This window comes from Nonomuraea sp. GTA35, from assembly GCF_041950525.1.
GTDB lineage: Bacteria > Actinomycetota > Actinomycetes > Streptosporangiales > Streptosporangiaceae > Nonomuraea.
Genome location: NZ_JBGNUV010000032.1, coordinates 1 through 43,774, shown reverse-complemented (window position 1 = coordinate 43,774; position 43,774 = coordinate 1). Strand labels below are relative to the sequence as shown.

Below are 43,774 nucleotides of genomic sequence, written 5' to 3'. Positions count from 1 at the left end.
TCACGCTCGGCGCGAAGGGCCCGATCTACGCGCTGATCTTCATCGGCATCCTGATCGTCGAGCAGCAACTGGAGAACCACGTGCTCCAGCCGCTGATCGTCGGCCGGGTGCTGCACTTCCACCCGCTGGCGATCATCCTCGTGCTGGCAGTGGGCGGGATCCTGGCGGGGATCGCGGGCGCGGTCGTGGCCGTGCCGATCACCGCCGTCCTCTACCGGGCCGTGCCAGAGCTGTTCAAGGACGATCCGATTCCCCGCCCTGCAGGACCGGCCCCGCAGCCACCGGCACAGGCCGTACCTCCTGGGAAGGAACCCGGGCAGAAGGGCTGACGGGCTCGGAGGCGAGCGCAGGCGCTGGAACTCGACGAGATCAAGACCGTACGACCCGCGACGTCAACGGGGCGTGCGCGCGCCCACGAGACAGATTCCCACCGTCGCGACTTCGACCTGGCCGTCGACAGTGCAAGGCGATCGAAGTGCGGGTGCAGTGCAGTAATGGGACTTGGCGGCAACCTCCACCGACTGAACCGTCCACCCCTCGGCGTTGGACAGCACAGATCATGGATGAGACGGGCGCCTGCTATCCCTGCTGCGAATTTAGCCGAGGCACGCGACCACTCGACAACCGCACGTGCTGAGCGGCAGAGACTCGCATGCCCCGGCCGGTTTGCCCTACCCCTCCGTGGTGCTCATGATCACGCTCAGCAAGCAGGACGGGGCCGTCACCTGCTTCGAAGTGGTCCCAAGTCTCACATTGATCATGCTCGTGTGATCGCGTAGGGGGCCCCAAACAGACCGGCAATCGGTCCCACCGCACGCTGTCGAAACCAGTGACCAAGCCTGAACGATAACTTCCAGTGACGCGCCGCTGCACTGAGTGCGGTACGGGCTGGCTGCTGGAGGAGGAGTCAGCCTCGTGCGACAGGGCGACGCCGGGGCCGGCGCGCGCGTTGTTCCCCGGCGTCTCTGCACTCGCGCTGGACATTCGCGGTTGCCACGTGGAGAACGTGCCGGGCGGCGCTGATCGGAAGGTTCAGGCAGGGTCGACCTGCTCGGACGATGCGGGTACCGGTGGCGGCACGGGCTGGACGACGGCGGCCGACACTGGAGGCGGCGCTGGAGCCGGTGGCGCTGGAGTCATCGTCTGGATGGCCTCCTAGACGGAGGGCGTACCTGGACCGCGGTGTGCAGCACGGTGATGTCAGGATGTGTTCCAGCCGGGCCGGGATGCCGGACAGCGCCAGGGCGGCCTGTTGTTCGCGGCTCTGGTTGAGCAGTAGGACCAGCACGCCGACGCCCCTGGAGTGGTAGAAGGTCACCTGGCTCAACTCGACCACCAGCCCTGCCGACGCTGCCGCCTGCCAGGTGTCCTTGATTCGCTGGTGCAGCAGGCGGGCGAACTGGTAGTCGAGCTCACCGGACGCCCGCCACGACGGAGCCCTCGTGCGCGGCGCTTGAGACGGCGAAGGGCTCGATGGAACCGCCTTCCGCGCCGCTGGCGTCGGTCACGGACCCTTCCATCCTTGCAGGGGGGCCGGGGCGAGACCGTGGGCGGGCGGTGGCAAGAGCCCGGGTGTGTACGGGCGCGGCGTTGCCTGAGGTCTGTGCTATGCGGCGGGTCCCGGTGACCCCGGCTGTGCCGGGGCCGGAACGCAGCAGGATCAGTCGCGCCGGCGGAGTTCTTCGTTGATGCGCAGCGCTTCGGCGAGCTGGTCTTCCAAGATGATGATGCGGCAGGCCGCCTCCAGCGGGTTGCCGGCGTCGACGAGTTCGCGGGCGCGGGCTGCCAGGCGGAGCTGGTAGCGGGAGAAGCGGCGGTGGCCGCCCTCCGAGCGCAGCGGCTCGATCAGTTTGGCGGCGCCGAGACTGCGCAGGAACGCCGGGCTGACGCCGAGGATCTCGGCGGCCCGGCCCATGCTGTAGGCCGGATAGTCCTCGTCATCGAGCCGCTGCTCGGGACTGCCAGCGGCGGCTGCTTTGCCGTCAGCCCTGTCAGCCGCTGCGTCGGCCGGCTTGTCGGAGATGCGGCGGTGTCGTTCTCGCCTGGGATGCGACACCTGGTGTGTTTGATCCATTCAACCTTCTCTGAATGCGAACAGGGGCCCCGGCGCATGGATGCGCCGGGGCCCGCATGAGGTTTAACACCATCGACCGGCCCTCTGGCCGGTTCACTTCTTCCGCAAATGCCCGCCTGCTGTGGCGGGGTGCGGGGATCGCGTAAGCGTGACCGTAGACCACCGTCCTGTTCGTGGAGCTGCGGCACCCGTGCGGCGATGACATCCAGCCGGCTACGGGCGATCCTGATGGCGTTCAACACTCCTCTCCGGTTTCTTCCCTCGTCGACAGCGTGCATCGACGTTGTGCAACGGCAGCGCGTCCACCGCCCCGGCCTTCTTGCAACTGCGCTGGCCGCGGCAGTCCGACCTTCTGCCTTCCTGCCTATTCCTTCGCTCTTCGTCCTGCTGTCCACGTCCGTCCGGGCAGTTCGTCGTGGTGCTCGTGCTGCGCTGCCCTCGTGGATCCGCCTCTTGCGATGTCAGAGACATTATCGCCACCCAGCGCGAATGTCTACAGTGGCGACAACAGATTTTCTGCTCGTAGCGGGAAAAGAGCAGTCCTCGCCCCGACATGATCGACGCCAGAACGGGCAGGGCCCAGGCAGCGAGGTGAGGGCGATGGGCGAGCACAGCCAAGTCCGGATCCACGAGCAGGTCTCTGAGCAGGAGCCACGGGAGGGGCAGGGGCGGCATCAGCAACGGAGGGAAGAGCTGGCGATCGTAGTCGTGTGGCAGTCGGCGGTATGTCCGGTGATCGCTCTGCGGGGCGAGCTGGGCGCGGCGACGGCCGCCGACCTGGTGCGTGAGGTGGACCGTGTCCTGGCCGACCAGCCCGCCGCGGTGGTGGTGGATCTGTCACGGCTGGCGTTCTGCGACTTCGAGGGCGTGGGCGCGCTGATCGGCGCACACCGCAGGGCGCGGCGGCTCGGCGGCGAGCTGGTGCTGGCCGGGGCGCAAGGCCGATGCGCACGGCTGCTGCGCCGCACCGGCCTCGACCATGTCTTCCCCCAGCTTCCCAGCCAGACTCAGAGCGCCGGCACGGGCAAAGACATGGTCCGGGAGAGGCCAGCCAGCCAGGCGAGCGGCGGGGGCAGATGCCCATCGCCGGTGACCGGCACGTAAACCCGGGCCAGGCCAAGAATCATGACAGGCGTGGCAAAGTCCCGCCCCTCCCCGGGGCGGGCTACGGGTCAAGGGTGAGGTGTCAATCTAGACTCCGACCAGTGAACCCATCGAAAACACCCCTGGCCGGCCGGCGCTGGGAGCCGCGCGGATGATCACGGTCATCGTGTTCGGCATCGCGATCGTCACGGCTCTGGAAGTCGCCCTTACCCTGGTGCTGTTCGGCATGGCCGCTACCGAGCTGGGCTCCTTCCTGCGGCATCACCCGCGCTATCACCTGCATGGCGTCGTCGGCGGCCTGCGCCAGCTGGCCGTGAGCGCACGAGAGATCTGCCTGGCCGCCAAGAGCGCCACCTGGAGTGCGGTCACGGATCGCTGGGCGGCGCGTTAGCCGGAGCCGTTCGGGCTGGCGGGTTCGTCCGGCCGGGCCGGCCCCGGCCGGGAGCGCATGTGCAGCCGCAGCCACGAGCGCCCGCCGGGATGGTCGAGCAGGACCTGGTCGCACAACCGCCTGACCAGCCACAGACCCCACCCGCGACGCCCGAGCGGGCCGGGCCTCCCGCGCAGGTGCTCAGCGGTCAGCGTTCCGGCGGCCTCGACCACCTCGCCCCCATACGCCGTCGGCGGCGCGGCGGGCCAGCACGCCGGCCGCGCCGTCACCGTGCTCGATCACGTTGGCGGCCGCCTCGTTGACCGTCACGACGAGGTCGTCCAGCCGGGTCCCGGACAGCCCGGCGACGGCGGCGTGGTCGCGTACCCGCGTACGCAGCACGCCCAGGTCGCGGGTGATCTCGCAGCGCAACGGAGGTAAGAGGTTGTCGGTGCCCATAGTCACAGGTCCTCGATGTAGCCGCCGCGATGTCGTCCGGCGGGTTGGTGTACAGGCGCAGGTAGCGGTCGTTGGCGTGGCCCAGGCGCCGCTCGAGCTCCGCGCGGTTGTGGCCGGAGGCCTGCGACAGGAGCCCGGGCCGCCACGCCTCACGGTGAACCGCATGTACGGTTCTGTGCCTACGGCGCCGATTCGCTTACGGTGCTCGTGGGCGACGACAAGCCAGAATCCGGGTACGGCGCGGGTAGGCGGCCGTTGTGGGCGGTGCGAGATCGGGACGCTGAAGTCGTCCAGACGCTACTGCGCAAGGCAGGATGGCGGGAGTTCGGCGAAGGTTCCCGGTGACCAGAATGCCGATCTACCTCATGATCAACGGGACTGCTCAACCTGACCAGAATCCCACCCTTGTGAGGCAGCCAGGTCAGAGGCACGTCATGCCTCGATTGAACGAGACCGGCCAACTGCCCCGCACCCGCCACTGAGCTGCCCCGGGTTGGTTGGAGGCTCCCAAGACTGGAAGGCTGGGAGTCGTGCCCGCACCGAGGAAGTACCCCCAAGAGCTGCGTGATCGCGCCGTCAAGATGGTGTTCGACCTGCGTGAGGAGACCGGAGGCAAGGCCGGGGCGATTGCCCGGGTGGCCGACCGGCTCGGCGTGCATCGCGAGGCGCTGCGCTCATGGGTACGGCAGGCGGAAGTAGATGAGGGAAAGCGTCCGGGCACCACGTCGAGCGACGCGCAGCGGATCGCCGAATTGGAGCGGGAGAATCGTGAGCTGCGCCGGGCCAACGAGATTCTGAAGGCGGCGTCCGCGTTTTTCGCCCGGGAACTCGACCCGAGACTGCCGCGCTGATCGAGTTCGTTGACCTGTATCGGGATCGGTTCGGTGTGGAACCGATCTGCGCGGTCCTGGAATTTGCCCCGTCCAGCTATCACGAAGCCAAGCGACGCGAACGTGAACCGTCGGCTCGGGCGTGCCGTGATGAGGAGTTGAAAGTCGAGGTCATGCGTGTGTGGGAAAATCCGGGCAGAAAGGTGTACGGGGCGCGCAAGGTCTGGCGTGAACTGAATCGTCAGGGAATCGTGGTGGCGCGGTGCACGGTCGAGCGGTTGATGCGTGAATTAGGTATCGAGGGTGCGTGCGCGCGCCGTAAGCGGCCCCGTACGACGTTGCCGGCCGGTGTGGAGCTGCCCGCTGACCTGCTGGAGCGGGACTTCGATGCGTTGGCGCCGAACCGTCGCTGGGTCGCCGACCTGACGTACGTGCCGACCGCGTCGGGATGGGTGTATACGGCATTCGTGATGGATTTGTATTCGCGGATGATTGTCGGCTGGGAGGTTGCCGATCATCTGCGGGCCGATCTGGCTTTGTCGGCGCTGGAAATGGCGATATGGTCGCGGCGTGAGAGCCTGGACGGCGATCTGGTGCATCATTCTGATCGGGGTGTGCAATATACGTCGATCTGCTATGGTGAGCGTCTGGCGGATATCGGCGCGGTGCGCTCGGTCGGCAGTAAAGGTGATTCTTACGACAACGCTGCCGCCGAGTCGCTGAACAGTCTGTACAAGAAAGAGCTCATCGACTTTCGCGGCGGCTGGCGCGGCGTCACCGACGTGATGCTGGAAACTATGGAATGGGTTTCCTGGTACAACGAGACGAGGCTCCACTCATTCTGTGGTAATATTCCGCCGAAGGAGTACGAGGACGCCTTCTATAAGACGCAGGGATCTACTACGTCATTCGCAAGTTCGCAGGAATCGTAGCCTCCAAGATTCCCGGGGCGGTCCACACACCCGGGCTTCACGCCCCTTGGCGTAGACGGGGCCCAGAGGTCCGCGCGGGCATCAGGATCCGGGCGGATGCTCCTCGGGTGGGTCCGGCGGGCCTTGGCCGGAGCCCGGTGGCGGCAGGTCGGTGGTGCGTGTCACCACTGATCGGGCCAGGTCGGTGAGGTTCTGATGGCTGCTGCGGGCGTGGCTGCGCAGCACGGTGAACGCCTCATCCATGGGCAGGGTGTGTCGTTCGCTGAGCATGCCCTTAGCCTGTTCGATGACCACCCGGCTGTTCAGGGCGTGCTGCAGTTGCTCTGACAGCACCTGGCTCTCGCGGATGGCCCGTTCTTGCAGTAGGCCTATGGTGGCGATGTCGGCCAGGGCCTGGGCCAGCGCGGCGGTGTCCGCGTCCAGCCCGCCAGGCTGTATCCGGAACAGGTTCATCGCGCCGATGATCTGCTCGCGCAGCCGCATCGGCAGCGCGCTGACCGCGCCGAAGCCCGCCAGGCGGGCCTGCTCGGCGAACCGCGGCCAGGCGCCGGCCTGGGGGCCGGCCAGGTCGGCGCAGTGCACCGGCTGGCCGGAGCGGAAGCAGACCAGGCACGGGCCTTGGTCGTTTTGCAGCTGGAACAGCTCCAGCAGCCGGGTCTGCTCGCTGGAGGCGCCCATCAGCTGCAGCCGGCCGCGCTGGTCGGTGACCAGCAGGCCGACGGCGTCCACGCCGAGCAGGTCCATACATCGCTCGGCCAGCCCGTGCATGAAGTCGATGAGGTCGAACCCGGTCACCAGTGTGTCAGCCAGCGCGATGAACGCCTCCGCCACCCGCCGTTCCGGGCTGCGGGGCGGGGAAGTCTCCATTTTCGGCAGACTACGCTCGCCCACCCCGGCCGGGACAGAGGAGAACTGGCTGACCCGGGAGATCAGGTCTCATGGCCGGACAAGCGCAGCGTGTGCTCCACCACCCGCCGGGCCACCTGCGACAGTGGTTCGTCGGCGGCCAGCGCGTACGCGCGCAGCCGCAGCAACGCCTCCTCCACCGAACAGTCGGCCTGTATCGCCACGATCCCGCTGGCCTGGTGGATCTGCGGCCCCAGCGCAAGCGCCCCGACCGGTATCGCCTCGCCGCCGCCATCGACCATGACCATGTTCAGCAGCAGCAACACGGCCGCGTCGGCGAAATGCCGTGCTTGTGCCTCCTCTGCCTCGCTCAACACCCGCCGATGATCATGGCACAGTGCCAGCACTCCGACACTGACCGGTCCGGCCAGCAGCGGGAAGGCGAACACCGCCCGCACTCGGGCCGCCTGCGGCAGCGCGGTGAACAACGGCCAGCGCGCCTGCGACGCACGTCCGCGCAGATCCCCGACCAGCACCGGCTCGCGGCCGTTGACCGTGTCCACGCACGGCCCGTCTCCGCTGGTCAGCTCCGCCTCCAGCAGATCACGACCCAACGCGCCGACCAAGTGAAACGGCATCAGCCGCATCCCGGAAACGCCACAGATCACCGACAACCCGGCCCCGCTCAGCCGCAGCGCGTCCACGCACGCCGTGCACGCGTCCTGAGCCCCGACCGGCCCGCGCCGGACCGCCGCGGCCGCGGCGATCAGCTCCCAGACGCGCAGCGTTTCATCGTCCATCCGCCATGACCGCCCGCCCCGCATCCGAAGGACACGTAGCCTTCACCGTACGCTCACGACTGGCGAAGGAGGCGGACGACCGAGCTCCGCTCCGCCGGCGAAACCGAGGGTGTGCCGTCGCTGGGGGACGGGACGTTTGCCGGTGGCCTGGTTGGCTCGATCAGGCTGACGGTCTTTGATCATTATCAGTGCCAGTGGCTGTTCCTGGACCGGAACCCCGCACTACCCGCCATCGAGCGTTCGGCAGTTATCGGTTTTGCAGATGGATTGGACCGCCCCGGGAATCTTGGAGGCTACGATTCCTGCGAACTTGCGAATGACGTAGTAGATCCCTGCGTCTTATAGAAGGCGTCCTCGTACTCCTTCGGCGGAATATTACCACAGAATGAGTGGAGCCTCGTCTCGTTGTACCAGGAAACCCATTCCATAGTTTCCAGCATCACGTCGGTGACGCCGCGCCAGCCGCCGCGAAAGTCGATGAGCTCTTTCTTGTACAGACTGTTCAGCGACTCGGCGGCAGCGTTGTCGTAAGAATCACCTTTACTGCCGACCGAGCGCACCGCGCCGATATCCGCCAGACGCTCACCATAGCAGATCGACGTATATTGCACACCCCGATCAGAATGATGCACCAGATCGCCGTCCAGGCTCTCACGCCGCGACCATATCGCCATTTCCAGCGCCGACAAAGCCAGATCGGCCCGCAGATGATCGGCAACCTCCCAGCCGACAATCATCCGCGAATACAAATCCATCACGAATGCCGTATACACCCATCCCGACGCGGTCGGCACGTACGTCAGGTCGGCCACCCAGCGACGGTTCGGCGCCAACGCATCGAAGTCCCGCTCCAGCAGGTCAGCGGGCAGCTCCACACCGGCCGGCAACGTCGTACGGGGCCGCTTACGGCGCGCGCACGCACCCTCGATACCTAATTCACGCATCAACCGCTCGACCGTGCACCGCGCCACCACGATTCCCTGACGATTCAGTTCACGCCAGACCTTGCGCGCCCCGTACACCTTTCTGCCCGGATTTTCCCACACACGCATGACCTCGACTTTCAACTCCTCATCACGGCACGCCCGAGCCGACGGTTCACGTTCGCGTCGCTTGGCTTCGTGATAGCTGGACGGGGCAAATTCCAGGACCGCGCAGATCGGTTCCACACCGAACCGATCCCGATACAGGTCAACGAACTCGATCAGCGCGGCAGTCTCGGGTCGAGTTCCCGGGCGAAAAACGCGGACGCCGCCTTCAGAATCTCGTTGGCCCGGCGCAGCTCACGATTCTCCCGCTCCAATTCGGCGATCCGCTGCGCGTCGCTCGACGTGGTGCCCGGACGCTTTCCCTCATCTACTTCCGCCTGCCGTACCCATGAGCGCAGCGCCTCGCGATGCACGCCGAGCCGGTCGGCCACCCGGGCAATCGCCCCGGCCTTGCCTCCGGTCTCCTCACGCAGGTCGAACACCATCTTGACGGCGCGATCACGCAGCTCTTGGGGGTACTTCCTCGGTGCGGGCACGACTCCCAGCCTTCCAGTCTTGGGAGCCTCCAACCAACCCGGGGCAGCTCAGGATCGTTCGCTTATCGCCCGTTTCCCCCGCGGGCGTTGGGTCAAAAGGCAGGCCCGGTTCCATCATCGCCGGCTGACGATTCAGCGTGGCCGAGGCTCTGCCCGCGCCGAACGGCGATTGTTGGGACGCCTGCCAGAGTGAGTGAAATCGCCTGCCTGTCGTCATCACCTCTGGACAGGCACTGATCCCGCCTCAAGGACGCGCCCCGATTCGATGAGACCGTCTGGCCGACGGGCCGGCCAAGAAGAAGGGGCATCGACATGGCGATCAACATGCGAACCCAGGCGGTGAAACGAGGGACAGCAAGATCACTAACAGGTGCGGAGGGAGAGCGGCTGCCTTGATGAGGCGCTCGTCGCCGAAGCTCTCGACGCCTAACGTAACGCCACCGCCCCGGCTGCTGCTGGCTGCGGCGATTCAAGAGAGAAGACGTGAAGGAAGACATGGAAACTGGGCGCGACCAAGGCGGCAGCAGCCCTGCCCGGCAGAAGGTCTGCATCGTCGGGGCCTCGGGGAAGCTCGGGCAGTACATGGTGCAGCATGCGCTGGATCGGGGTTATGAGGTCGTCGGTGTGTGCCGGCAGGCGAGCGTGTCCAAGCTCGACGCGTTCCAGGGCCGCATCACCCTCTTTCCGGGGGCGACCGACGATCGCGGCGTCATCAAAGAGGCAGTCGACGGCTGCGATGGTGTGCTGACGGTGCTGGTCCCGCGAGGGGTCCACGGGTACGCGTCGGGGACGGCCCAGGCGGTGCTCGACCACGCACGGCCTGGAGCGCGCCTGGTGTTCTCCTGCGGCTGGCACATCACGCTCGACGGCCGGGATGTGTACTCGTGGAAGACCAAGGCGCTGGTCAGAGTCGCCGGCCCGGTTGCGCGGCTGGTTCGCTTTGCCGATCTCGATGACCAGGTGGAAGCCTGCCGGCGGGTGTTCGCCAGCGACACGCGGTGGACTGTCGTCCGCGGCAGTGATCTGGAGGAAGGCGACAGTCAGGGCCTGCCCGTCTGGAGCCGGCACGTCGGCGATCCCATTCTCACGAGCAACCGCACCCGCCGCATCGACTTCGCCTTGTTCATGGTCGAGGCCATCGGCAACGACGAGCTCGTTCATCGGGCACCGGCGATAGTCGGCTGCCAGACGCCCTCAGCGCTCGCCTACGCCTCCGCAACCCCGGCACCGTGATCCCTCACCCTCACACCGCGCGCAGCAGCCAGGCCGGCAGCGGGGATGAGCAGCGCGCCGCGTGCTGACCGAGGCCTCACGTGACCAGCACGGTGACGGCCTGGGGCGCCAGGGCGCTGAAATTCTCGCCCGTCGCGTCGTCTCAGACGGCTCATCCGCCCAACCGGTCCGGGCGGTTATCGGCCCAGGTGATGGGCCTGACGGCGAATGATGGTTTCCGCCCCATCAAGTCGGCCGCAGGATGAGGTGGCGTCATGAAGCGAGAAGTGGTGGGAAGCAGGGCCTGCTGACTGTGCCCCGGCCGGCGAGTTTCTCGCTGGGTACGACGAGGCGTGGCGTGTGCTCCATCATCGGTCGTAGCGACGCGGAGACAGTCGCCGGCCGGTGGTTCCGTGCTACGGAGGTCGACATGACTACCCCGCCACCCGTGCCCAACCCCGCGAGCGAGAGCTGCTTCGTCGCCGACGACGACTTTGGCAGGCTCGGCGTTTCACACGAGGTCACGACGTCCGACCCTGTCGTCAGCGTTGCGATCAAGACCACACGATGCATCGGCTCGGTCAATGCCGACGATTTCCTCCGGCACCCGGACTGGCATAGCGAGCAGGGCACGTTGGCGAGGACGCTGCTGCTGACCATCCGTGCCCAGATCGGCGCCCTGGATGCCGGCGGCTCACCGGGGGAGGGCGGGGTCGACGTCGGTGAGCGAAACCGCCTGGCCACCGTCACCACCCCCGGATGGTAGTGATCCCGCCCCACGGACGCGCCCGATCCCCGAAAGCCGTCTGACGGACGGACCGGCCACGAAAGGGACAGCGACATGGCGACCAAGATGCACATCCCGGCGCCGGAACAAGGCCCGATGGACTCGACGAGGAAGACCGCGCTCGTCGCGGGACTGCTCTACCTGATCACCATCGTCACCTCGATCCCCGCGCTCGCCCTCTACTACCCCGTGCTCAACGACCTGGGCTACATCGCCGGGCCCGGCCCGGACGCCGGCGTGCTGTGGGGCGCCTTCCTGGAGATCATCTGCGTCTTCGCCTGCATCGGCACCGCGGTCGTGCTGTATCCGGTGGTCAAACGGCACAACGAGGCCGCCGCGCTCGGCTTCGTCGCCGCGCGCGTCCTGGAGGCCGCCATCATCGTCGCCGGCATCATCAGCCTCCTGGCCGTCGTGACCCTGCGGCAGGCCGCGGCCGCCGGAGCCGATGCGGACTCGCTCGTTTCCACTGGCAGCGCGCTCGTCGCGATCCACAACTGGACGTTCCTGCTCGGGCCCGGCTTCATACCGGCCGTGAACGCCTTGTTGCTGGGCTACCTGCTGTACCGGTCGCGGCTCGTGCCACGGGTCATTCCCGCGCTGGGCCTCATCGGAGCGCCCCTGCTCTTCCTTTCCGCGACAGCCGTGCTGTTCGGCCTCTACCCGCAGGTCTCCGTGCTGTCGGCCATGTCGGCCGTTCCGATATTCCTGTGGGAAGGATCGCTCGGCCTCTGGTTGGTCGTCAAAGGTTTCAAGCCCTCCCCGCTCACCGCCGCAATGGTCACGCCAGGCGCGCGCTGACCCGCAACCATCGCAGGGACGACCCCGGCGGGCGCTGGGACGGCCGTCCGGATAGCCGAGACCCTCGACCGCCTCGTCCGAGGTTGCGATCGGAAGATCCTTACTAGCAGGGAGAGCCGTGAAGACCGTCTTTCACCCCACATCCGCGCCGGGCGTGAGCCACGCCGGCTGGTCGATGCGCACGGCCAGTCTCATCGCGGGCATCGCCCTGCTGCTGATGACCGTCCTGGCCGTCTTCGCCAACTTCGCCGCCTTCGAGGCCCTCATCACGCCAGGGGACGCGGCCAGGACGGCCCGGGACATCGCCGGCTCCGAAACGCTGTTCCGCTGGGGCGTCGGCGCCTTCGTCCTGGTGGCCGTCCTCGACGTCGTCGTGGCCGGCGCGCTGCTCACCCTCTTCGAGCCCGTACATCGAAGCCTTGCGGCGATGGCCGCCTGGTTCAGAATCGCCTACGCCGCCGTCCTGCTGGTGGCCGCCGCCCAGCTCGTGACCGCGCTCGATCCGCTCAACGACCCCGGACAGGTCCTGCGCGCGGCGGGAGCGTTCACCATCATCTGGCACGTCGGCCTCGTCTTCTTCTCCGTGCACCTGCTGCTGATCGGCTATCTGGCGTACCGGTCCGGTTTCATGCCGCGCGTGATCGGCATCCTGCTGGTGATCGCCGGGCTCGGATACCTCGCCGACGGGCTCGGCCTGATGCTGGTCCCGGGCTATTCACTCGACATCGCCATGTTCATCTTCGCCGGTGAAGTGGTGCTGATCTTCTGGCTGCTCATCAGCGGCCGCCGGCTGACCATCCGGCCAGGGGCGGCGACGCGTACCGAACCGGACAGAGAAAGGACGGCCCAGCCATGACACCCCGGACAATCGCGGTCACGGTAGGAGCCCTGTTCATCTTCCAGATGATCTCGGCCATGATCGGCACCACCCTCACCCAGGCGTTCATCGACGGCAACCCCGACACGACGGCGCTGACGGCAGGCGTCGCGCTCATGATCTGTTCAGGCCTGGCCGTGGTGGCCATCGGCCTGCTCATGTACCGCATCCTGAAGACCTTCAACCAGAAGCTGGCCCTGTGGTACCCCATCATGCGGGTCATCGAGTTCGTGGTCTCCGCCACCTGCGGCCTCTACCTGCTGACGCAGTTGCAAGCCGTACCGAACACGATGTTGTGGGTGTACATCCCCACGGCCATCGGGGGCCTGATGTTCACCTACCTGCTCTTCGTTTCCCGCATCGTCCCGCAGCCCATTGCGATGCTCGGCCTCATCGGCTACGCCCTGCTGCTGCTGGGAGTGCCGCTGGACCTCCTCAGCGTCCTGGACATGGACGCGGGAGCCGGCATGCTCTTGCTCGCGCCGGGCGGGTTGTTCGAAGTCCTGGTCCTGCCCATCTGGCTGTTCGCCAAGGGCTTCACCTTGCCTCAGCCGTCTCAACCGGCGCAGGCCCGCACGGCGTAGCCAGACGGCAGGCCTGCCGGTCCCAGGAGATGCTGGAAGGCGTCCCGTCGTCCCCGTCGCCGACGAGGAATTCACCCAGTACAGGAGCCCACAACGGTGATGGCGCTCAACGAAATGGGCTCTGGCGATCTTTGAGAGTGCCTGCGTGGTTGATCAGCACGGCACGCCGCTAGCTGATGCTTGGCCCCCAGATCGAACATCGCGGTCCAGCCGGTCGCCACGCCTCCGAAGACCAGCCCGAAACGATCGCTGCGGCAATGTCCACCTGGCGGGACCAACAGACCCTCCGATGAGCCGCCCCGCCACTGAAGCACTGGGCACGACCAACCTCGCAGCCCCTGAACACACGCCGAATACCCCCTCCAGCCGGCGTCTCGCCGTAGCAGCAAAAGAAGGTTCAGGCCCAGAAGGAGCCATCATGCTCATCCTGTCCGTCGAAGCCGACAGCGCCATCACCCGTCCTCCCGCTCGATCCTGGTGACCAGCAGTAGCGAAACCGAGGTGCCAGCTAAGGTCGATAGTGATCTTGGCCCTGCTCCGGGTTTCGACGGCGGTCCCCCGAAACTCCTCGCCTGTACCCGCGACATGCCGGCAAGTCCCCTGAAACGGCTGCTCAAAGGCAACGCGCTATGAACCTATGCAACGACGAGGAAACCCTCGACGAAACCGGCCGCCCACCGCCGCTCCCGCCTGCACTCGTACCGGACGCGGCAACGACGGCAAGAGCAGGCCGCCACCACCGTCTGACAAGCTCGTCTTCGGCCCGGCGGGGCGGGCGCACCGCCGGCGCCGCCCGAGCCGCTGCTCGACTCTGAGCCTGCCGACTGACCCAGCCCGATGACCCGGCTCAGGTCGCACGTCGCCGGCCAAGGCGGCCTTATGGCCGCACCACCGCGACGGAGTTGCGTGCGCCGTACAAGACCCCGAGGGTGACGGATCCGAGCATCACGGTGCCGATCGCTCCCCTGCCCTGAGAGCCCACGACGACCAGATCCGCCTGGGCGGAAGCGCTGATGAGAGCATCGACGGGGTGGTCGCGACGGACGTCCTCGATCACCGGAACCTGCGGATATCGGTGTCTCCATCCCTGGAGGATGGCGGCCGCGGTCCGGCACTGGGTGGCGTGGATCTCGTCCAGGTCGTAGGCGCTTTCGGGGATATGAGCGTGCGCGGGCGGTTGCCACGCATAGAGCGCGCGCAGCGTGCTCGCGCGGAGCATCGCCTGCTCGAACGCGTAGGCGAGGGCGGGTTCGCCGGCGTGATAGTCCTCCAGCCCGACCACGACCTCGCCGTGGGCGGTGTCGGGGCCGGATCGGACGACGACCACCGGGCCGTGCGCGTACCCGGCCACGTGGGTGGCCACCGAGCCCAGCAAGGCCCCGGGGAAGCCGCCGAGGCCGCTGCCGCCGATCACGATCTCGGCGGATCCGGCGGCCTGGCTGCGTAATGCCGCCGCGGCGGCGCCCTGAAGCAGGTCGCAGTCGATATCGATGCCGGGCTGTCGCTTGCACGCGACCGTCTCGGCGTCGCTCAGCACGCTCCGCGCGCTGAGCATGATGACATCACCCTGGCCCGGGGTGGCGAAGCTCGCGATCTCGTACGGTGAGCGGTCCACGGCGTGGAGGATGCGGAGCCGTGCCCCCGCGCGAGCGGCATCGTCGGCCGCCCACTCGACGGCCGCGGTCGCGGCGTCCGAACCGTCTGCGCCCACGACAATGACGCGATTCATGGCTACTCCAGGTTGGTTCCTGCAATGTGCTGATCATTCGAAGCCGGAACGCGCCGGACCGGACCGGCATGTTCTGTGCCGTTGCCGGTCGCCGCGGTCAGCGCTTGAACATCCTCTTGATTTTCCCGTTGCGCTGCCCCAGTTTATTGTCAGACTGGAGGGCCACGCCTTTCGACTCCAGATGCTGGTTTCCGGTAGCGCGGCCGAAGTAGAGCATGATCCAACCCTGAACGGCCCGCGTCCTGTACTTAATCTTCCTTGTCAGGCTCATGGCGCTTCCCTTGCTACTCTCGGACACAACGCGGCCTGGCCCGAGACTGCTCTTCCTGACGAGGGCCTGATTATCACCGCAATCGATAAACGGTGCCGATTTCCCTGATGGCGACTTGACGTCTCTCCTTTTTGCGGGAAACGAGGTAGAATAGAAAGTGCGAGGACATTTCGAGCGTCGGCAAACAGGTTGGCGTCGCCCGCGGCGATAGACTATTGCGGCCCAGGTGAGGGGCCCGACCAGGCCAGGCAACCATGATGACGACATTCCTCTCCCCGATCAGCCCTGTTCTCGCGGCCCAGCCCGCTCCTCGGCTCAGCCTGAACGCCGCCCTCGACCGGCGAGGCACCGTTGACGGGCGTGGTGGCCGCGCACCCCCGCCGCCGCCGCCGAACTGCCCGCCCTCATCTCGGCCGTCGACCGGCGACTCGACAGGGCCGTCCTGCGCGTGGGCCTGTACCTGGACGCGTGGGATCACATCCCGCGCCGCATCCGGCCCGCGGTCGACAGATCAGAGTGGGCTGGTTCCGCAGCGCCGTCCCGCATCTGATCACCCTCAGCATCGCGGGAGCCGTGCCCATCACCCTGCTGGTCATTCCGCCCGGCACCGCGGACGCCCCCGCCATGGCGGCACTCGCGCTCGCCGCCGCAGGCACGACCGGCGTCCGTCCCGCCGACATCCTCCGCCCCGCCACCCCGGAAGGGGGCATACCCGGCCGGGACGACTCAGCCTCCTGGGAGAACGAGGGCGGCCGCATCACCGCTCCTGTTCCCGCACGGCCCGCCACCATCTGACCCACGCCGAGCCGCCGTTCCCGGCGGCCACGAACCTCCGACGAAGACAGGCACGGCCCGATCTCTCAGCGCGGACCCAGGGGACGCGCTCATCCGCTCGAAGACCGAGCAGGCCTGCTCGCCTGGCCGGGTCCTGGCCGGCAGCCATCCCCGCGCCCGTGACAAGCCCCTGCCCAGGAGGCGCCCGCACCCTCTGGTGCGCCAGAGCAGAGACCGTGCGACCTCCCCCTACCTGCGACTCTCAGACAAGAGAGGAACCCGACCATGAGCTCGACAACCCCGTTCGCCACGCGAGCCCCCACCCCCGCGATCCGGCCCTACCCGATCCAGGTACACGCCCAGCAGGACCACCCTCTGTCACGCTGGCTGTGGCTGATGAAATGGCTGCTGATCGTACCCCACGTGCTGATCCTGATCCCGCTGTGGATCGCCTTCTGCCTGCTCAGCCTCGTCGCGCTGGCCGCGATCCTGATCACCGGCCGGTACCCGCGGCCGATCTTCGACTTCAACGTCGGCGTCATGCGGTGGAGCTGGCGTGTGAGCTACTACGCCTACAACGCGCTCGGCACCGACCGCTACCCGCCGTTCGCGCTGCGGGAGATTCCCGACTACCCGGCCGGACTGACCGCCGACTACCCGGCGCGGCTGCACCGCGGCCTCGCCCTGGTGAAATGGCTCCTGGCCATCCCGCACCTCCTGATCGTCGCGATCCTGTTCAGCGGCAGCGCCTGGATCGGCTGGCAGGCCGGCGGCGACGCATGGGACTGGGGCGGCGGCGGTCTGGTCGCCCTGCTCGTCCTGATCGCCGGGATCGCGCTCACCGTCACCGGCCGCTACCCCCGGCCCCTGTTCGACCTCATCCTCGGCCTGAACCGCTGGGGGCTACGGGTCGCCGGCTACACCGCCCTGATGACCGACCGATACCCGCCCTTCCGCCTCGATCCCGGCGGAGACGACCCTGGCGGCGGAGCCTCCGTCACGAGCAGAGAGCCTGCCGCTCGCCCCGGCCATGACAGCGGCTGATCACTTGTAGATCAAGCAGGAGATGATGGCGGAGTGCCCGCTCGCACGCGCCGGCGCACGCCCGACCTCACGCGGTGCGTACGCCGGCCTCATCGCAGACCGCCGTCCGGCGCGTCTTGCGGAGCCGGTCGGATCGGTGAGTTCTGCGGGTCGGCGGGGTGTCTGCCGGAGGGCCCGTGCGAGCCGCGGTCACTGCTCAAGGATCGCCTCGCCGCAGAACCAGCGGGCCGGCCCCGAGCCGGCCTCGCCCAGCGCGGCGAGAGCGCCTTCGCGGGTGAGCTGCCCGACAGCCGGTATTGCCGCAGGTCACATGCCACGCATGTGTATCAGGTTGCCGGCGGGGCACGGGTTTCGGTGACGGATGGACCCGCTGGCGAAGGGTGGCGATCGACGTGTTATCGGGTTTCCGGTTGGAATGGCCGATCACGGACGATCTTGCCGCGCTCCGTGCGGGCGTGCGGGCCTTCGGCACCGGTGCCGGCTTGGCCGACAAGAGGCTTACCGATTTGGTGATCGCGGCGAGCGAGGCCGCCGCCAAGGTGCTGGAGCACGGCGGCGGCGGCACTGTGATCGGCTGGAGCGACACGGGCGGGGTGAGCCTGGAGATCGTGGATGTGGCCGGCGCGTTGACCACGGCGTACTGGACCGTCGATGCTGACCCGGACCTGCTCGCTGGGCAGGGAGTGGGCTTCTGGCTGGTGCGGCAGCTGTGTGACGAGATCAGTCTCGACGACGGTGACGGCCCCATGCGGTTGCACCTGCGCTTTCACCATCGAGCCCGGCACGACGACGCTCGTCATCTCGCCACTGCGTAACGAGGAAGCGCCCCTTCCTGAAGTCTCCCGGGCCTCTCTTGCATGTGTGCGCTTTGGAGGCGGAGCTCAAACTTCCGGTAGCGGCATCTCCCCAGCTGGGAGGCCCAAAGATGCTGGATGAGCGGGAGATATCGGCGCTTGCGGCGCTGTTGCTGGAACTGGCCGGCCAGGTTGAGCACCGAGGCCCAGCGGATGGCCGAGGCGCTACGGGAACGCCTCGACGACGTAGGCCGGGGCGGTGTAGCGCCCGGTGAAGGCGTCCAGGCCCGCCAGGACCAGGCGGCTGAGCGAGACCAGGCAGCCGCCGAGCAGCGCGACCACGCCGCTCGGCAGCGCGATGAGGCGGCCGAGCAGCGCGACAGCGCCGCTGCCGACCGGGGCCGCCAGGCGCAGCGAGCCCGGTCGGCAGCCGACGACGCAGACCGGGCCTTCCATGATGTGCTGTGGGAAGCCGAACAGCGTGATCAAGCTATCTACCAGCGAGACGACGCCAGCCGCCCGGGCGGCCGAGACCTCGCCGCGGTGGAGCAGGAATGGCGAGATGCCCGCGAGCACGGCCACAAAGATCGAACGGTGTTGCGCGAGGAATGGCAGGCGGTCCGCCGGGAGCGGGCCACGGCCCAAGCCGACGAACAAGCCGGTCGGCAGGATCTGCTGCGGGCGTGAGGGGACCGTCAGGCGGCCGCGGCGGATCGGGCCGCAGCCGCGCATGACCGGGAAGCCACCCTGGCCGGTCGGGAGTAGGCCGAGATCGAGCGCCAGCAGGTGGGGGCCGCCCGCGCCGGAGACGGTCGGCGCGGGCGGCGACAGGAGCGCCTGGCAGCACCAGTTCCTCGCGGGTGTGCACGACACCCGAGAGCGCGCGCGGGCCACTGTCCGCCAGGCCAGACAGGTGCGCGAGAAGGCGGCGGCGGCCCGCTGCCGGGCCCAGCAACTGACTCGGCGCCCATCAGCTGATCCGCTGCCGGCAGCTGAAGATGAAAAAACTGTTGAGTGATCGGCCGGTGGGCAACGGTGCCGCCTCGTAAATGCTGTCCTGGATGCTCCTATTGATGTCAAGCACTGGGTTCCTGATCGGTTCTGGTGATGACCCGGTAGAGCTCGCGGGCGATGTAGCGCTTGAGGCAGCGGATGATTTCTTTCTTGGACAAGCCGTCTTGGGTGCGTCGTTCCATGTAGGCGCGGGTGCGGGGGCCCAGCGCAGGCGGACCAGAGCAATGCGGTAGAGGGCGGCGTTGGCTTGGCGGTCGCCGCCGCGGTTGAGACGGTGCCGGTGGGTCTTGCCGGAGGATGCGGGAATCGGGGCGACGCCGCAGAGCATGGCGAAGGCGGCTTCTGAGCCGAGCCGGTCGTGGTTTTCGCCGACGGTGACCAGGAGCTGGCCGGCGGTGTCGGGGCCGAGGCCGTGGACGGCGAGCAGGCCGGGGTTGATGGCGGCCACGAAGGGTTCCAGCAGTTCGTCGAGGTCGTTGATCTCGGTGGTGAGCTGCTGGTGGCGGCGGGCCAGGGACCGCAGTGCGAGCATCGTCGCGGTGGCTGGGTCGTGAGCGTGCGTGGGGTCAGGGCGCAGCGCGGCGCAGGTGGCGATGAGCTTCTTGGCAGGCAGGCCGCGTAGCTGGGTGCGCAGGGCGTCGGGGGCGGTGACGATCAGGGCCTTGATCTGGCGTTGGGCGCCGGTCCGCTCGCCGGCCAGTGCGGCCTTGGCCGCTTGGATCGCATCGATCGGATCGGACTTGCCCTGGAAGCGTCGGGTCTTGCGGTCGGGCCGGTCGACCTCGGTCAGGCGCATGCCCTGCCGGCGCGGGTAACGGGCCAGCCCGGCACCGTAGGCGCCGGTTCCTTCGATGCCCACGACCGTCACGGTGCCGAATGACCGCATCCAGGTCAGCAGCGTGGTGTAGCCGGCGGTGTCGGCGGCGAACTGCTCGGTGCCCAGTACGCGGCCGACGTGGTCGATCACGGCTGCGGTGTGAGTGTCTTGGTGGTATCGACACCGACGGCGACTTCGTCGATCGCGAGGATGTCGGGTGTAATGGAGGGCATCGTCGTCCTGTCGTTCTCAACCGGTGGGCAGGGCGGACAAGACAGAGAAGGGGCCTCTGGCCAGGCTCCTATGAGGTCACAACGCCACGTCCGATGGGTGCAGGCGAGCGCCTCCCGCTCAGACCGACAGATCCCGTTGAAGACCCGAGGTCAGTCAGAGGGCGGGTCAGGACTGGCGGGAGGTGCTCCATACATCATCTCTGTCAGATGGTCAGCCTGCCTACGGCTCGGCCTGCTGCGGCGTGCGGCCCGACGTCCTTATGGGCCACTACCTCACCGCGACGCAGACCCTGTCGGTATCAAGCGCCCTCGCGCGCGGGCGCGAGAGCCAGGCCCTCGAGAGTGCCGGCAACGATGAGCTCCCAGATGAACTTGGCGAGGACGGCGAAGACGTGGAAGATCAGGCGTACGGGGTGGTGGTGTCGAGCTTCTCATGGACGCCGCCCAAGCCCGCGACCGTACCGGCGGCCGCCCCACCGTGGTCAATGCCGAACTCCTCAAGGCCTCCCGGCGCATCGACGCGAGGCGCTGTTTTTGCCTGGCCGGTCCTGGTAGCCGAGACCGAAGAACCCCCAAGCACCGGCGGCGCTGGTGGTCGAGCGAGCAGCCGGCCTGCCTAGGGTGTCGTCGGACCCCACGTCGGACTCCAACCACTCGGTACACGCATAGGTGAGCAGCGCTGGTGAGTCACCAGGCGTATGCCTGCGGCGCTTCTCCCGGACCGGGCCAGATCCGGTTGAGGTGCCCCTGCACCTCCTCATCCAGGCACAGCGACAGTCCACCCAGGGCCGGCCGTACCTGTTCAACAGAGGTTGCACCGACGATCGCGGAGGACAGCACGGGGTTGTGCCGCAACCAGGCCAGCGCCACCTCGAGGGACGACGCTCCCAGCTGCGCGCACAGGCCCTCGTACGCTTCGAGCTGCTCGCGGTGGGCTTCGCGTCGCTCCCGCGCCGCCGGGTCCAACGGAGTGCTGTCAGCGCAGGCGCCGGCGAGGAGGCCAGCATGCAACGGCTGTAGGCGATCAGGCCGATGCCCAGGTGTCGCAGTGCGGGGATCAGCTCCTGCTCCACAGCCCGCACTGCGAGGTTGTACAGGCTTTACTCGGAGGTCAAACCCAGGAAGTACCGCCCGGAGGCGGAGCACTGGGCTAGACGATTGATGCCAAGGCGTAGCTGCGGAGATAGGGCGAGGGTGTCCAAGCTCGATGTGTGACGAAAGAGTTAAACACCCTCGCAACCGCACTGTACGTGCGGATCGACGATGTGTTGAAGGTCCAGCCGCAACTCGCGCCGTGGCGGCCGAAGGTCGGCATCGCGCCGAAACTCAGTGACGCTGAGCTGGTGACCCTGGCAGTGCTGTCGGCGCTGCTGGGCTTCACCTCCGAGCGCCGCTGGCTGCGGTATGCCCGCGCCGAACTGGGCGCGATGTTCCCGCACCTGCCGGGCCGGCCGGGCTACAACCGGCGGCTGCGCAGCGCCTGCAGCTTGGTCCGGCACATGATCCGGATCCTGGCCGCCGATACCTCGTTGTGGAGTGACGACGTCTGGGTGGTCGATTCCACGCCGATCGAATGCGGCCGCTCGCGGGAGACGGCCCGGCGCTCGGCGCTGGCCGGGTGGGCGGAGTACGGCAACTGCGCCTGCCACTCCCGCTACTTCTGGGGGCTGCGGCTGCACCTGCTGTGCACGCTGGGCGGGCTGCCGGTGCTGTTCGCCCTCAGCGGTGCCAAGGCCGATGAGCGCGAGGTCCTGCTCGGCATGCTGCAGGCCGCACCCGACGTGCTGGCCGCCCGCCCGGATCAGACGATCATCGCTGACCGGCAGTATTACGGCCGCCTCTTCGAAGCCGAGCTCGCCGAGCGTGAGCTGCAGCTGCTGCGCCCGGCCCGCCAGGGCGAGCCCGAGCGGCCCGGCGCGGCGCTGTTCAAGCCCCTGCGCCAGACCATCGAGTCGATCAACAAGACCCTCAAGAGCCAGCTGGACCTGGAACGCCACGGCGGTCGCACCGCGGCCGGCGTGATCATCCGGGTGCTGACCCGCATCCTCGCGCTGACCAGCGTGATCTGGCACAACGACAAAACCGGCCAACCGATCAAGCGATCCCTGATCGCCTACGACCACTAACCGTAACCAGACCCCTTGGCATCAATCATCTAGGGCCCGCCCACCAGGTCTTCTTGCCTTACCTCCAAAAGATCATCTTGATGGCCTGGCTTGATAGGTGGCCACAGCCGCTGCTAGGAATGCTCCGCCACATGAAGGTAGCGCGAGCAGGATCGCTCAAAGCAGCGGACTCAACTACGGAAACTCGGAAACGGCGGCATCGGTGCAGCGAGCGGCTTGATCATCCTTTGACCTGCCGGTAGGCAAAACCCGGACCGGGATGCCCGTCGGGTCTTCCGGCTTGGTGCTCCATTGATCTTCTTGTTGAACTGGCTTGGCAGATCGGCCCAACCGGGGCCGGGAACGCCTGGGCATGTGCCGGACCCGTGCCGAAGAGTAACCAGCGAGCAACCAACGGCGTGTCTCCGCCTCGCCGGAGGGCCCCGAAAACCGAGAAACCCCAGGTCGGATGGGGTATGGAGTGGTAGGGCGCCCGGGGCTCGAACCCGGAACCTACGGATTAAAAGTCCGCAGCCTTGTTTCCGCATACTAGAACGTGCTGTGTTCTGTCGTGCGGGGTTCAGAAGTGCCAGCGCAAATGCGTCCAATTCGGACGTTTATTCGCAAAGTGCTAGCGGCAATTTGTCCTTTAATATCATGGATTCGAAGCTGGGTGCCGCTGGTGGTTGCTCGGGCTACTCGGTACGGAGTCCGATGTCGGATTTGACCAAAGGCTGACCGATCGCGCTGTCCTAACTCGGCCTTTCTGGCCGGTATTTCAATAAGTGACAGGGATGAATTCGCCCGCCGGAATGGGGGATCCGAGATGACCGTACAGTCCAGCCACTTCGCCGTATCTCGATGCTGTGTCGTCCACGCCAGCTGAGGCCGCCGCCATGCGATCAGCGCGGGGTTCCTGTGTGGGGCCGGCGTTCTCCGGCCGGGGCAGGCAGCAGCACGCTCCGGGCTCTGCCGGGGCGTGGGCCGGGGACATGTGACCAGCGGATATCGCTTGACATGGGCGGTGGAGGTGGGCGTCGATACCGACCCGCCCCGGACCGGCCGGTGGCCCCGGAACGTCCCCGCTGCGGCCCTATGACGGGCCTGTGCGGGCCTACCGGGGCCGCGCTCCGGCCCGGGGCACGGCAATCCCCACTCCGGGCCGCCGGATGGCGACCCCCGCGGTGATGGGCCCGGTACGCCGAGTGCCGCCGGTGGCGTACAGCACCGGCCGCACCGCACCGACGGCGCTCGGTGGGGTCGGGGATGGGGAGCGCCGGCAGGAAGTGCGACGTCGATCGGTCGGCGACGCGAGATCAGCGAGCAAAGGGAAAGGCGCGACAGCGACGATGAACGGAACCACCTTCAAGACGTGTTCCTGCCGGGATGAGGCGACGGGGAAGAGGCTAGGCAAGGCCTGCCCGAAGCTCCGCCGCCCGGGCGGCGGGGAGTGGTGGAGCAGCACCCACGGCCGCTGGGCCTACCAGTTGGAGCTGCCCGCGCACGCGGACGGACGGCGGCGTAACCCGCTGCGAAGGCGCGGCTTTGCCACGCTGGAGGAGGTCGAGGCCGAGCTGGAGCACGCTCGGGCGCTGCTGGCGCTGGATGAGGATCCGCACATCCAGCGGAAGATCACCGAGCTGATGCTGTCCATGCTCAAGGACACCAAAGCGCTACCACCGGTGGAAGAGGTGCGGCGCAAGGTCCGCACCCGACAGGACCTCAACCCCACCGTGACCGTGGCGGAGTGGATGCAGGAGTTTCTGCGGCGTAAGCGGAAGATCGACGCCACCACGCGCCGCTCGTATGAGGCGCACATCCGCCTGTACTTCGTCCCCTACCTGGGGGACATCCGGCTGGATCGGCTGCGGGTGTCGGATGTGGCGGGGATGTTCGATGCGATCGAGGAGTTCAACGACGTCATCACCACCGCTCGCGCCAGCGGCGATGCGGAGCAGCGGGCCAGGGTGCGGTACCGGCGGCCGGTCGGCCCGGCCACCATGCACCGCATCCGCGCCACGCTCCGGCACGCGCTGAACATCGCGATCAAGCAGGACCGGCTGATCGACTTCAACCCGGCCGCGGTGGTCGAACTCCCGGACGCCGACCGCCCCAAGGCGCTGGTGTGGACCGACGAGCGGGTCGCCGACTGGAACCGTGACCTGCAGCACCGGGTCGACGCCGAGCAGCGGCGGCGCGGGGACCGGCTCAGCCGCGCCAGCATGATCAACGTGTACGCATCCGTGCCGCGACCGTCGCCCGTGATGGTGTGGACGCCCTCCCACACCTACGCCTTTCTCGCCCAGGCGGCCACCCACCGGCTGTCCGCGCTGTACCGGCTGATCGCTCTGCGCGGGCTGCGCCGTGGGGAAGCGGTCGGATTGCGCTGGAAGGACGTCGACCTGAACGCCGGAACCGCTGGAGTGCACTGGCAGATCACCCAGCTCGGCTGGGAGCCGGTGCAGGGGAGGCCGAAGACCGAGGCCAGCGACCGCACCATCGCCTTGGATGAGGACACCGTCACCGCGCTGCGCGCGCATCGCAAGCGGCAAGCCGCCGAGCGGCTGGCCGCGGGCGAGGCCTGGACGGACAGCGGGTTCGTCTTCACCGACGAGATCGGCCGGCCGCTGCATCCGCAGCAGGTCAGTGACCAGTTCTACCAGCTGGCCTTCCAAGTAGGGCTACCGCCGGTGCGGCTTCATGATCTCCGCCACGGTGCGGCCTCGCTGATGCTGGCTGCCGGGGTCGATTTGAAGGTGGTGCAGGAGACCCTTGGACATGTCTCCTCCACCTTTACCCGCGACACCTACACCAGCGTCTACCCGGAGGTGGCCCGGGCCGCCGCGGAATCCACCGCGGCCCTCGTCAATACCGCTGCTGCAGGCGCCCAGACCGCCCGGCTGATCAGCCTGCCGACCCACACCGGCACGACCACTACCTGAGCCACCCGATCCAGGCAGGCCCGCCGATTCTCCGGCGGGCCTGCCTGTTTGCTCTCAACGGCTATCGGACGGTGCAGCCGATCGATCCCCGGTCTGCGCGATGAACGGGGCCGAGAGGGTCCCTGCGAGAAGCAGCGGATCTTCTATCTGCTGGTCAGGAACGCCTGGCCGGGGGAGACGAGCCGACTTGGACAAGGCTTGACTGCTCATCAGGCCGTCGCTGACCGGGGATGCCGTGCAGGCCTTCTGGCTTGATCTTCTGATGGTCGTCATTGGGGTCTGAACTGACGATGGCGGTCTAAATGATCTACCGTCGTACACGGTCCGTACACAAGAGCAACCACCGAGCAACCAGCCATGATCAACAACGAGATCCGAGGCCGGCGAGATCCGAGAAACCCCAGGTCGGATGCGGTATTGGTGAGTAGGGCGGGTGGGACTTGAACCCACGACCCACGGATTATGAGTCAGGGCATCATCGCTACAGCAGCGTGCCTCTGACCAGGGCAATCCTCGATCGTCTGTAAGCAGAGTACTCGTTCCGGGGAAGTATTGGGGGACGATCAAGGCTGAGAGGCGCTCAGGCCGTTCTCTGCTGCCGACCTAGGCCCTATGTCCTCCGGGCCCCGCGGACGGCCGCCAGCGCGACGCACGGTGGCGGTCGTCAGGCGGCAAGTCCCGGAGGAAAAGCCTCTGGGGGCGTTCGAGGTGCGGTTACAGGCGGACCTGGGTGTCCGAAGGCAAGCCACGGCGCTTGCCCTGGCCAGAAGCCTCTCACTTCGATAACGCCGTCAGCCGAAAACAAGCGTTAGCGTTAGAATGTCGCCTGCGCACTCTCACGGAAGGATCGATCTTAAGATGTCTGAGCAGGAGTCCGATCTCGCGAATGTCGACACCGGGGAACTGGAAGAGGAAGAGAGTTCAGCGCAGATCGACGAATACTCAATCGTGTCGTCGCCGAATGACTTCAATACGCGCACGATCAATAGCTTCATCGAAGAAGGGGCTATCAAGATTCCGCCGTTTCAGCGGAACTATGTATGGGATCGCCGACGTGCCTCAAAACTCGTCGAGTCGCTGATCTTGGGCCTGCCTGTTCCTCAAGTGTTCCTCTATGAGGAGGGTAATAACGATTTTCTTGTCATCGATGGCCAGCAAAGACTCATGACCATCTTCTTTTTCGCGAAGGAGAGATTTCCTCGAAAGGAGAAGCGAAGTATCCTTCGGCAATTCTTCAACGCTGAAGGGGGAATCTCACCCGAAATCCTTGACAACGATGAATATTTTGAGGCGTTCAAACTCAGCCTCCCAACTCTCCCCGGGCAGCAAAAGAATAAATTCTCTGGCTTGACCTATAGCACTTTGGGTCAATACAAGAGACAGTTTGATCTTCGCACCATCAGGAACATCATCGTCAAACAAGTGAGTCCCAGCGATGATGATTCGTCGATGTTCGAGATGTTCAATCGACTGAACAGCGGAGGCGTCAACCTGAATCCGCAAGAGATCCGGGCGAGTCTTTACCATTCGGATTTCTTTGATGCGCTCTTCGAGTTGAACCAGGAACCCAAATGGCGAGAACTTCTTGGATCGGCGGACCCGGACTCGCGAATGAAAGATATCGAGGTCATCCTGCGCAGCCTAGCTCTCCGTGAGGGTACAGAGAAGTATGCAGGTTCGATGACGGCATTCGTCAATCGGTTCTGCAAATCCTCAAAGTCCTACGATGAAACAAAGGTTTCTCAGATTACCTCTGAATGGCAATGGTTCATGGGTTTGAACAGGCTGTGCACTCGAAGCACGTACCAAGCAGGATCGTCTAGATTCAGCCCGCTTCTCTTCGAAGCGATTTATGTCGCCTCTCTTGCTCTTCGAGACGCTGGCCGGTCACTCAACGAGATCAACCCGCAGTGGGTCGAACGTATTGGCAAAAGCAGAGACTTCACCCAATGGGCGCAGGAAGGATCAACTAAGACGCTCAACGTAAGGAAGAGGCTCGAAGAGACTCACAAGCAGCTCTCCGAGCTGGCCGGGTAGTGGCTCCATGAAGCCAGTGGAGCGGATGTACTCTGATCACCAGACCGTCTTAGACTACCTAGCCGGCCAACAGCAGGTGTCCTATCACGCAACCCTGCAAACGACACTTCCCAAGGTCCTACTCCTGGCGGCAGCGAGTGAGTTCGAGCACAGGGTTAGCGATACTTTGCGAGACCATGTCCGGGAACATGCATCAGATCTGAAGATTTTACATATAATTGATCAAAAGGCGCTTGGCAGACAGTATCATTCGCTTTTTACCTGGAATGCTAGAAATGCTAATACCTTCTGGGCGCTTTTTGGTAACGATTTCAAGGAAGGTATGAAAGCGTACTGTCGAGAAGATTCGTTGCTGGATGCTCAAATCCGCGCCTTCTTGGAAATTGGCGACCTCAGGAATCAGATGGTGCACAACAATTATGTAGACTTCATTCTAGAGAAGACGCTCGACGAGGTCTATAATCTATATGTCGAAGGCGACCGTTTCGTTAGTAGGCTGCCTGAGCTGCTCAAATTCGACTTCGGACCTTCTTCCTGAGCTGCGCACGCTTGAGCTATCCGATGGGCAGAAGTTAGGGCAAGGTTCAGTCCAGCGTCGATCGGTCGTCGCGAATGATCCGATAGTTCAGGGCGTACGCCACTCCGGTCCCCCGTCTCGGGGCATAAGTATCATTAGTCATCATCGAAGATGCGCGGACGCTGAGGAAGCGGATTGATCGTGCGGCGCTCGAAGGCAATCCAATTTGCGACGTTGTTTGAAGCGACCATCATTGCGTCGCTTGCATGCTCTCTGACTCGGAAGTTCTGCGACACCGTATACTCGCTGCCATGTGATGCTTGATTGAAAGCGGTAGTGGCAACATCGCGTACTTCATCTAACTGTCTAGCCAGATTAGGGTTAGGTTTGGCGATAGCCATTATTAGTAGCGATGTTTCCAGTAGCCAGTCGCTCAGCACAGTGCCAAGCTCGTCGTAGTCTGGCGGCGGTTGGAACGGTGTGCACATGAGTTTGGCAACACGATGTGTGAGTCGAATGAAGGTGTATGCACTTTCCCGTGCGGCAGAAGATTCAGTTAGAGACCGTTCATGTCTGATTGTCACTCGCACGACGTACCAGGCGGTCAACGCAGCAACGATGCCGCCTACAACAGAGCTGATCGCTCCCTGTAAAAGGTTGGCCCACCAGTCAACAGGTTGTCCCACGGCAATCCCTTTGCTCTGTACCTTTGACCTCGCTACGCGTCGGAGCTAATGAGCTGTACGCCATCATGCTGTCGTATAACCGCTCTGCCATCACTGTGCAGTGCATCCTGTACTCGAACAGCAAAGGCTGGGACTGCGAGATTGCTGATTTCATCTGGCGTGACCCACCTAAAGGCCCGCGATTCGTCAGTCGTTACGGGAACGCCCTTAGCGAGACGACAGCGAAAAACGAGCGCGACAATACCTCGTTCCATATGCTTGTAGACGCCGGTGAGCACTTCCGGATCGATCTCAAGACCCGTCTCCTCCAGGACTTCACGCTTAAGCCCGCTAACGATGTCTTCGTCCAGTTCAAGGACACCGCCCGGGGCCTCCCAGTGGCCGTTGTCTCTGCGCTGGATGAGCAGCGCTCTCTCCTGATCATCAACGATGACGCCGGCGACGCTGACAGAGTGGCGTGAGTCATGATCCATGGCAATCCCTTCGAGACCCGAACCTAGCTACACTTCCAAGCTAGTACACGTATGTACGAGTGGAGGAGTTGGCGCGCAGTGGACCTATCCTTGCCTAGTCTTGATCCAGTATCAGACCGGCCCGTCTTCAAACAGATCGCGGACCATCTGAGAGAGGCGATCGAGCGTGGAACCTTGATGCCTGGAGCTAAGGTGCCATCCGAAGCCAAGCTGATGGAGCACTACGGCGTTGCACGTATGACCATCAGAAGTGCCCTTCAGCTCCTACAGGCCGAGGGGCTGACCGTAGCGGAGCACGGGCGTGGGGTGTTCGTTCGTGCCCGCCCCCCGGTGCGCCGTCTAGCGTCAGACCGCTTCGCTCGACGCCATCGTGAGAAGGGGAAAGCGGCCTTCATCGTAGAGACGGAAGGGGCGGGGGGAAAGCCGTCCGTCGATTCCATCCAGATCAGCGAGATGAAGGTGTCGGCCGATGTGGCGCAACGGTTGGGCTTGTCCAAGGAGGACATGGTCCTTGTTCGCTCACGTCGGTATCTGATCAACGGCCATCCCGTTGAGACTGCAGTCTCCTATCTGCCTGCGGTCATTGCCAGTGGGACGCAGATCGCCGAGCCCGACACGGGGCCAGGGGGTATCTATGCGCGCCTGGAGGAGATGGGCTACCGGCTGGACCATTTTGACGAAGAGATCAAGTCACGGATGCCTCTGCGTGAAGAGGTCAAGGCTCTCAGGCTCGCTCCCGGTACACCCGTCTTTCATCTGATCCGAACCGCGTTCGCCGAGGACGGGCGGGCCGTCGAAGTCTGCGACACGGTGATGTCGAGCGACGCCTACGTGCTCGCGTATCAACTTCCTGCCAGATAGCCCCTTGACTCCTCTAGACGAGTCTGAGATACATGAATCAGATCTCCTCTAGACGAGTAGTCGCCTAGGTGAGGTCGCTGCTCAGCCGGAAGATCTGGGAAGGCGGCACACGCCGCGCGCCGACGGGCTGGAGCACACGCCACTTGGACAACTGGATGGGCCACCGCCTCCCCACGAAAAAGGCGGCCTGGCAGGGGAGTAGCCCTTGCCGCTGTTCATGTCCACCCGCAACCAGGGGACAACCATGAGCGCCTTCGCTCGCATTCTCGGCAACGCCGACCACCTGACCCAGACCGACCTGGAGGACTTCGCGTCCTTCATGGAGCCGGACCAGGCCAGCGACTTCCTAAACGAGGTCAACACCGTCCGCAACGGCAAGTAGGCCGTTCGATCCCACCCGTGGCCCGGAAGACTTCCCGTCCTCCGGGCCATGCCCCTCTACAGCCCCGATGGTCGCAGGCAGGGTTCGACTCCCTGCCGGGGCGCTTCGGCATCGCTGATGCCGAGATCACCCGCAACCACCAACCCGAGGGATCTCGCCATGACCGCGTGCGTCACCTACACCCACCCCGACGTATTCACCCGAGGCATCAAGGAAGGTTGGGCGGACCCGCAGGTCGACCCGACGCAGATCGATTGGACCAGCCGTCAGGCCGTCGCCGCGATCCCGTTCAAGGTGATCGACGGCCGGCCGGTCAACCCGGGCGAGACGACCGGCGTCCGGTACGGACGCAACGAGCTGGGCCACTGGGGAGAGCAGCTGGCCGCCGACGCCATCGTCACCGCCAACACCGAGGCCGGCCGTTGGCTGGTCATGGTCGAACGCTCGGACGGGCACGGCTGGGCCGTCCCCGGCGGCTACGTGGAGCCCGGAGAGGACCCGGAAGCGGCGGCGGTGCGCGAGCTGGAAGAGGAGACCTGCCTGGACCTGGCGAGCATGGTCCGCATGCCGCTTCCGGCCCGGTACGTGCCCGACCCGCGTGCCAGTGATGAGGCGTGGATGGTTACGGTGCCCGTCCGGTTCCACCTCGGCACGCTGCCCCGCGCCGAGCTGCCCGCCGTGGTCGGCGCCGACGACGCCAAGCGCGCCGTGTGGGTGCGCGCCGACAGTTACGCCCACCTGGCCGCCTACCTCAGCGATCACTATTTCTACGCCGGCCGTGTCTTCCGCGCCCACCAGGCCATGCTGCGCGACTTGCTCGGCTGAGGGGTGGCGCTGGTCATGAAGCGACGTAAAGCCGTCCAGTTCTACAGCCCAGACGGCAGCGAGACCTACGTCGGCGACTGCCCGAGGTGGATCGCCATCACCCGCCGTATGCGGCCTGACCTGCGCGAGCGCACGGTCATTGTCTACGGCCCCGGCCCCTGGCGCTGCTGGGACTGCTAACGCCTCACCTGGCCCGATCCACCATCCGCCCCGATGGTCGCAGGCAGGGTTCGACTCCCTGCCGGGGCGCCTCTTCGTCGCTCGTACCTCTTTCCTCACACACCACCCAAAGGGAGTGCTGATGCTGTCCATTCGCCTGACCGGAACGCCGGCCGAGGTAGCCGATGCCGTGCTGACCCTGCGCGAGATGTTCGCCGTGACCGCGATCAAGGGGCTATGCCCTTCGGCTCCAACGCAGCCCAGTGTCCGCGTCTATGTCGAGGTGGCCCCCGGCTGACGCCACCCGGCTTACCAGGTCTTTCGCCCCGATGGTCGCAGGCAGGGTCCGACTCCCCGCCGGGGCGCTCCGGCTGCTCTGCCGGGTCCACCAAGCCAAGGGAGTTTCCCCCATGCAGCCCGCCAAGAGTCTGACTCGGTTCCTGCCCACGCTGTTCGTGATCGGCACGGTCATCTACCTCTTCACCGACCCGCAGGGCGCCGCCGTGGCGTTCAAGTGGGCTTTCGAGGCGATCGTGACCGGCGCCCAGCAGTTCGCCGAGTTCATCAAGGCCATCAGGCAGTGACCACCCCACCCCGCCGGGGGCGGCTCTCATCCGCCAAGACCTGAGCCGCCCCCTTTCTCGACTCCCGAAGGAGTAGCACCATCATGGTCCACCGCGAACGTCCCATCCACCCGGCGCGCATGCTGCCCGAACAGCAGGCGGCGGCCTGGCGCATCGACCACGAGCCGCCGCCCGCCGAATGCGCCTACGACCCCGACCTGCACACCGGCCCGGACGGCGGCATCATCGAGTCGGCCGACCAGCGCGCCGCCCGTGAGGACGTGGCGCGCGAGGTGTGCGCCACCTGCCCGGTGCGTGCCTGGTGCGCGCTCTACACCATGCAGGTCCGCCCGACCTACGGCATCTGGGCCGGCCGCTCGGCGCGCGAGTGGGCGCTGCTGGGCGCCGAGCTGGACGCCATGCTCACGCCCGATCTGTCGGGGGTGGCGTGATGACCACCGCGACCACCCGGCGGACCCTGACCGCCCCGCTTGCCGGCCCCGTCGTGTTCGACCTGGACATGCCGCACGGCCAGATCGACCTGCGCGTGTGCGACGTCGAACGCGCCGACATCGAGCTGAGCGCCCCCGCCGCCGGCGGCAGCCCCGCCGGTCAGGCCATCGCCGAGGCCACCCTGACCACCGAGGTGCGGGTGATGACGGTACGCGTGCCCACCCCGGACGGCACCACCATCGTCAGCCACAGCCGGGGCGGGCGAGTTGTCGTCTCCGGCAACGTCCATAGCGGCATCGTCGTCACCGGCGGCAGCATGACCATCGTCAATGGTCAGGTCATCTCCGACGGCCAGGTCATCTCGGGGATGACCGCCTCCCCGGGCGTGCGCGCCGAGGTGCGCCTGCCGCAGGGTTCGGCCCTGCGGGTGCACACCCGGACAGGCCAGGTCACCACCTCCGGCGAACTGGAGTGGACGCAGTTCACCTCCTCCTCCGGCGAGCTGCGCCTGGACGCCTGCCGCAAGCTGGCCGCCTCCACGTCCTCTGGCGATGTGTCCGCCGAGTACGCCGACCAGGCCGAGGTGCGCACCGTGTCCGGTGACATCGACCTCGGCAGAACCGAGACGGTCACCGCCGACTCGACATCTGGCGACATCACCATCGGCGACTTCGGAGGCGCGGCCCGGCTGTTCACCGTCTCGGGTGACATCACGGTGCGCGCCACCGAACCCGGCCACGTCACCGCGAAATCCACCTCGGGTGACATCCGGGTGAGCGCGCCCGCTGCGCTGGCCGCCGCCGGCGGTGAGCACGGCCTGACCGTCGATGCCCGCTCCGTGTCCGGCGACGTGCGCATCCCGCGCCCACCCGCCGGTCCCGCCCGCCCGCGTCGCCCCCGGCACCGATAGGACCAGGAGCCCCCATCCATGAACACCGCTCTTCTTCTGTTGTGGCCGTGGCTGGCCTTCCTGGCCGCCATCGCCCTTGGCTCGCTGTTGTGGAGGCGCTGATGTCCCGCATCCGCGCCGCCTTCTGGGACCCGGCCGGTGATCGGTACGGCATGCCCACCTACCCGTGGCGGATGGCCCCGCCGCACCTGCTCACGCTGCGGCAGCTCACCGCCGAGGGGCTGCGGCCCGGCGGTCAGGGCGTCCAGGCGCAAGTGCTGTGGCGCTCCCGCCGTCACGGCGCCCCCGGTGTTCGCGCCGCCTACCTGTACGACGTGCGGTTCGCCCTCCCCAAGCGCCCCGCCACTGTGCGGCAGCGCGCCGCCCTCGGCAAGGCCAACGCCGCCCGCCGCACCTGCCCCGAGTGCGATCGGGACGTCGGCTACGTGCTGCCGCGCCACCTCGGTACCTGCCTCGACTGCGCCGAGGAGATGGCCGCATGAACGCCCACGACATCCGCGCCGAGCTGCGCAACCTGCGCGACCACATCAACCGCGAACTGGACGACGAACACAGCGACCGTCAGTACGTGCTCGAAGGGGTCGCCGCCGGCCTGGACGACCTGCTCACCCGCCTGGACTCGCCATGAGCACCGCGACGATCTGCCCGCCCGCCGAGGCCGCCGCGCCCCAGCGATTCGCGGTGGTGGTGTCCGTGCCGCCCGTGCTGGTGGACGACCCGGCCGGCCTGTTCGCCGAGCTGGCACGCCTGGACCTGCCGCTCGGCGAGTACGTGGTGTGCGGCAGCGCCGCCCTGTACGTGCGCGGCCTGCGCTCGCGCGTGGGTGACCTGGACGTGTTGGCGCGCGGCCCGGCCTGGGCCAGGGTGCTTTCCCTCGGCGTGCCGCCGAGTGTGGCCCTGTCCGGTCACGGCCTGGTCGTCAACCACCCCACCCACGCCATCGAATTCGTGGACCGCTGGACGCCCGGCTGGCCGACCGACTACCTGATCGCCTCAGCCGACCTGATCGACGGCATCCCGTTCATGCGCCTCGGCGACGTCCTGGCCTGGAAACAGCGCGCCCGCCGCCCCAAGGACCTGCCCGACATCGCCGCCGTCCACGAGCTACGCCGCCTGTGGAACGGCGACGACCCCGCCCCCACCTGCACACCTGCCCGCACCGCCAAGACCGATTGGAGGAAAGCCGCATGACCACCGCGACCCCGACCCCCGAGCCCGGCCCGGAGGACATCTCCCGAGCCCTGGCCGAGATGGAGCGCCACCTGCTGACTGAACAGAGCCCGACCCACCCGCCGCCCGACGACCCCGACGACGCCGAGAGCATGGGCGACGCCGAGGCCGTGGGCGAGACCAAGCGGGTGCGGCAGTTGCGTGCCGAGGTCGCCGAGGCCCGGCAGTTGGCCGCGCTCCAGACCGACGACACGCCCCTGCTGCTGGACACCCCGCGGGTGCGCCGGCGCCGCAAGAAGGCCAACGAGGCCGCCCGCCTGCACCTGCTGGGGCAGGACCCGGCCATGCGCGCCTGGCAGGCCGCCCGGATGCGGCGCCTGCTGATCGGCGCGGCCATGGTGGCGCTCACGCTGGCGCTGGCCTGGTCCACCGCCGGCGTCCAGCGGTTCGCCGCCGAGGGCGCCGAGCCCTGGTCGCCCGGCTGGATCTTCGCCTGGCTGGTGGAGCCGTTCATGTCGATTGCGCTGCTGGTCGTCGTCGGCGCTCGCGCCTACCTCGGCACCCGCGGTCAGCCGCTCAACGATCGCAAGCTGATCCGGATCGAGTGGCTGTTCCTCGGACTGACCCTCGGCATGAACGCCTGGCCGTACCTGCCGTGGGGACTGTCGGAGGGGGAGACGTTCTCCTTCTCCCGCCTGGTGCTGCATGTGCTGGGGCCGATCGTGGCCGTGGCCATCGTCACCGCCCTGCCGATCATCCTGGAGGCATTCTCCCGGCTGGACCACGCCCACGCCGGCGCCACCCTTACCGGCCTTACGTACAGCGCGAACACCGATGATCGGGTAAGGCTCATCAGCCCCGAGGTGGCCGCGCTGATCGAACGCACGCAAGCACTCATCGCGGCCGGCGACCTGCCCGCCACCCCGAGCGCCTACAAGATTCAGCGCGCCCTGCGCTGCGGCATGGACGACGCCCGTGCCGTCCGTGACGCGCTCGCACCCGAGGCCGCATGACCCACACCGCTCGACACCCGCCCGACAAGACAAAGGGAATCCCGCCCCATGACCAGACGACAGATCACTCTGCCCCAGCACGTCGCCGCCCTGCTGTCCTGGCTGAACACCGCCAACCCGCCCACCGAGCACGAGATCGCCATGCGCATCATGAAGATCGGCGAAGAGTTCGGCGAGGTGGTCGCGGCCTACATCGGCGTGACCGGCCAGAACCCGCGCAAGGGCGTCAGCGCCACCCGCGCCGAGCTGACCGGCGAACTGTGCGACGTCATCATCGCCGCCATGGCCGCGCTGGCCACCGTCGCCGGCGACGTCAAGCAGGCCGAACACCTGCTGAACGAGCACCTGTCCGCCCGCCACCCGCGGCTGTCGGCGCTGGTCCGCGCCGGCGCCGCCTGACAACAGGAGGGCACACCCATGCTGACCTTCGCGTGCATCGCCACCCTGGCCTGTCTGGCCATACCGGTGGCCATCTACCTGCGGATGCTCATCACCGGCCCGGCCGAACGCGCCCGCATCCATGCCCGCATGGCCGCCCTTCGGCGCGGCCCCGACTCCCCGACCATCACGCAGGGCGCGGCCCCCAGTCGCCAAACCGAGACCGCGCCCTGCCACCCCGCCGCCGACAACGCACACGAGGTGTCTTCATCATGACCGACCGCCCGACCGACTTCGACACCCTCACCGAGCCGCCGCCGCACCCCGACACCGACCCGGACAGCCCCACCGGCCCGGACGGGCAGGGCGCCGAGGTGGTGGACCTGGACGCGGCCCGCGCCGACCGCGTGCAGTACGGCACCCTGCCCCCGGCCCCCGACGCGCCGCCGGTGTTCGACACCTCCTATGAGGTCGCCCTGGACGAGCCGGACGACGATGCCGACGCTGATGCCGACGCTGATGCCGAGGCGTCGCCGGTGCCGGTGGACCCGCCCGAGCCCGCCCGGCTGGAGTCGGAGCACGGGGAGAAGCGCAGCCCGATCATCCCGACCGGGCTGCGGTGGGGAAACCTGCCCGCCACCGTGCGCCGGACGGCGGGCAGGGTGGCGTACGTGGCCGGTTTCCACGCCGTGCGCGCCCCCTGGTACGCCCTTCAGGCGGTGTGGTGGGCGATCGTCGGCGTGCCCAAGCTGGCTGGCCGGCAACTGCGCTGGTGGTGGGTCAATGAGCAGTACATCCTCCTTCAGCAGGCCGCCACCGACAACGACCCGGCGATGTGGCTCAAGCTGCACAAGGAGGGCAAGGCCACCCGCCGCTGGCGCGGCATCGCCCTGTTCTTCCAGCTCATCGCCCTCGGCATCGCCGTGCTGGTCGCGGTGGGCGCCGACCTGGCGCCCGTGTGGTGGGCGGTCATCGCCGCCGCGCTGATCCCGCCGCTGGCCGCCTACGGGCGTCCGGCGGGACGGCGGATCATCCCGACCGCCATGGTGTCGCGCCGCTACCGGCTGCTGAACAGCGACGTCGTACTGCGCGCGTACTACGCCGCCGGTCTGGGCCACCCGGACAAGCCCAACCAGCAGGTCAAGTTCGGTTCCCGGCTGTCACGCGATGCTGCCGGGATCGGCAGTGAGGTGCTGGTGGACCTGCCCTACGGCAAGACGTTCGAGGACGCGGTCAAGGCGCGCGGCGCCATCGCCTCCGGCCTGGACGTCACCGTCCAGCAGGTCTACCTGACCCGCGATGCGACCTCCAACCGGCGGCACATGCTGTTCGTGGCCGACCGTGACCCGCTCGCGGTTCCCGCCGGCCGCACGCCGCTGCTGGACGGCAAGCCGCGCAACATCTGGCAGCCCGCCCCGTTCGGGCTGGACGAGCGCGGCCGGCGGGTCGATCTGCTGCTGTTGTGGATCTCGATTCTGGTCGGTGCGCAGCCCCGTAAGGGCAAGACGTTCGCCGCCCGGCTGCTGGCCCTGTACGCGGCGATGGACCCGTACGTAAGGCTTACCGTGGTCGATGGCAAGGACAGCCCGGACTGGCGCAAGTTCGCGCTCATCGCGCACCGCATCATCTTCGGCACGATGCCCAACCGCGACGGCGACCCGATCGAGATGCTGCTGGACGCGCTGCGCGAGATCAAGGCGCACATTCAGCAGGTCAACCAGTTCCTTTCCACGCTGCCCGTCACCGAGTGCCCGGACGGCAAGCTGACCGAGGAACTGTCGCGCAAGTACCCCAACCTGCGGGTGTGGGTGCTGGTCATGGAGGAGTTCCAGGTCTACTACGAGCTGGACGACCAGGAGACGAACAAGGAGATCGCCGCCCTGCTGTCCTTCATCATGGCGGTTGGCCCGTCCGCCGGCGTCATCATCCTGTCGAGCTCGCAGAAGCCCGGCGGGGTCGGCGCCGGTGATGTGCAGCGGTTGTTCAACCGCTACCGCGACAACCACGCCGTGCGCTTCGCGCTCAAGTGTGGCAACCGCAACGTCTCTGACGCCATCCTCGGCGGCGACGCCTACTCCGAGGGGTTCGACGCCTCCTCTCTGCCGGTCGGCAAGCAGTACCGGGGCGTCGGCTACCTGTACGGCGCCTCCGACGACACCCCGACCGTGCGCACCTACCTGGCCGACGCCGCCGACGCCGAGAAGATCCTGACCGCCGCCCGCGCGCTGCGCGAGCGCGCCGGCACGCTGACCGGCTACGCCGCCGGTCAGACCATGGCCCGTGAGGTGCGCGACGTGCTGGCCGACGCGCTGAGCGCCTTCCAGGGCGGCAGCGAGACCGGCCTGCCGTGGACGGTGCTGGCCGCCCGGCTGGCCGAGCGCATCCCTGAGCACTACGCCGACCTGACCGCCGACGCCATCTCCGCTCAGCTCCGCGCGCTCGGCGTGCCGAGCGTGGACGTCAAGCGGGACGGCAAGGCGCTCAAGGGCGCCAAGAAGGCGGCCATCACCGCCGCCATCGACCGCCGGCAGAACAGCGCCGGATAGGTCGGCGCCGCGCCTCGGCGAACCCGCCCGAGGGTTCGCCGGGGTCGCGGGACTCCCGCGACCGGTCGCGGCTGCGCGACCCGCCCCGCGACCGCTCAAACACTGCCTGACCAGCCCGAATATCCGCAGGTCGCGGGTAGCGGGCTCGGCTTCCCACGCCCGAAAACCGGCTCTGGAGACCTTCCATGACCTCTCTGGCCGCGACCGCGACCACCCACCCCGCGACCCTCGTTCCGCTCCTGTTCGCCGCGCTGGCCGTGCTGTGGCTCCTCGGCTACGCCGCCGCCTGCGCCGCCGACCCGTTCGCCCGCTGCCTCCGCTGCAAGGGGCACGGCAAGAAGCTCAAGCCCAACGGACGCGTCAAACGCTGGTGCCGCCACTGCGACGGCACCGGCCTGCGTCTGCGTCTGGGCCGGCGCCTGTACAACTATCTGCGCCGGCTGCACCGCGACGGTGCCCGCTGAGCCGTTGCGCGCCTCATTCCTCCGGCAGTACCCCGAGCCCGGCCACCCGCCCGTCTCGCACGTCGGCCAGCGCTTGCAGGTATCCAGCCTCGACCGCGCGGTGAACGAGGTTCGAGATCGGCTCGGGCATGTCCATCCAGCCACCCCATCCCGAGCACAGATTCGCCGTCGCCTCATACGCCTGCCGCTCATCGGCCATGTCCGCCCGCGGCCCTGCGCGCAGCACGTTGACCGACTCTTCCCAGCCCGTCAGGTCGTCGTTGGTGTAGCTCTCCTCAGCCATACGCCTGACGGTACGGCCAACCACCGACCTCGGAAAGGAGATTCCGCACGTGGACGCCGTCTGCGAGAGCTGCGGCAGCACCACCACCGACCTCATCGGCCACCACGCCCGGCACGACCTGGACGCCATCGTGCAGACCTACCAGTGCCGCGCGTGCGATCACGTCTGGAACGTCTGGCACTAGCCGCTACACCCCGCCTATTCACGCACGTTAACGCAGGAAGGAAGTCCGCCATGTCCGGCGAGACCACCATCACCATCATCGGCAACCTGACCGCCGACCCCGAACTGCGCTTCACCCAGTCCGGCACCGCCGTGGCCGGCTTCACCGTCGCTTCCAGCGCCCGCACCTACAACAAGAGCGTGGAGCAGTGGGAAGACGGTGAGGTGCTGTTCATGCGCTGCTCAGCGTGGCGCGACCTCGGCGAACACGTCGCCGAGTCGCTCATCCGCGGCACCCGCGTCATCGCCTCCGGTCGGCTGCGGCAGCGCACGTTCGAGACCAGCGACGGTGACAAGCGCACCGTCATGGAGATGGCCGTGGATGAGATCGGCCCCTCGCTGCGGTTCGCCACCGCCCGGCCGGTCAAGGCCGCCCGCGGCAACGGCAACGGCCAGACCAGCCGCAACGGCAACGACGCGGCGGCGGCTGGCGGTTTCGATGACCCGTGGGCATCCTCCCAGCCCGCCACCGCCGGCGCCCCATTCAGTGACGAGCCGCCGTTCTGATCACCAGCGCATGACGCCTCGGGGCGGTCGGCCCTTACCGCCGTTGCCCGCTCCGAGGCGTGGCCCTTCCCTGGAAAGGACTTCGAGTCCATGCCGCGAACCGTCATGACCGCCGAGCCCGGCGCCCAGGCGTCGCTGTTCGTCGTCGCGCCGGACAGCGCCGACGCCACGGTGTCAGGCGTGCGCGTCGCTGCCGTCGACCCGGCCGCCAACGATGCCGCGCTGGCCGGTGACGGGTACGGCTGGCTGGCCGCCGCGCTGCCCGCGCCGAGCCCGCCAACCTGCCCGGCCTGCCACCGCCCGACCGTGCTGCCCGCGAGTGCGCCGGTGCTGTGGACCTGCCCGCACTGCCATCCCGTGGAGGCCCGATGACCGCCCCACCCACCGGCCTGCCCGTCTGCTACGTGCGCGAGCACGCCGGCCATACCATGACCGTCCACCCGCCCGCCGCGTTCGAGCCGGCCGCGTTCGCCCGGTTCTGCGCCGCCGAGGCGATGCTGGGGCTGGACGTGGAGACCAGCGCCATCGACGACAAAGGTCCCCGTCAGTTCGCGCCTGCCTTCACCGTGCGGCTGGTCCAATTCGGCTCCCCGCGCGAGGCGTGGGTGCTGGACCCGTCCGACCCCGGCCAGCACGCCGCGGTCCGGGCGACGCTGGCCGATCCCGCGCGCCGGTTCGTCACCCACACCCCCTACGATCCGCTGGCCATCTGGGCGGCCTTCGGCATCGCGCTCGGGCAGCGCGTCATCGACACACACCTGCTCTCTAAGCTGATCGACCCGGACGAACGCGCTGGCCACGGGCTCAAGGAGCTGACCGGCCGCCACCTGGACGACGGCCTGCAACACGCCGAGGCCGCCCTGCATGCCCGGATGCGCGCCCTGGCCCCGACCGGGCACCGCGCCGGCCACGCCTGGCAAACGTGGGGGTGGAACCACCTGCCCACCTCCGATGAGGCGTACGTGGTCTATGCCGGGCTGGACGCCGTCTACGTGCGCCGACTGCTGCCGGTGCTACTACGGCACTGCCTCGACTTCACCCACCTGGTGCGGATGGAACAATGGCTGGCCGCCCACGCCACCGGCATCACCATCCGCGGCCTGCTGCTGGACCGCTCCTACACCACCACCCTCCTCCAGCAGGTCCAGCGCGAGCACCACGCCGCCGAGGCGGGCATTCAGCAGACCCTCGGATTTCCAGCCGGCTCGCCCCGCTTCGCCGCCTGGCTGGACGGCCACCTCACCGAGGCAGGCATCACCGACCTGCCGCGCACCCCCACCGGCCGGCTGAAGGTCACCGCCGACACCCTCACCACCCTCACCGAGCTGAGCGCCGGCGCGCTGCCGGAGCAGGTGCGCGACGTGTTGGCCGCCCGACAGACGGTGGCCCGAACCTCCAACCTGATCGCCAACCTGACGGCGTTCGTGCGCGCCGCCGACCCCGCCGGCCGCGTCCATCCGCAGATCAACACCCTGCGCGCCAAGACAGCCCGCATGTCCATCACCGGCCCGGCATTGCAGACGCTCAAGAAGCACGACCCGCGGCTACGCCACTGCTTTCGCGCCGACCCCGGGAACGTGCTCATCTCGTGCGACTTCTCCCAAGTGGAGATCCGGGTGGTCGCCGCCCTGTCCGACGACCCGACCCTGAAGAAGGTGATCGCCTCCGGCACCGACATCCATGACGCCACCGCCGCCCTGATGTACGGCGACGGCTACACCAAAGAGCAACGCACCATCTCCAAGCGGTGCACCTTCGGCACCCTGTACGGCGGTGGCGCCACCGCGCTGGCCGACCAGACCGGCGTCACACCCGAGGTGGCCCGGCAGGTCATCGACCGGTGGCAGTCCACCTACCCGCGCGTGATCGCCTACACCAAGCAACTCGCCTCACAGAGTGTGGTGACCACGCCGAGCGGCCGGCGCATCCCCGCCGACCCCGCCCGCGGCTACGCCAACGGCAACTACATGGTTCAATCCACCGCCCGGGATCTGCTGCTGGCCGCCGTCTACCGCTTCGCCATCGCCCATCCCGAGGCCCGGCTGTGGCTGTTCGTTCATGACGAGGTCATCATTCAGGCGCCCGAGTGCGACGTCGAACGTCTGTGCGCCGCCCTTCAGCAGGCGATGACGACCAGCTTCCGAGGCGTGCCCATCGTGGCCGACGCCGAGGTACTCGGCACGCACTGGGGCCACCTGCCCGACCAGGAGACCGCCGAGGCGCACCTGGAGGCGGCATGACGCGCCTGCTCACCGCCGCCTCCATGTGCTCCGGGTACGGCGGCCTGGACCTGGCCGTCCATACGGTGCTCGGCACCCGCCTGCTGTGGGTCGCGGACAACGACCCCGACGCCGCCCGGGTGCTCGGACATCGCTTCCCCGGCGTGCCCAACCTCGGCGACCTGACCGCCCTGGACTGGTCGACCGTCCCGGCGCCTGACGTGCTGGCCGCCGGGTTCCCCTGCCAGGACCTGTCCTACGCCGGCCGCGGCGCGGGCATCAAGGAAGGAACACGTAGTGGCCTGTGGCACACCATCGCCGACGCCGTCGATACGCTACGACCCCGCCTCCTCGTGCTGGAAAACGTGCGAGCCATCGTTACTCGGCGACCTGGTCTTGACGTCGTCCTCGCTGACCTTGCCCGTCTCGGGTTCGATGCGCGATGGACGTGTCTGCGAGCATCCGACGTCGGCGCCCCGCACCCGCGCGACCGCTGGTTCTGTCTCGCCTGGCCTGCCGACGCCAACGGCCCGCGACTGGAAGGGCCAGGGGTACGCCGGTCAGCTCCCGAACGCGGTGGCCCTGCTCAAGACTCCGACCGCACAGCTAGCGGTCAATGGGGGTTCCCAGCACCCGGACAAGCGCAGGGCTGGCGGGCATGGGCCGACGCTGGCCGACGAAATCGAGCACCTGCTGCCGACGCCGACGACGCGCAATGGAGCGGGCAACAAGGTGAACAACCGCGGAGACCTGCTCCTGCCGGGGGTGGCGGAAGCGATATCGACTGGGGCCCATACGCCCCGGCCATCGCCCGCTGGGAGCAAGCGTCGGGGCGCCCCGTGCCCCGGCCAACTGAGCCTGGACGACGTGCCGACCGAGAACGTCTGAGCCCGCGCTTCGTCGAATGGCTGATGGGCCTGCCCGCCGGCTGGGTCACTGACGTGCCCGGCATCCCCGACAACGAACAACTGCGCCTCCTCGGCAACGGAGTCGTGCCACAACAGGGCGCCGCCGCCGCGGCAGACCTCCTCCCCGACCACCTCATGCCCTACACCCTCGACTCACGCGACGAGATCGCCGCATGACGGTGGCACCATCCCCCAACTGGTGGCCCTACCGGCCATCCGACAAGGCCACCAGTTGGGGGAAAGCCCGTCCCGATCAAGCCTGCGACCTACCCAAACGAGAGGACTCGTCATGACCGACCTGCTCACCGCCGCCACCCGCGCCGCCCGGCGCGGCTGGCACGTCTTCCCGCTCACCCCGCACGGTAAATACCCCGCCCGCGGCTTCACCGACTGGGAGCACAACGCCACCACCGACCCCGACCTGCTGGCCACCTGGTGGCGGCACGTCCCCTACAACGTCGGCATCGCGTGCGGCCCCTCCAGCCTGCTGGTCATCGACCTGGACCTGCCCAAACCCGGCCAGCATCCGCCCGCCGCATGGACACGACGTGGCATCGCATCCGGTGAGCAGGTCTTCCGCCATCTGTGCGCCGAACACGGCCAGCCCTACCCCGGCGACACCCGCACCGTGACCACCCGCCGCGGCGGCACCCACCTGTACTTCACCGCCCCGCCCGGCCCGCGCCTCGGCAACACCTCCGGAGCGCGCGGCAAAGGACTGGGCTGGCTCATCGACACCCGCGGCGCCGGCGGATACGTCGTCGCACCGGACAGCTACGTGGCCGCCCGAGACGGCACCGGCCCCTACACCCTCACCCGCGACCAGCCACCTGCGCCCTTGCCCGACTGGCTGACTACCGCGCTCACCCCGCCCCCACCGCAACCCGCCACGGGAACGATCGCCGAGCTGCTGGCCGGCCTGCCCGCCCGCCGACTGACCGCCTACGGCCACGCCGCCCTGACCGGCGAAGTCGAACGAGTGGCCACCGCCCCGGACGGGGGCCGCAACCGCGTCCTGAACCTGGCCGCCTGGAAGCTCGGCAAGCTCATCGCCCGCGGCGCGCTACCCCGCGATCTGGTCGAACACGCCCTGCAAACCGCCGCCGAGACCGCCAACAGCCGTAGCCCCGACCCGCGCCCACCTCATGCCCTAGGAGACTTCTGATGATGTTGCTGGTCAGGCTTCCGATCATGTAGGTCGAGGGTCAGGCTGGGCAGCATGATGGGGCATCGTCCCGAGCGGCCGGTGGGGCCGGATGTATGGAGCACCTGCCGGG

The 43,774-nt window shown here is 67.5% G+C and carries 49 protein-coding genes and 3 pseudogenes; 38 read left to right on the top strand and 14 right to left on the bottom strand.

The window, feature by feature from the left end; genetic code table 11:
* On the top strand, window positions 1-329 hold a 329-nt coding region (locus ACBJ32_RS58115), incomplete at its 5' end, for an AI-2E family transporter (RefSeq protein ID WP_375134177.1).
* 578 nt (window positions 330-907) lie between these two features.
* Here ACBJ32_RS58115 and ACBJ32_RS58110 read toward each other — a convergent pair.
* Both ACBJ32_RS58110 and ACBJ32_RS58105 read right to left on the bottom strand, forming a co-directional pair.
* A pseudogene (locus ACBJ32_RS58110) lies at window positions 908-1,414 on the bottom strand (STAS domain-containing protein); the annotation flags it as partial.
* Window positions 1,415-1,660: 246 nt separating this feature from the next.
* Entirely contained in the window at window positions 1,661-1,915 is a 255-nt protein-coding gene (locus tag ACBJ32_RS58105; RefSeq protein ID WP_375134179.1) for a MerR family transcriptional regulator, read from the bottom strand.
* Between the two features lie 759 nt (window positions 1,916-2,674).
* Here ACBJ32_RS58105 and ACBJ32_RS58100 point away from each other — a divergent pair.
* Together ACBJ32_RS58100 and ACBJ32_RS58095 are read left to right on the top strand one after the other, a co-directional pair.
* Complete coding sequence (locus ACBJ32_RS58100; RefSeq protein ID WP_375134176.1) at window positions 2,675-3,178, top strand: STAS domain-containing protein; 504 nt, start codon at window positions 2,675-2,677, stop codon at window positions 3,176-3,178.
* A gap of 151 nt (window positions 3,179-3,329) precedes the next feature.
* Window positions 3,330-3,569 carry a hypothetical protein gene (locus ACBJ32_RS58095; RefSeq protein WP_375134175.1) on the top strand — a complete coding sequence of 80 codons (240 nt, stop codon included), beginning with the start codon at window positions 3,330-3,332 and terminating at the stop codon, window positions 3,567-3,569.
* Here the strand turns inward: ACBJ32_RS58095 and ACBJ32_RS58090 are convergent.
* Both ACBJ32_RS58090 and ACBJ32_RS58085 read right to left on the bottom strand, forming a co-directional pair.
* Window positions 3,566-3,781, bottom strand: a complete 216-nt coding sequence (locus ACBJ32_RS58090) for a hypothetical protein (protein ID WP_375134174.1) — start codon at window positions 3,779-3,781, stop codon at window positions 3,566-3,568. The two genes, ACBJ32_RS58095 and ACBJ32_RS58090, sit on opposite strands and share 4 nt — an antisense overlap.
* A complete protein-coding gene (locus ACBJ32_RS58085) occupies window positions 3,750-4,007 on the bottom strand; it encodes a hypothetical protein (RefSeq protein ID WP_375134173.1) in 258 nt (85 codons plus the stop codon). The genes ACBJ32_RS58090 and ACBJ32_RS58085 overlap by 32 nt, the downstream gene beginning before the upstream one ends.
* A 581-nt stretch (window positions 4,008-4,588) precedes the next feature.
* Here ACBJ32_RS58085 and ACBJ32_RS58080 point away from each other — a divergent pair.
* Window positions 4,589-5,769, top strand: a protein-coding gene (locus ACBJ32_RS58080) for an IS3 family transposase (protein WP_375134178.1) whose coding sequence is annotated in 2 segments (ribosomal slippage) — window positions 4,589-4,823 and window positions 4,823-5,769 — 1,182 coding nt in all. Because the reading frame shifts where the segments join, the coding sequence is not laid out codon by codon here.
* An 81-nt stretch (window positions 5,770-5,850) separates the two neighbouring features.
* On the opposite strand, the gene ACBJ32_RS58075 is transcribed toward ACBJ32_RS58080, so the two are convergent.
* The 3 genes from ACBJ32_RS58075 to ACBJ32_RS58065 all read right to left on the bottom strand — a co-directional run bounded on the left by ACBJ32_RS58075 (window position 5,851) and on the right by ACBJ32_RS58065 (window position 8,889).
* Window positions 5,851-6,636 (bottom strand): GAF and ANTAR domain-containing protein, encoded by a 786-nt coding sequence (locus ACBJ32_RS58075; protein WP_375134172.1) that lies wholly within the window; start codon window positions 6,634-6,636, stop codon window positions 5,851-5,853.
* Between the two features lie 62 nt (window positions 6,637-6,698).
* The gene (locus ACBJ32_RS58070; protein ID WP_375134171.1) at window positions 6,699-7,415 is read right to left on the bottom strand and encodes a GAF and ANTAR domain-containing protein; all 717 of its coding nucleotides are present in this window, start codon (window positions 7,413-7,415) and stop codon (window positions 6,699-6,701) included.
* Window positions 7,416-7,708: 293 nt separating this feature from the next.
* Window positions 7,709-8,889, bottom strand: a protein-coding gene (locus ACBJ32_RS58065; protein WP_375134178.1) for an IS3 family transposase whose coding sequence is annotated in 2 segments (ribosomal slippage) — window positions 7,709-8,655 and window positions 8,655-8,889 — 1,182 coding nt in all. Because the reading frame shifts where the segments join, the coding sequence is not laid out codon by codon here.
* Between the two features lie 534 nt (window positions 8,890-9,423).
* Between ACBJ32_RS58065 and ACBJ32_RS58060 the strand changes: the two genes are divergently transcribed.
* The 5 genes from ACBJ32_RS58060 to ACBJ32_RS58040 all read left to right on the top strand — a co-directional run bounded on the left by ACBJ32_RS58060 (window position 9,424) and on the right by ACBJ32_RS58040 (window position 13,198).
* Window positions 9,424-10,173 carry an NAD(P)-dependent oxidoreductase gene (locus ACBJ32_RS58060; protein ID WP_375134170.1) on the top strand — a complete coding sequence of 250 codons (750 nt, stop codon included), beginning with the start codon at window positions 9,424-9,426 and terminating at the stop codon, window positions 10,171-10,173.
* Window positions 10,174-10,600: 427 nt separating this feature from the next.
* A complete protein-coding gene (locus tag ACBJ32_RS58055; RefSeq protein WP_375134169.1) occupies window positions 10,601-10,918 on the top strand; it encodes a hypothetical protein in 318 nt (105 codons plus the stop codon).
* Window positions 10,919-10,993: 75 nt separating this feature from the next.
* Window positions 10,994-11,737, top strand: coding sequence for a DUF4386 domain-containing protein (locus ACBJ32_RS58050; RefSeq protein WP_375134168.1), 744 nt, complete (start codon window positions 10,994-10,996; stop codon window positions 11,735-11,737).
* Window positions 11,738-11,855: 118 nt separating this feature from the next.
* Entirely contained in the window at window positions 11,856-12,593 is a 738-nt protein-coding gene (locus ACBJ32_RS58045; protein ID WP_375134167.1) for a DUF4386 domain-containing protein, read from the top strand.
* Entirely contained in the window at window positions 12,590-13,198 is a 609-nt protein-coding gene (locus ACBJ32_RS58040; RefSeq protein ID WP_375134166.1) for a DUF4386 domain-containing protein, read from the top strand. Before ACBJ32_RS58045 ends, ACBJ32_RS58040 begins: the two co-directional genes overlap by 4 nt.
* Window positions 13,199-14,075: 877 nt before the next feature.
* Here ACBJ32_RS58040 and ACBJ32_RS58035 read toward each other — a convergent pair.
* Window positions 14,076-14,927 carry a universal stress protein gene (locus tag ACBJ32_RS58035; protein ID WP_375134165.1) on the bottom strand — a complete coding sequence of 284 codons (852 nt, stop codon included), beginning with the start codon at window positions 14,925-14,927 and terminating at the stop codon, window positions 14,076-14,078.
* 665 nt (window positions 14,928-15,592) lie between these two features.
* Here ACBJ32_RS58035 and ACBJ32_RS58030 point away from each other — a divergent pair.
* From ACBJ32_RS58030 to ACBJ32_RS58020, 3 genes and pseudogenes are all read left to right on the top strand, one after another.
* A pseudogene (locus ACBJ32_RS58030) lies at window positions 15,593-15,993 on the top strand (DUF5994 family protein).
* A 264-nt stretch (window positions 15,994-16,257) separates the two neighbouring features.
* Window positions 16,258-17,016 (top strand): DUF4389 domain-containing protein, encoded by a 759-nt coding sequence (locus ACBJ32_RS58025; RefSeq protein ID WP_375134164.1) that lies wholly within the window; start codon window positions 16,258-16,260, stop codon window positions 17,014-17,016.
* A 380-nt stretch (window positions 17,017-17,396) separates the two neighbouring features.
* Window positions 17,397-17,831: an ATP-binding protein gene (locus tag ACBJ32_RS58020; RefSeq protein WP_375134163.1), complete on the top strand. Its 435-nt coding sequence runs from the start codon at window positions 17,397-17,399 to the stop codon at window positions 17,829-17,831.
* A 204-nt stretch (window positions 17,832-18,035) separates the two neighbouring features.
* On the opposite strand, the gene ACBJ32_RS58015 is transcribed toward ACBJ32_RS58020, so the two are convergent.
* The 3 genes and pseudogenes from ACBJ32_RS58015 to ACBJ32_RS58005 form a co-directional block, all read right to left on the bottom strand.
* Window positions 18,036-18,704, bottom strand: a complete 669-nt coding sequence (locus ACBJ32_RS58015) for a hypothetical protein (protein WP_375134162.1) — start codon at window positions 18,702-18,704, stop codon at window positions 18,036-18,038.
* A 182-nt stretch (window positions 18,705-18,886) separates the two neighbouring features.
* Window positions 18,887-19,815 (bottom strand): annotated as a pseudogene (locus ACBJ32_RS58010) (IS110 family transposase); the annotation flags it as partial.
* A gap of 746 nt (window positions 19,816-20,561) precedes the next feature.
* Window positions 20,562-21,020: an aldo/keto reductase gene (locus ACBJ32_RS58005; RefSeq protein ID WP_375134161.1), complete on the bottom strand. Its 459-nt coding sequence runs from the start codon at window positions 21,018-21,020 to the stop codon at window positions 20,562-20,564.
* Window positions 21,021-21,124: 104 nt separating this feature from the next.
* Between ACBJ32_RS58005 and ACBJ32_RS58000 the strand changes: the two genes are divergently transcribed.
* The 4 genes from ACBJ32_RS58000 to ACBJ32_RS57985 all read left to right on the top strand — a co-directional run bounded on the left by ACBJ32_RS58000 (window position 21,125) and on the right by ACBJ32_RS57985 (window position 27,496).
* A complete protein-coding gene (locus ACBJ32_RS58000; RefSeq protein WP_375134160.1) occupies window positions 21,125-22,000 on the top strand; it encodes an IS982 family transposase in 876 nt (291 codons plus the stop codon).
* A gap of 1,328 nt (window positions 22,001-23,328) precedes the next feature.
* Window positions 23,329-24,921, top strand: a complete 1,593-nt coding sequence (gene xerC, locus ACBJ32_RS57995; RefSeq protein ID WP_375134159.1) for a tyrosine recombinase XerC — start codon at window positions 23,329-23,331, stop codon at window positions 24,919-24,921.
* Window positions 24,922-25,779: 858 nt separating this feature from the next.
* Window positions 25,780-26,958: a DUF262 domain-containing protein gene (locus ACBJ32_RS57990; protein ID WP_375134158.1), complete on the top strand. Its 1,179-nt coding sequence runs from the start codon at window positions 25,780-25,782 to the stop codon at window positions 26,956-26,958.
* Between the two features lie 7 nt (window positions 26,959-26,965).
* Window positions 26,966-27,496, top strand: coding sequence for a HEPN domain-containing protein (locus tag ACBJ32_RS57985; RefSeq protein WP_375134157.1), 531 nt, complete (start codon window positions 26,966-26,968; stop codon window positions 27,494-27,496).
* Between the two features lie 134 nt (window positions 27,497-27,630).
* Here ACBJ32_RS57985 and ACBJ32_RS57980 read toward each other — a convergent pair whose 3' ends face one another.
* Both ACBJ32_RS57980 and ACBJ32_RS57975 read right to left on the bottom strand, forming a co-directional pair.
* Window positions 27,631-28,161 carry a hypothetical protein gene (locus tag ACBJ32_RS57980; protein ID WP_375134156.1) on the bottom strand — a complete coding sequence of 177 codons (531 nt, stop codon included), beginning with the start codon at window positions 28,159-28,161 and terminating at the stop codon, window positions 27,631-27,633.
* A 32-nt stretch (window positions 28,162-28,193) separates the two neighbouring features.
* Window positions 28,194-28,634 carry an NUDIX hydrolase gene (locus ACBJ32_RS57975; RefSeq protein WP_375134155.1) on the bottom strand — a complete coding sequence of 147 codons (441 nt, stop codon included), beginning with the start codon at window positions 28,632-28,634 and terminating at the stop codon, window positions 28,194-28,196.
* A gap of 51 nt (window positions 28,635-28,685) precedes the next feature.
* Between ACBJ32_RS57975 and ACBJ32_RS57970 the strand changes: the two genes are divergently transcribed.
* The 16 genes from ACBJ32_RS57970 (at window position 28,686) to ACBJ32_RS57895 (ending at window position 38,358) form a co-directional block, all read left to right on the top strand.
* Window positions 28,686-29,495: a GntR family transcriptional regulator gene (locus tag ACBJ32_RS57970; RefSeq protein WP_375134154.1), complete on the top strand. Its 810-nt coding sequence runs from the start codon at window positions 28,686-28,688 to the stop codon at window positions 29,493-29,495.
* Window positions 29,496-29,739: 244 nt separating this feature from the next.
* Window positions 29,740-29,877, top strand: a complete 138-nt coding sequence (locus ACBJ32_RS57965; RefSeq protein WP_375134153.1) for a hypothetical protein — start codon at window positions 29,740-29,742, stop codon at window positions 29,875-29,877.
* Window positions 29,878-30,036: 159 nt separating this feature from the next.
* On the top strand, window positions 30,037-30,702 hold the full coding sequence (locus ACBJ32_RS57960) for an NUDIX domain-containing protein (RefSeq protein ID WP_375134152.1): 666 nt from the start codon (window positions 30,037-30,039) through the stop codon (window positions 30,700-30,702).
* Window positions 30,703-30,717: 15 nt separating this feature from the next.
* Window positions 30,718-30,882, top strand: coding sequence for a hypothetical protein (locus ACBJ32_RS57955; RefSeq protein ID WP_375134151.1), 165 nt, complete (start codon window positions 30,718-30,720; stop codon window positions 30,880-30,882).
* A gap of 121 nt (window positions 30,883-31,003) precedes the next feature.
* Window positions 31,004-31,159: a hypothetical protein gene (locus tag ACBJ32_RS57950; RefSeq protein WP_375134150.1), complete on the top strand. Its 156-nt coding sequence runs from the start codon at window positions 31,004-31,006 to the stop codon at window positions 31,157-31,159.
* A 112-nt stretch (window positions 31,160-31,271) separates the two neighbouring features.
* Entirely contained in the window at window positions 31,272-31,445 is a 174-nt protein-coding gene (locus ACBJ32_RS57945) for a hypothetical protein (RefSeq protein ID WP_375134149.1), read from the top strand.
* Window positions 31,446-31,528: 83 nt separating this feature from the next.
* Entirely contained in the window at window positions 31,529-31,876 is a 348-nt protein-coding gene (locus ACBJ32_RS57940; RefSeq protein ID WP_375134148.1) for a WhiB family transcriptional regulator, read from the top strand.
* Entirely contained in the window at window positions 31,876-32,787 is a 912-nt protein-coding gene (locus tag ACBJ32_RS57935) for a DUF4097 family beta strand repeat-containing protein (protein ID WP_375134147.1), read from the top strand. Before ACBJ32_RS57940 ends, ACBJ32_RS57935 begins: the two co-directional genes overlap by 1 nt.
* Window positions 32,788-32,888: 101 nt before the next feature.
* Entirely contained in the window at window positions 32,889-33,269 is a 381-nt protein-coding gene (locus ACBJ32_RS57930; protein WP_375134146.1) for an RRQRL motif-containing zinc-binding protein, read from the top strand.
* Window positions 33,266-33,415 carry a hypothetical protein gene (locus ACBJ32_RS57925; RefSeq protein ID WP_375134145.1) on the top strand — a complete coding sequence of 50 codons (150 nt, stop codon included), beginning with the start codon at window positions 33,266-33,268 and terminating at the stop codon, window positions 33,413-33,415. The genes ACBJ32_RS57930 and ACBJ32_RS57925 overlap by 4 nt, the downstream gene beginning before the upstream one ends.
* Entirely contained in the window at window positions 33,412-33,978 is a 567-nt protein-coding gene (locus tag ACBJ32_RS57920) for a hypothetical protein (protein WP_375134144.1), read from the top strand. Before ACBJ32_RS57925 ends, ACBJ32_RS57920 begins: the two co-directional genes overlap by 4 nt.
* Window positions 33,975-34,970 carry a hypothetical protein gene (locus ACBJ32_RS57915; RefSeq protein ID WP_375134143.1) on the top strand — a complete coding sequence of 332 codons (996 nt, stop codon included), beginning with the start codon at window positions 33,975-33,977 and terminating at the stop codon, window positions 34,968-34,970. The genes ACBJ32_RS57920 and ACBJ32_RS57915 overlap by 4 nt, the downstream gene beginning before the upstream one ends.
* Window positions 34,971-35,018: 48 nt before the next feature.
* Complete coding sequence (locus ACBJ32_RS57910) at window positions 35,019-35,369, top strand: MazG-like family protein (RefSeq protein WP_375134142.1); 351 nt, start codon at window positions 35,019-35,021, stop codon at window positions 35,367-35,369.
* Window positions 35,370-35,387: 18 nt separating this feature from the next.
* Complete coding sequence (locus tag ACBJ32_RS57905; protein WP_375134141.1) at window positions 35,388-35,624, top strand: hypothetical protein; 237 nt, start codon at window positions 35,388-35,390, stop codon at window positions 35,622-35,624.
* The gene (locus ACBJ32_RS57900) at window positions 35,621-37,894 is read left to right on the top strand and encodes a hypothetical protein (protein WP_375134140.1); all 2,274 of its coding nucleotides are present in this window, start codon (window positions 35,621-35,623) and stop codon (window positions 37,892-37,894) included. The genes ACBJ32_RS57905 and ACBJ32_RS57900 overlap by 4 nt, the downstream gene beginning before the upstream one ends.
* 185 nt (window positions 37,895-38,079) lie before the next feature.
* Window positions 38,080-38,358: a hypothetical protein gene (locus tag ACBJ32_RS57895; RefSeq protein WP_375134139.1), complete on the top strand. Its 279-nt coding sequence runs from the start codon at window positions 38,080-38,082 to the stop codon at window positions 38,356-38,358.
* A 13-nt stretch (window positions 38,359-38,371) separates the two neighbouring features.
* Here the strand turns inward: ACBJ32_RS57895 and ACBJ32_RS57890 are convergent, their stop codons facing one another.
* Complete coding sequence (locus ACBJ32_RS57890) at window positions 38,372-38,641, bottom strand: hypothetical protein (protein ID WP_375134138.1); 270 nt, start codon at window positions 38,639-38,641, stop codon at window positions 38,372-38,374.
* A 49-nt stretch (window positions 38,642-38,690) separates the two neighbouring features.
* On the opposite strand from ACBJ32_RS57890, the gene ACBJ32_RS57885 reads away from it, so the two are divergent.
* The 6 genes from ACBJ32_RS57885 (at window position 38,691) to ACBJ32_RS57860 (ending at window position 43,662) form a co-directional block, all read left to right on the top strand.
* Window positions 38,691-38,825 (top strand): hypothetical protein, encoded by a 135-nt coding sequence (locus ACBJ32_RS57885; protein WP_375134137.1) that lies wholly within the window; start codon window positions 38,691-38,693, stop codon window positions 38,823-38,825.
* 50 nt (window positions 38,826-38,875) lie between these two features.
* Complete coding sequence (locus ACBJ32_RS57880; RefSeq protein ID WP_375134136.1) at window positions 38,876-39,370, top strand: single-stranded DNA-binding protein; 495 nt, start codon at window positions 38,876-38,878, stop codon at window positions 39,368-39,370.
* A gap of 90 nt (window positions 39,371-39,460) precedes the next feature.
* A complete protein-coding gene (locus tag ACBJ32_RS57875; protein WP_375134135.1) occupies window positions 39,461-39,742 on the top strand; it encodes a hypothetical protein in 282 nt (93 codons plus the stop codon).
* Window positions 39,739-41,610: a DNA polymerase gene (locus ACBJ32_RS57870; protein ID WP_375134134.1), complete on the top strand. Its 1,872-nt coding sequence runs from the start codon at window positions 39,739-39,741 to the stop codon at window positions 41,608-41,610. The genes ACBJ32_RS57875 and ACBJ32_RS57870 overlap by 4 nt, the downstream gene beginning before the upstream one ends.
* The gene (locus tag ACBJ32_RS57865) at window positions 41,607-42,674 is read left to right on the top strand and encodes a DNA cytosine methyltransferase (protein WP_375134133.1); all 1,068 of its coding nucleotides are present in this window, start codon (window positions 41,607-41,609) and stop codon (window positions 42,672-42,674) included. Before ACBJ32_RS57870 ends, ACBJ32_RS57865 begins: the two co-directional genes overlap by 4 nt.
* 112 nt (window positions 42,675-42,786) lie before the next feature.
* Window positions 42,787-43,662 (top strand): bifunctional DNA primase/polymerase, encoded by an 876-nt coding sequence (locus ACBJ32_RS57860; RefSeq protein WP_375134132.1) that lies wholly within the window; start codon window positions 42,787-42,789, stop codon window positions 43,660-43,662.
* The last annotated feature ends 112 nt before the right edge of the window (window positions 43,663-43,774 follow it).

Bases quoted from the DNA above. Each gene is read 5' to 3' on its own strand.
- ACBJ32_RS57935 (WP_375134147.1), top strand. From the start codon at position 31,876: ATGACCACCGCGACCACCCGGCGGACCCTGACCGCCCCGCTTGCCGGC.
- ACBJ32_RS58075 (WP_375134172.1), bottom strand. From the start codon at position 6,636: ATGGAGACTTCCCCGCCCCGCAGCCCGGAACGGCGGGTGGCGGAGGCG.
- ACBJ32_RS58070 (WP_375134171.1), bottom strand. From the start codon at position 7,415: ATGGACGATGAAACGCTGCGCGTCTGGGAGCTGATCGCCGCGGCCGCG.
- xerC (WP_375134159.1), top strand. From the start codon at position 23,329: ATGAACGGAACCACCTTCAAGACGTGTTCCTGCCGGGATGAGGCGACG.
- ACBJ32_RS57910 (WP_375134142.1), top strand. From the start codon at position 35,019: ATGACCAGACGACAGATCACTCTGCCCCAGCACGTCGCCGCCCTGCTG.
- ACBJ32_RS57965 (WP_375134153.1), top strand. From the start codon at position 29,740: ATGAGCGCCTTCGCTCGCATTCTCGGCAACGCCGACCACCTGACCCAG.
- ACBJ32_RS57940 (WP_375134148.1), top strand. From the start codon at position 31,529: ATGGTCCACCGCGAACGTCCCATCCACCCGGCGCGCATGCTGCCCGAA.
- ACBJ32_RS57895 (WP_375134139.1), top strand. From the start codon at position 38,080: ATGACCTCTCTGGCCGCGACCGCGACCACCCACCCCGCGACCCTCGTT.
- ACBJ32_RS57865 (WP_375134133.1), top strand. From the start codon at position 41,607: ATGACGCGCCTGCTCACCGCCGCCTCCATGTGCTCCGGGTACGGCGGC.
- ACBJ32_RS57925 (WP_375134145.1), top strand. From the start codon at position 33,266: ATGAACGCCCACGACATCCGCGCCGAGCTGCGCAACCTGCGCGACCAC.
- ACBJ32_RS57920 (WP_375134144.1), top strand. From the start codon at position 33,412: ATGAGCACCGCGACGATCTGCCCGCCCGCCGAGGCCGCCGCGCCCCAG.
- ACBJ32_RS58040 (WP_375134166.1), top strand. From the start codon at position 12,590: ATGACACCCCGGACAATCGCGGTCACGGTAGGAGCCCTGTTCATCTTC.
- ACBJ32_RS57890 (WP_375134138.1), bottom strand. From the start codon at position 38,641: ATGGCTGAGGAGAGCTACACCAACGACGACCTGACGGGCTGGGAAGAG.
- ACBJ32_RS57985 (WP_375134157.1), top strand. From the start codon at position 26,966: ATGAAGCCAGTGGAGCGGATGTACTCTGATCACCAGACCGTCTTAGAC.
- ACBJ32_RS57915 (WP_375134143.1), top strand. From the start codon at position 33,975: ATGACCACCGCGACCCCGACCCCCGAGCCCGGCCCGGAGGACATCTCC.
- ACBJ32_RS58085 (WP_375134173.1), bottom strand. From the start codon at position 4,007: ATGGGCACCGACAACCTCTTACCTCCGTTGCGCTGCGAGATCACCCGC.
- ACBJ32_RS57930 (WP_375134146.1), top strand. From the start codon at position 32,889: ATGTCCCGCATCCGCGCCGCCTTCTGGGACCCGGCCGGTGATCGGTAC.
- ACBJ32_RS57960 (WP_375134152.1), top strand. From the start codon at position 30,037: ATGACCGCGTGCGTCACCTACACCCACCCCGACGTATTCACCCGAGGC.
- ACBJ32_RS57905 (WP_375134141.1), top strand. From the start codon at position 35,388: ATGCTGACCTTCGCGTGCATCGCCACCCTGGCCTGTCTGGCCATACCG.
- ACBJ32_RS57860 (WP_375134132.1), top strand. From the start codon at position 42,787: ATGACCGACCTGCTCACCGCCGCCACCCGCGCCGCCCGGCGCGGCTGG.
- ACBJ32_RS57955 (WP_375134151.1), top strand. From the start codon at position 30,718: ATGAAGCGACGTAAAGCCGTCCAGTTCTACAGCCCAGACGGCAGCGAG.
- ACBJ32_RS57950 (WP_375134150.1), top strand. From the start codon at position 31,004: ATGCTGTCCATTCGCCTGACCGGAACGCCGGCCGAGGTAGCCGATGCC.
- ACBJ32_RS58105 (WP_375134179.1), bottom strand. From the start codon at position 1,915: ATGGGCCGGGCCGCCGAGATCCTCGGCGTCAGCCCGGCGTTCCTGCGC.
- ACBJ32_RS58100 (WP_375134176.1), top strand. From the start codon at position 2,675: ATGGGCGAGCACAGCCAAGTCCGGATCCACGAGCAGGTCTCTGAGCAG.
- ACBJ32_RS57970 (WP_375134154.1), top strand. From the start codon at position 28,686: ATGTACGAGTGGAGGAGTTGGCGCGCAGTGGACCTATCCTTGCCTAGT.
- ACBJ32_RS58035 (WP_375134165.1), bottom strand. From the start codon at position 14,927: ATGAATCGCGTCATTGTCGTGGGCGCAGACGGTTCGGACGCCGCGACC.
- ACBJ32_RS57945 (WP_375134149.1), top strand. From the start codon at position 31,272: ATGCAGCCCGCCAAGAGTCTGACTCGGTTCCTGCCCACGCTGTTCGTG.
- ACBJ32_RS57990 (WP_375134158.1), top strand. From the start codon at position 25,780: ATGTCTGAGCAGGAGTCCGATCTCGCGAATGTCGACACCGGGGAACTG.
- ACBJ32_RS57880 (WP_375134136.1), top strand. From the start codon at position 38,876: ATGTCCGGCGAGACCACCATCACCATCATCGGCAACCTGACCGCCGAC.
- ACBJ32_RS57875 (WP_375134135.1), top strand. From the start codon at position 39,461: ATGCCGCGAACCGTCATGACCGCCGAGCCCGGCGCCCAGGCGTCGCTG.
- ACBJ32_RS57870 (WP_375134134.1), top strand. From the start codon at position 39,739: ATGACCGCCCCACCCACCGGCCTGCCCGTCTGCTACGTGCGCGAGCAC.
- ACBJ32_RS57900 (WP_375134140.1), top strand. From the start codon at position 35,621: ATGACCGACCGCCCGACCGACTTCGACACCCTCACCGAGCCGCCGCCG.
- ACBJ32_RS58050 (WP_375134168.1), top strand. From the start codon at position 10,994: ATGGCGACCAAGATGCACATCCCGGCGCCGGAACAAGGCCCGATGGAC.
- ACBJ32_RS58025 (WP_375134164.1), top strand. From the start codon at position 16,258: ATGAGCTCGACAACCCCGTTCGCCACGCGAGCCCCCACCCCCGCGATC.
- ACBJ32_RS57975 (WP_375134155.1), bottom strand. From the start codon at position 28,634: ATGGATCATGACTCACGCCACTCTGTCAGCGTCGCCGGCGTCATCGTT.
- ACBJ32_RS58095 (WP_375134175.1), top strand. From the start codon at position 3,330: ATGATCACGGTCATCGTGTTCGGCATCGCGATCGTCACGGCTCTGGAA.